This is a genomic window from uncultured Bacteroides sp. (genome assembly GCF_910585845.1).
Taxonomy (GTDB): Bacteria; Bacteroidota; Bacteroidia; order Bacteroidales; family Bacteroidaceae; genus Bacteroides.
This window is the reverse complement of sequence record NZ_CAJUHF010000001.1, coordinates 1-57,671: the sequence shown is the minus strand read 5'-3', so window position 1 is coordinate 57,671 and position 57,671 is coordinate 1. Positions and strand designations below refer to the sequence as shown.

The window sequence follows — 57,671 nt, the reverse complement described above, 5'->3', positions numbered from 1 at the left end:
AATTTAGTGTTAAACACGTCTTTCAGCCATTGTTTGTACGGGAGAATTGGCTTACCGTATAAAGTCATATTGGCTTTGTAGCTCTCATACATTTGTTTGCGGAAATCCGCAGGTATTTGTTCCTTTTCTTTCCTCAGTTTCATTTTATACCCTCTTTCTTGTATTCTCTCATCGCTTGGCTAAGGCTTTCCGTCTTATCCAGTAGCTTTGCCAGCTTATCCACGTCCACGATAACCTCACCATCCAAATAAGCCCAAACCTTTCTCAGAGCTTCCGCAATGGCTTTTGCTTCTTTAGAATCTTTCAGAGAATTAAGAACCTCCTTATTGGTAGCTGTAGCCCTACCGTTTTCTTTGGCGTTATCCACAGCCGACTTTGCAGCATTTACCTGTTCTTTCTCACTGCCATAATTGGCGGCAATCTCCTTAGCTGCCTTAACCGACAATTCCCCTTTCATAATCCTTTCTTGAATGTACGGGGGCAAATCCAACAAGGAAAGGCATTTGCTTATGAAAGCCGGGCTTTTCTTGAACTTATCCGCTATCTCAACTTGGCTATATCCAAATTCTTCTTTGAAACGTCTGAACATGATAGCGCACTCGTATTCGGTAAATTTCTTACCCTCGTTACGCATCATCTGTTGAATGTACAATTCTTCAGTAGAAGCGTCCTTTCGGGCTTTCATGGCACGAACATAAGGAATATCCGCACCCTCGGATATAGCCAACATGGTAGCCCTATACCTGCGTTCACCATCCACCAATTTGTATTTCTCGTTGCCATCATCATCCTTAAAGGCTATAACCGTCAGAGGATTTAAAACACCCTTTGCCTTTATTTGCTCTTTCAGTTCGTCAAGGTCAAAATCACGTCTTACATTGAAACCGTCCACAACCACGATATTACGGGGGTCAATCAAAAACAGGTCTGTATTTTTTGTTTTATTCGTTTCCATACTACTATCATTTATTGGGCTTATAATGTTTACAATACTTCTTTCTTGCTGTTATGCGCCTACCTAATTTGTAGCAATACATTTGGGTTGTATGAGGATAACACCAATAGTATTTACATTCGCTACAGTGTCTTATTTCATTCATACTTGCAATTGAATTTGCCACAATTACATTTGAAATGAGGAAGTACACCTTTGGGGTCTGTATATTTAGTACCACCCTTAACTATTGTATGAGCCATACAGCAATAAGCACTATAACCGTCCCTTATTTTTTTCAACTTCATAAAAGAGCAATTATTACAAATCTTTTCCATGTCTTAGTATCTAAAAGAGGTAAAATGAATAACAACACCTTCAAAAACATTCTCTTTGTTGTTCCCGAAAAACCATTCTACAAAGTCCTCCACGCTCAAACCATCATTCTTTGCTACTTCATGGATTGAAACTTTCTTGTTGTCTACCCATACTTTGGGCATGGTATCATCGCTTCCATAGGTCATAGTAATATGCTGTAAACCTATCTTCTCATACCGGGCAAATTCCCGTTGCTCTGAGTTGTACGGTCTGCCCGTCCATTCACGCACTGAAAGATATTTTTTACCGGATGCAATATCTTTATATCTCTTATCCCACACGCCATTTTTATTGTAGCGTATAGTATGTATCTTCTTATGCTCTTTTAGTTTGCCCTCAAACTCTGTAGGCTTTCCAGCCAAAGAATGTGTAACCGGGAATACACGGCATAAGGTCACAACCACTTTTTTCTTTTCTGATTTTTGGTGTTGCATAGCTTTATTATTTACTTGGTGTATTACTCGCTGAATAATAAGCAAGCGTTATCACATCCCACATTTCGCTCACAATGGCAAACGAAAATGTCTTATCCGGGTGGGTACTACTTGGCATATCCAGCATTTCTTTTTGTATCGCCTCGTTCCAATAATGGCAATCGGGCGTGTAGTTAGATTGAAAGCTATTAATGCTTGCAATAAGTTCGTTGTAATACGCTTCACCGAAAGCATTAATGAGCTTTGTTTTGTTTCTGAGCGCAAATCTCATTTTCGATAGCTTTTTTGGCTGTAGTGCAGCCGTTCAAACATTTCTTCCATTCTATCAGCAATACGCTCTCCGTACCTGTCGCCAAATTCCTCATCTGCCAAATTGGAAGTGGCTATAGTGAATAGCTGCCTGTCATATCGGGCATAGATTAGTTCAGTAACCGGGGAAAACTCGTTGCCCCAACTTTTCACGCTTGCTGGTTCAGTGCCCACATCATCAATAAACAAAAGTTCTTGATTCTTTAGCTTGTTGAAATAAGTCGGGTCATCGGCTATTGACTTGGCAAGGTTCAGAGCTGATATGCGGTACACACCCTTTCTTTCGGAAGATAAATCACTATTGTATAAGATACCTATAATGTTGCATATCGCCTTTGCAAGCGTGGTTTTACCACTCCCTACCGTACCATACAGAAGCAAGCCGAACTTTCCGTTTCCGCAAAGGAACTTAGCTGCTTTGCCTATCTTTTCCAACGTGGCTTCATCCGAAACATACTTCATGTTTCTGCGCTCAACTTCTGACTGATAACACATCCTTAGCATTTCCGCTATGTCCTTTTCGGGAAACTTCTCAATCTTAAAGCGTGTCCCTAAAAGTCCTCTTTGCGCTTGGTTTGCCAATATCTGTTGCAATCGTTGTACCAGTTTGTTGTCCATATCTATTCATATTTTCGTAATACTTATCTTTTACCCAGCCCCTAATAGTCAGGTAATCGGATTTATACTTCTTACCCTTAGAACCTTTGTAATTGTTGAGAATATCAATCATCGCTTTAGCGGCTTCTTCGCCATATTCGGTACATAATTTTGCGTATTCATCACGTGTCAAAGTAACGTAATCAGCATAATTGTACTTCTTGGCTTTTGCAATCTTCCGCTGTTGTTCATCAGTCAGTGGCGGTGGATTCTCCGGCAAATCATCGGGAAATAGGTCTGCTTGCGCCCCGTGTTGCGTTTCAGCCGTTGGGGAAGGTGTATGTGGCATTTCTATCGGTGGCGTTTCCACAAGCGCATCAACTTTGGCTAATATCCGTTTACCCATAGTTACACCACCTTTTTTCCCAGCCTCAGACCGTTTTACCCGTATTGATTCCATCTTGACCATATCAGCGTTGTACAAAGCCCCATCATTCCTTACAGACAATAATTCAGCGTTAATCAATGATTCTATCAGCTCCTTTGTTCCACTTCCGTAAAGGGCTTCTAATTCATCAACCGTGTACGCACCGCCAATAGGTTTCAGCATAACCCCACGCTCTATACTCACCCACATACAGCAAAGCATATCCAGCCACAAGCCCTTACAAGCAAATGACAACCTCATAGCCGCATTGTTGGATAACCAAGCGGTGGCATCGAAAGGCATAGGCGGTATAATTTTTTTATTAGCCATATTATGAGCTGTTATAAGTGGGGGATTGCTCCCCCACGATATAGTATTTAGATTTCAAGAATAGCAATATCTGGGGCAATGGCACGAATACCGTCCAACACCTCATCAATACACTTATCTCTGTAGTCCTCTGCCAGTTCGTTAGCACCGGGCGAAACAAGTTGCAACAACACATCACCATTAGAAAGATAGTGGTCGAACTCAACTTCAATAGGTGTTTTTGCAGTTCCCTTGAAAATGGAGATGTTAATCGTGAAACTCTTGGGCAAATTACTTTCTACTTGTGAACGGTACACCTCAGCCATAGAGCCGGATGGGTCACGCTGTTTCTGAATTTCAGTCTTGGCGTTAGCCGTAAAGTTCTTTAACACCGAAACGAGCTTCATACAATCCTCTTTTTGCATAAATACGCCACGATTCAAACGCAGGAACTGCCCCAGTTTAGCAGGAATCCAGCCACATTCTCCGTTATTGATACCAAACTTTGAAAAGACTTCCGATAATTCCACCGTACCTACAAAGGTGTTTTTAGTGTAATAATCATCCTCATTCACGGTAAGCGTGATACTCATTTTCTCACGGTTTACCTTAACATTCGCACGCTTTTGGTCGATGGTGTCAATACGCTTTTCCAACCAATCTAACGGAGTTCTGATAACACCTGATACAGAAATACTTTCCGGTTGCTTAATGGGCAATTCGTCCAATGCTTTAGGAGCATTACCAATTCTGTACACTACTTCGATAGGTTTTTCACCCTTGTACTCACCGATGTTTACGGTTAATCCTTTTTCTTGATTTTCCATTTTACTAAAATTTAATGTGTTAATAATCAATCATTCGTGCCCGTTCTATCCGTTCTAATGGCACGGAATACGTTACGTTGTCTTTCTTCTTGCGTCATGGCACGTTGCTCCAGCAAATAACCCTCCGGGGTGTAGAATCCAACCATGCCCTCATCTTCATCTACAAACTTGAAGCAATCACCTTTTACATAATCGCCTCCGGCTTTCAACTCATCACGAACCTTTCCAATTCTCTCATCCAAAGGCTTAATTTTGGACTTGTATTCAGCTCTGATTCCAGCCAACTCATCTTCCAAATCAGCTTTTTGAATTGCTACGTTTGCAAGTTCAGCACGTCTTTCGTTAATCTGTTGCGTGTCAAATTTGCGTGTGTAGCTACGTTCTACAATTTGGTCGCAGCTATCACGTAGAATCTGTTCCCTTTGTTCCACCGGGGTATCGGCTAACATGATGTCTTTCATTTCACTTTATTTTTTAGTTGATAATATGTTTGATAAACACACTTTTATTTCAAACGATTTCCTACGGTAAAGTTGAATTTCAAATATTCAGCCCAAAGTTCAATGAATTGCTGCCCAAAATACTTAGCCTTTTCTTCCGTTTCTTGGCACAAGCGGAACCCAATGCCCGCATCCGCAGACGAGGAACGATAAAGCGCAGCCAGACAACCGAAACCCGCAAACGCACCAAGATCCGCATTAGCAGACACAAGGGCACCTCTTTGTTCGGGATTCATATCCTCAACCTCTTTCTTAGTCCATAAGGCAAACCACGGATACCAATACACTTTGCTTCCCTCTCCATCTGGCTTTGGTTGGAAATTTCTACCCCACAAAGCCCGGCTAATAGTTTCCAACTTCATAAGGGCTATGATATGATTGGGCAAATTATTAGGGTCTTCAAAAATAGGCTCACCAAGTGCCTTACAAGCATCCTCATACGTGCGAATTGTCTTGTAATCGTCCAGTGTAGGTTTTACCATTTCTTCCTTGCAGAACAAAGCCGCCAATATTTTCTTTGCTTCTCCACTTTCCGCTTCACGAAATGCAGCCGCTACTTCTTTCTCTGTAATTTCAAATGTTCTCATCTTTCAATGTTTTTAATTTGTTGATAATCTTTTTTGTTAATCTTATTGCGTTATCCACTCTCGTACTTTGTCCGGGTGGAATATTTGCTATCAAAATGGGCACTAAGCGTATCAGCTCAGATACCACGCTGTTAGGTATTCTTTTCATGGCTTCTCCAATATTTATCCGGGTCGGGAATATCCACATTCAGAAACTCTTTGGCGTACTCCCTCAGTTTTTCGCAATAGGTGGAGAATGTCACCGTGTCCATAGCGGCTGTAGAACACGGGAACTCTATAATCTCCCCCGTGTGCTTATTTACCACTTTGTCAGCCGTCATTTGAGCCTTAAAAAACTCATGCACTTGTTCTACTGAAACGAACTCCCAACCAGCTTCCAAAAGAGCGTCTAAAAGGATAGGGTAAATACACCCGAACAACCACCCGTTTTGGTCTAAAGAACGTGGCTTTCTGACTTTCTTAACCTCTATCCTATAGATACCATCCAAAGCGTTACGCATCCATTCGTATAGAGGCTTCAAATCAAATAACCCGTTTCTCTTTTCTACTTGGAGTTTAGCCATATCCTTATATTCTGTCTAAATCAATCGTTAAACCCAGCTTTGCCGCATAAACCACTTTCCCCGTATGCCTTTCCACTTCCGATATGAAATAAGGCTCATCGCTATTATTCTCGGAAAGGTGTAAAAGCACGATTTCCGAAACATGGGATAAGTCGTTTGCTTCCAAAAACCCCTTGCACGTAGTAAGCTCCATGTGTGAGGTAAGCAGACGTTCACGCTGTGAGGGCAACGTGCGCCCGGTTGTAATCGCCTCGATGAGCTTCTTATCAGAGTAATTGCACTCTATCAGCACATGGTTAAGCCCCTTGAACTGATATTCGCACATACAGCTATCGGTAAGAAATACCATCTTTCCCATATCGGGGTGGTCTATCAGATAGCCGACACATGGCACATCATGGCAAGCAGGAAAAGGAAGTACCTTAAAATTACCCATCTTATAGCCTTTGCCCTCTTTAACCACCAAAGAACGGGAATCCCAAACGCCCTTTGCAGTCCATACCTCCCGTAATGCCAACGTGTGAAATCCACTATCCACCATTGCCTTAATATATTTGGCGTGGTCGTTGTGGGCGTGCGTTACCACACACCCTACAACCTTTCTCAGATTGAAATCCAACGCTTTCTTGACTTCTTGGAAACGGATTCCAGCCTCTATAATCAGAGCTTCATTACCGTTATCCAAAATGTAACAGTTGCCACTACTACTTGAACCAAGAACTATCAGTTTCATACGCTATCAATATCCGGGGTCAATAGTTTCCGCTTGTTGCTCGCTTGACACGCTTTCAAAGCTCACATCTTCCGCATCAATCAACTGTTTGTTTGCGTAATTGTCGGTCAATATTTCACGCTGTGAAGTTTCGTCACCCTCGTAGTCATTGGTGATGGCATTTTGCATTTCTACGGACAAATAGCCGTATTTACTCAGTAAATTACGGATAACGGTTTTTTGTGCCATTCCGTGAAAGTTACCCATCCAACCAACCTTGTTGCTATCGGGAGAAACGGGCAAATTAGCCAAATTCAGCAACTTTTCAACCGTTACATCCTTATCGCTTGTGATGGCTTTACTGTATCGCTTTGCATGGTTTGCCATTTGCTCCACTGTCATGTACAAAGTCTTGCTAAAGCCGTTCATAAGTTCAAAGTAACAGAAATAGCCTATCACCTTATCGCTTTTCCTTTCACCGTCAAAGGCTATTTCCCCGGTCAGTTTGTTTACCTTGCGCAACTCACCATCATACACCACATCCGCATTGATGGTACGGTATTGTCCCGTGCGCATGGCAAGCTGAATATAACCCTTATAGCCCATTTGAAAAGTCGGCTCATACACTTTAATCCAGTTGCCCTTTTCATCCTTTTTGGAGTTTTTGAACGGGATAATGAAAGCATAGCCCAAAGCCTTGTTTATTGGCAAATGTAACGTGGCAGCTTTGAGTGCTTCCATTACCACCTGTTTAGGATTACAGAGTTGCAGATTGCTATCTCCGTTGTATAGGTCAATTACAGAGGCTACGAATGTTGCCGAATTTTTACCAAGCGCATTTTTGAATTGTTCTTGTACGCTTTCGGCATTCATCATGCTTTTAAGAATATCTACAGGCTTTCTTTGAGTAGCTACCTGCCCACCATTTGCAGCCTGTTGTATGGTTGTAGTCGCTTGCTGTGTCATAATCGCAATTATTTAATGGTTAGTTCTTTGTCCGTAGTTACCACCAGCCGGATAATCTGACTGAGTGATGGGATTATTTGATTCACGCTTTCCGCATTATCAACGAAAATCGGTGCAGATACCCCCTTTGCCGTGCAAATGGCATTGATTATATCTATTCCGGCATTGATTTGTCCGGCATTGTTCACGTCAAGGAAAGGTGTACCGTTCACGGTGCATACACACGTCAGTTTTTCGCCTCCGTTCAGTTGTTCGTTCACAAAGGAGAATGATACATATCTGAACATTCCGTTAATGCGTTTCAACAGCTCCGCATCCTTATCCTTTTGGAATTGGAGTGCCGTAAACTCCCATTTTTCAAGGTCTGCCAACTTTTGATTGTTGGCAATGCGCTTTTCTTCCAAAGAAGCGATTTCCTTTTCAGCCCTGCCGATTTGTTCACGGTTTGCCAAACGCTTGTATAAGCCTTGCACGGCTTCATTCAAAGTTCTTTTCTCCGATTGCAGTTCCGACACGTCCACAATCTTTGCATCCACTTTGAGCTGATTTTCAAGTTCGACAATCTCGTTCTTGATGTCAATGCAAGTTCGGTCGGATGCTATCATTGCTTCCACGTTTTGCGCCTCGGGGATAGAAGCCTTTGCTTGTTGAATATCGGCATTGATACGCTCTATCTTTTGTTCCAGCTCCTCGATTTCGGCATTGGTACGGTCTTTAAGCCCTTGCATTTCTTCAAGCCGTTGCTTTTTAGCCATGCCAGCCTCTTTATTCGCTTTCAGACGTGCCGCCTTATTAGCGTTAAAGTTGGCTTGCATTTCACGCTGCTTGGCTTCTATATCCTCAATTTCCAAAGGACGTTTGCAAGTGGGGCAAATAAATTCACCCTCATTATAGGTAAGTTCCTCCTTGCTGATAAATGAAAATTCACCACGCAATGCGGACAATTTGGTATTAAGCTTTTCTATCTCAATATCCATATCCGCAACCGATTGCCTTTTTCTGTCTAAAGAGGCTTTTTCAGTACGCAACGAATATTCCAATTCGTTCAGCTTCAAAGATGCCTCATTGCACCCTTTGTTAGCTTCTGTAGCGATTTCATTCATTCTACTATTGAGTTGTAGGCGTTTTTCACCTATTTGCTTTTGGATAAAAGCCTTACGTTGATATTCCTGCTCATTCAGCTTTGATTTGTCGGCAATTTGTTCCTCTATCTGCTGAATACGGGCATTTTTATCCTCAATCTCACTATCAATGGCTACCCAATCCTCTTCCTCCGGCATAAGTTTACGAGCCGTTTCTATCTGAGAGGGAATAACTGACAATTCATCTTTGCAAGCCTTTTTCTTGGCGGCTACCTCTTTGGCGTATTGGGCGATGCTCCTGCCGGACAACTGAGCCAGCAACTCCAAATATTCGGGCTTGGTCTGCGCTACGTCTTGGTCGGTAAGCGTTCCTACCATATCCAAAAGGATTTCTTTTTGCGCTTCCGGCTTCATTGATGTAAAGTAGAAAGGGTTGGTTATCATTCGGAAAACATCTTCCGGGATGATGGCAGCTACTTCACTATCATACTCCTTTTTGGTAGCCAACTTAACACCGTTCAAATAGAACTCTGTTGCATGATTCTTTAGGCTTTCTTCCGTAGTTCCACGTGGCTTGACCCAGTTTTCCACATAGCAGCGTTGCAGTGTTACCGTCTTGCCATCCACTGATAGTACACCAGTAACGGAGTGTTCAAGGTGCAAAATAGGCTTGCCGTCCGAATCCAACGTTTTAATGTTGAAATTACTATCCGACCGTCCCGTACTGTCTTTTCCAAAAAGAAGCCAAAGGAATGAATCGAACACAGTTGTTTTGCCCGTACCATTTTCTCCAGCAACCAGCGTTTCCGCATCGGAGAAACCGATATTTAGGCTTCTGATTCCCTTAAAATTCACAAGGGATAATGATTTTAATTTGATTGTTCGCATATCACTTATTAATTATAGAGTTGATTTTCTCTGATTTATCCACTGCCATAAGTTCGGCACGTGAATACAATACTTTGGAATGTATAGAGCTACCGCCACGGATAGTAGAAACTCTGCCGTCTTTTTGCCAGCGTTTCACCCGGCACTCTTGAAACAATCTGTATGCTTCACGTTGTGAAATGAGGTCTTTTGCCGGGATAGTCTGTTTTACATAGTTGGCAGCACCCAAAGAAGCCATTTCCATACAGAGATTCTTTAACTCGTATAGTTCCATCTGAATTGCCATAAGTCAGTCCTTTTTGTAGCGGTTCTTAAAATATTCTCTAACACTTACTATCCCATACTCATTGTCGGTATAGAAAACCCATGCCAGCCAAAAACAAGCCATAGCGGTAAAGAAGTGAAATGAGGCATTACAGAACAATGCCCCAGCAAGGGCAATAATGCCAAGAAGTAGCGTAACGCCACATTGGATAAGGTTTGCTAAAGTTTCTCCTTTCATCGGTGTTGCATTTGTTATTTGAAAAGATTGTTAGTCATAGCATACCGCATAAATTCAGCCATTGAATGTACTCCAACCTTTCGGAAACTGTTTTTTCTATGGTTGTTCACGGTATTTAAAGAGATAAACAGCTTTTCGGCTATTTCTGAATCGTTTTTCCCATCATAGAGCATTCGCATAACTTCTATTTGCCTATCGGACAACTTAGAGTTGAATTTAGGAGCGCAAATAACTTTATCATGTTTGCATTCTCCACGTAATGGACAACCTACAAACTCAAAATTAAAGTTCCAATTCTCATCTACATCAATCATGTTGTCATACAGACCGAAGTTGCATTTAATGAATCTACGCACCGCTATGAAATCCCGATACCTCTTGTTGTTTGAATTTTTAGAGTATATATCCATAAGCGCATCGTATGCTTCGGGATAAAACTCCCTCAGTATAGCCAAGAAAGCTTGGATAAAGTCGGTATCAGTTTCTTTCAACTGCCTTTCGGCTTCTCCGATAGGGCGCATAGTAACTTCACCCTCCGGGGTTGTGTAGAACTCTATAGCTTTCATTCTGTAACAGGAAATAAAATATCGGCTGGAACGCCCAGTTTATCACTAATCATCTTTTGTTTGAGGGCATCCGGCTTTTGTACGCCATGAATCCACATTCGTACCGTCTTGGTACTACACATACACAGAGCCGCTATTTCCTCCACAAACTCAGTTTTTGGAGCTTTTACAGCACTCCTTTCAGGCAATCCTTTGTAAATCTGAATAAAAGACTGATAGTCTTTTTGGGTTACTTTTTTCATTTTCTCTAATTTATATGTTCTACAAACACGCTTTTTGGCTATATTTGTAATGTCATTTATTTAATTACGCAACAAATATAGGCTATATATCCGAATATAACAAAACTTTTGGATATATTTTCTATTAAAAATATTCTATTTATATGCAACGATTTGATTTAAAGAGGTTTAGGCTTGATAGAAAACTTACTCAAAAGGAGTTGGCAGAGATATTAATGTGTAAACAAAACTATATTTCAAATATAGAAAACGGAATAAAACCTATTTCAAAAGAGAAATTGGATATATTGCAGTCTGAATTCGGTGATATTTCAAAATATTATTCGGATATATCACCAAAACAAAATACGGTATTAAAAGAAGTCACTCCCGAAGATTTCATGTTTGCTGGTGCTGACGCTTTTTCAAGACAAGTCGTAAAGATGATGAATGACAAGCTGATTGCACCTTATGGAATGTTAGTAGAAAAAGATAAGGAAATAGAACGGTTGAATAGATTGATAGGCAGATTGCAAAACGAAATAGAGGAACTTAAAAAGGGAAGTGCCCAAACGGAGAATCCTGCCGAATGTGCCAATGCCGTATAGTGTTTGGTTTAAAGCAAAGGAAGTATTGATATGGAAAAGTATTATAGAATGGTTATAGACCTCTACAAAGAAGTCCTTTTAATTAACCGGGTAAACCCTGATAGGGTATTAGATGCGCAAAGGGAAATATCCAACGCTATTACTACGGCTATAATAACCAATGAGCCTACAGGTGAATTGGAGTTGCTAAAATCCGATATAGAGAACTTGAAGAGCCATATATCGCAATGAATACCGTCATAAGCAAGCAAATAATGGAAAGGTTCTATAGTGCGCTGGATGCCATTATAGCCATGAAGAAAATAAGAGGAGTAAATACATACTGTAGGCTCAACAACATAGATAGAAGAAATTTTATTGCGCAAAGAAAAGACTTGGAGCGTGGATGGTTTCAATTATCTTGGTTGTATCCTATGGTTAAGGAGTATGGAGTAAGTGCCAAATGGCTGCTTACTGGATTTGGAAGAATGTTTGAAGAACAAAAATAGCCCCATGCAAACATTATTAGTCTGCATGGGGCTATTTCTTACAAATATTCCATATCACAAATTAGCAAGCCATTTCTTGCCAGATTTTGTTCTTAGCCAAATCATAAATGCACCCGTCACAACTATTCCAACGGTAAAGATAGCTCCTAACATTTCCATATCTATTATTTTAAAATTGTATTTCCTACTTTAGCAAGCATTATAGTCCAAACACTCCCTGCTGTCAAAACATACCAGTTTATACCAGCTTCCACATTGGCATATATCGGAGTTATTCCACCAAGAACCAAACCCGCAAATGTGAGTTGCGCCAAGTTAAAAAAGAATCCAGCAAGTTTTTCACGCCTCACTTTATCTTTCTCCTTGACTTCTTTCTTAGCTTCTTGTTGTACGCTCCAATTACCCATATAAACTACTATTTTCTACAAAGGTACAAAATCCCCGCTTATTTGGAAACAAAAACCTATATATTTTTGATACGTCATTATAAATATAACACTGCAAGACTATTTTTATAACAAATAATACACTATATTTGCTGCTGAATTAAAATATCACTAAATAGCATTGGCTATTGTTGTAGGGATTAAGAAAACGACCAAATTTCAGAAACAGCCCTCAGACAATTTGCTAATGCCTGCGCTTTGCGTGGGCATTACTCTTGTATGGGCTGTTAGGTGCTTGGTCGTACCTCTTAATCCTCGGAGTAATCCCACGCTTTCGTGTGTATTACAGTAGCTTGCTAAGTACAACCGTTAAATACACACTTATGAAAACTTTGCTAATGCTTTGCCTGATAGCTTTGATAACAGGAAATTCCTTTGCTCAAAACACGTATAGTGAAATTGGGGCTAAAACTGAATACATAACAGAGGTTAAGGGTTCAAAAGATTATTTGTTTTTAAATGCCCAACAGTGGGCGAGTACTAACACCACAGAGTGGGATTCGTCTATTGACACAAGCGATAAAGAAAGCGGGACAACCATTCTAAAAGTATCTTCATACCTATCTAAAAAAAATGGAGTAAACAGCTACTCTAAAATCAGAGTTAACATGAATGTGAAAATTGATTGTCGGGAAAACAAATACCGCATTATATTCTCAAACTTCACATCAAGTGTACAGCCTGATAGAAATGTCGAAACTGAATATCTTCCCACAAGTTCTTTAGAAAGTATGATTGAAGAGTTAGAGATGATTACCAAATTATCTGAATATGATTTTAAAAAAGAAACTTCATGGGGTTATGATAACATCATAAGCGTACGAGAAAAATACATTAGCCAAAATAAAGAGTACAAAGAAAAGATACTGACATTTGACAGTAATTCAAAAAAGGGGAAAAAAGAAATTAAATACCGGGAGAAGTGGATAAAAGAAAATGAGATTATTATTTCTTATTTAGATTACATCCTAAAAGGATTTGGTGATAAAGTCACTGAAATAAATAGTTCCATCAACAAGGTAATGAATGTAAGTGATGATTTTTGATACATAGAGGCGGTGCAATCAGCATCGCCTTTTTTTGTTCTTCCCCCACACCCCTATTTCATATATTTACTCTTAATTAACTATATAATATTATATATTAGTATATATTATCCCTTATAACTTGCATAAAATTTTGCCTAAGCAAAAATAGGCTTGTAAATCACTGAACTATAACAGCTTACAAATTTTGCTTAGGCAAACGCAAAAAGGCTATATTTTTGCTTAGGCAAAATAACGCTTATAACACACTGTATTTCAATCATTTGCAAATTTTGCTTAGGCAAAACACTATTTTTAGGCTTAAAAACAACTATTTATTTGATTATCAGAATATTATAATTTTTGCTTAGGCAAAATCATTTTGCTTAGGCAATTTGCTTAGGCAAAATTTGCAACTATCTGATTATCAGAGATAATACAGATTTAGAGGATAGATAAACACCTATTAAAATTTTGCCTAAGCAAAAATAGGCTTGTAAATCACTGAACTATAACAGCTTACAAATTTTGCTTAGGCAAAACACGCTTATTTTTGGGTATATACTTCTTTTCTGTTACATCATCCAAAGATAGCTTGACATAATCCAATACCTTACGGTTGGCAGCATCTATGCTGTCCCACGATTTCGCAATATAAATATCCGTCACTCTCATATTTTCGTCCACGTGGTTAAGAGCTGTGTGAACGGTGTATTTATCTACTCCGGCTTCATTGCTTGCAATGGTTGCCCATGTATGGCGGGCTGCGTAAAACTCCAAATCATCTATTCCCAAATCATCACCAATCTTTTTCAAACCCTTGTTAATTGCAGCCGTAAAGCTATCCACGCTTGAATACAGCTTGTAGAAATTAAAGACCCTTTGCCCGGTATGGTCTTTATATTTTTTCATAAGGGCTTTTAGTTCCGGCTCTATCCTCACAGATATTTCCGCTTTGTCGGCTCTCCGATTCTTTGTTTTTGTCCGTTGGTATGTAATTCGTCCTTTCTTCAAATCCGTACAAGTGTACAAATCTACCGCATTCATTCCGATTAGGCAGAAACTCAAAAGAAAGACATCCTTTGCGAGATTGTACCTGTTTGTCCCCGGTTGCATAATCAAAGAATAAGGCAGCTCCGAAAATTTACGAAGTAAATCCGTAGAAATAGCCCTTTTTCTTGTAACTGGAACTTTTGGAATTTCCACCCTCTTAAAAGGAGAATAGGGAATGCGTATCAGCCCGGCATCCTCATCGTTAAACTCTTTCTTTGCTCGGTTGTGTATGGCTCTTAGCTGGGATATATATAGGCTCTGTGCCCTTTCTCCGTGATTGGCTTCGGGTTTGGAACGTGCCGGATTCTCTTTTATCCACTTTATCCAATCATTGATAAACTTAACCGTGATTTCTTTTATGCTCACGCTATCCCTGCCAACAAAGCGTACAAGGTTGTTAATAGCTACTTGGTAAGAAAGCGCATTGCCTGTATGCCCGGTTTCCTTTAAGTGCAATATGTATTGACGGGCATAAGCCACTATATCCAAATCGAAGTGTTCCCCATTGTCGTTAGTGATTGCATCTACCACCTGCTCAACGGTCATGGATTTAAGCCGTTCCCCCATGCGGTCACAAATGGAACGGTATTTCTTTATCATATCATCGGTGGCATCTATGTACTTTTGGTTTTTCAATTTGAAAGTCGTGCGTGTCAAATCATCCTTTGTCACGTAGTAAGTGGTCGGGATGTACTTTTTCCTCTTTTGGTGTATAACCCTTATCTTTATATTATATGTGCCGTCAGCCCTTTTTTGGTGAGCGTACACCTCTGCTTTGAATGTAGCCATAATCTTTGTAGAACTATAGTAGAACTTTTATCCGCAAATATACCTATTTTTTGCTGTAAATGCTGTAAAAAAAGAAGTCCACCCCGTAATGGAATGGACTTGAAAAGTAGCTCCGAGGGGAATCGAACCCCTATCTAAAATTTAGGAAATTCTTGTTCTATCCGTTGAACTACAGAGCCTTATGTAATAATTATCGTTATAACTTCCTTTTCTTATTTACTATAAATCTAAATTTTACTACCTTTGCCATTGTTTGGAAGAACATACGTTTAGGAAACTTCTATTCTATCCGTTGAACTACAGGACCTCCAGCAAAATCTGATTTGTGGTTGCAAAGATAAGGCATTCTTCCGATTTAACAAGGCGGAACGAATATTTTATCAAGAAGATTATGAATCCAATTGTTAGATAGTGGTTGGCAAATACGCCTATTTTTCCCACTTTCTTCTATCATATAGATACAGATTACCTCTAAAAGATTTTGCTAATTCACATAACTTTGCGACATTTGCAAGTGCATCTCTGAAAATGCACAGTTTAAGGTATGTTCCAATTTCATAGGAACATTACCTAAAAAAGATCCTATAAATTAATCATAGTAATACAGAATTATGGCAAACGACATGATGGTAAAAGAACTGGATCAAGTGGTAGTCCGCTTCTCCGGTGACTCCGGCGACGGTATGCAGCTCGCCGGCAACATCTTCTCAACAGTATCGGCTACGGTGGGAAACGACATCAGTACCTTCCCCGACTATCCGGCAGACATCCGTGCCCCGCAAGGTTCTCTGACCGGCGTATCGGGCTTTCAGGTACACATCGGCGCCGGCAAGGTATTCACCCCGGGCGACCAGTGCGACGTACTGGTGGCAATGAATGCCGCCGCGTTGAAAACACAATATAAGTTTGCTAAATCTACCGCGTGCATCATCATCGACACGGACTGCTTCCAGGCTTCCGACCTCCAGAAAGCTGCTTTCAAAACCGACAATCCCATCGAGGAAATGGGCATCAAGCAGGACGTCATCGCAGCTCCCATCTCGCAGATGGTGAAAGACTGCCTTGCCGATACGGGCATGGATAACAAATCGATGCTGAAATGCCGCAACATGTTCGCTCTCGGTTTGGTGTGCTGGCTGTTCAATCGCGACCTGAAAATCGCCGAAGACTTCCTGAAAGAGAAATTCGCCCGCAAACCGGGCATAGCGGAAGCCAACATCAAAGTGATACATGCCGGATACGACTACGGACATAATACACACGCCTCCGTGGCACATACCTATAAGATAGAGAGCAAGACCAAGACTCCCGGTCTCTACATGGACATCATGGGTAACAAGGCTACAGCCTACGGTTTCATTGCCGCTGCCGAGAAAGCCGGACTGAAACTGTTCTTGGGTTCTTACCCTATCACTCCCGCTACCGACGTATTGCACGAACTTGCCAAACATAAATCACTGGGTGTAGTCACCGTACAGTGCGAAGACGAAATTTCCGGCTGTGCCACTGCTGTAGGCGCTTCTTTTGGCGGCGCACTGGCCATTACCACGACTTCCGGTCCGGGTATCTGCCTGAAATCAGAAGCTATGAACCTGGCAGTCATCACCGAGCTGCCGTTAGTAGTGCTCGACGTACAGCGTGGTGGTCCGTCTACCGGTCTGCCCACCAAGTCGGAACAAACCGACCTGTTGCAAGTTCTCTTCGGACGTAATGGCGAAAGCCCCATGCCGGTGATTGCAGCTACATCGCCCACCAACTGCTTCGATGCAGCCTACGCAGCATGTAAGATGGCATTGGAACACATGACCCCGGTAGTGCTGCTCACAGATGCTTTCGTGGCCAACGGCTCCGGTGCATGGCGTCTGCCCGATCTGGATAGCTATCCCGACATCAAACCGCAGTACGTAACTCCGGAAATGAAAGACAATTATACCCCCTATAAGCGTAATCCGGAAAACCAGGCACGTTACTGGGCCATCCCGGGACAGGAAGGATATACTCACATCCTCGGCGGTCTGGAAAAGGACAGCAACACAGGCTCCATCTCCACCGATCCCGAAAACCATGACTTGATGTGCCGTCTGCGTGCAGAGAAGGTAGAACGAATCACTGTTCCCGATGTAGAAGTGCAAGGTTGTGCAGACGATGCAGACCTGCTGATTGTCGGTTTCGGAGGAACATACGGACACTTGTATTCTGCAATGGATGAGCTGAACAAAGCTGGAAAGAAAACTGCTTTGGCACACTTCTCCTACATCAACCCGCTGCCGAAGAATACAGCCGAAGTACTGAAGAGATATAAGAAAGTGGTAGTTGCCGAACAGAACTTAGGACAGTTTGCCGGATATCTCCGCATGAAAGTGGACAATTTCGCACCCTACCAATTCAATGAAGTAAAAGGACAGCCGTTCGTGGTGAGCGAACTGGTGGAAGCCTTCAGTAAAATAATGGAAAACTAAAAGGTGAAAATTGAAAATAAAGAGGGATGAATAAAGACTTCCACTCTGTAATTTTCAGTCTTCCAACTTCAATCTTCCACTTTAAAAAAAGAATATTATGAACGAATATACAGCAAAAGACTTCAAAAAAGGACAGCCACGTTGGTGTCCGGGTTGCGGTGACCACTTCTTCCTGAACTCACTGCACAAAGCATTGGCAGAAATCAGTGTTAAGCCTTGGGAAACTGCCGTCATCTCAGGTATCGGCTGCTCCAGCCGCTTGCCCTACTACATGAATACCTACGCGATGCAGACCATCCACGGACGTGCTGCCGCCATCTCTACCGGATGTAAGGTTGCCAATCCGGCACTGAGCGTATGGCAGGTATCCGGTGACGGTGACGGACTTGCCATCGGTGGTAACCACTTCATCCATGCCATCCGACGTAACATAGACATTAATATCCTGTTGCTGAACAACCGTATCTACGGTCTGACCAAAGGACAATATTCCCCAACCTCCCCCCGTGGATTCGTAAGCAAATCTTCCCCTTACGGTACAGTGGAAGATCCCTTCCGTCCTGCCGAACTCTGCTTTGGCGCCCGCGGTCGTTTCTTTGCCCGTTGCGTGGCTACGGACGGTCCCGGAACAGTGGAAATCCTGAAAGCAGCCGCCAAGCATAAAGGTGCCGCTGTATGCGAGATCCTGCAACACTGCGTCATCTTCAATGACGGTACGCATGAAGCTGTTTATACCAAGGACGGACGTGCCAAGAACGCCATCTATTTGGAACACGGCAAACCGATGCTCTTCGGCGAGAACAAAGAATTCGGACTGATGCAGGAAGGTTTCGGACTGAAAGTGGTGAAACTGGGAGAGAACGGTATCAGCGAAAAAGATATCCTCGTACATGATGCACACTGCATGGACAACACCCTGCAACTGAAGCTTGCCTTGATGGAAGGTCCTGACTTCCCGGTTGCCCTGGGTGTGATTCGCGACGTGGATGCCCCGACCTACAACGATGCCGTCGAAGAACAGATAGAAGAAGTATCGGCAAAGAAGAAGTACCACAACTTCAAGGAGTTACTGATGACGAACGACATCTGGGAAGTGAAATAAACCAACAACTTCCCCTGCTTAGGGAGGTGTATCAAAACTAATTTTCACCACAGATTACCCGGATTAGCACGGATTATCCTACTTGATAATCAAGCTTTTCAAAAGAGATCCGTGTCAATCTGAGTAATCTGTGGCGTGTTTTGATGCACCTCCTTCTTGTAAACAACCGCTACATCTGGAACAAACAACTGCCACAGCCGAAACTTTTCTCTCTTTTTTGTGCACACCATGTAACAATAATCCGCCTCACCTTGTCTACCTTGTAGAATGCGCATCGAAAACAGATTAAAAACAACTCAAGTTAAACTGACAGAAAACATGAAAAAGATTATAGCAATATGCCTGTTGCTCGTTGCAGTACAAACGACCTGGGCTATCGACGCCAAACAAGTGTTCAACGAATTTAAAGAGGCAAGAAACGCTGAATATGTTTCCATCCCACGTTTCCTGATGAGACTGGGACTGATGTTTGTGGACAAAGATGAAGAGGACACCGAAACAAGACGCCTGATAAACAGCATCCATTCGATGAAGGTACTCGATTTGGAAAGATGCAGTAACAGCGTGAAACAGAATTTCATGAAACGCATCAACGCTCTCAACGAAGACCAATACGAAACCCTGATACGCGTCAGCGATGGAGACGACAAGGTGAAGATACTGGTCAGAGAAGAGAAAGAGATCATCAAAGAGATGCTCATCGTATGCAGTGGTTCCGAGGACTGCGCACTCATACAGTTCAAAGGCAATTTTAAGGAGAGCGACATTGATGCACTGGTGAAACAAGCGGAAAACCAACGGAAAGAATGAATGCCGACGAATTCAGACAGGCATTTCTGCCCATGCATGCACGCCTATATCGAGCTGCATACGCCTTGTTGGAAAATGCCCAGGATGCCGAAGACATCGTGCAGGAAGCATATCTGAAGCTATGGAACAAGCGCAACGAACTGGATATCCGCTCCAATGCCGCCGCCTACTGCGTGGCAATCGTGCGTAACCTCTGCTTCAACCTGATGCAAACCAAACGTTACCAGTCGGAAGAACCGCTGCCCGAACACATCGACCTCGGCGGAACCGACAATCCGGAGCTACAACTGGAGAGACGTGACGAACAGGCGCAACTCAAAGCACTCATCGCCAGCCTGCCCCTACAACAACGCAAAGTGTTGTGGTTACGTGACGTCAACGAATGTTCGTTCGAAGAGATAGAACAAGCCACGGGGATGAACGCCATCAATATACGCGTAACCCTCTCCAGAGCACGCAAAAGAATCAAAGAACAATTCAACCGTATAATCGGAAAGGAATAAGATAATGAAGACAGAAAAAGCAAAAGAATTACTGGAACGCTACTATCGAGGCGAAACCACCCTGCCGGAAGAACGGGCACTGAAAAGCCTCTTCCAGCAAGACGACATACCGGAAGAGCTGAAAGCCGACCGCGAAACCTTTCTCTTTCTTTCCTCCTTGTCACAACAGGAAGCCACTCTGCCCGCAGGACTGGAAGAGCGCCTCTCGGACAGTATCCGCCAATGGGAAACGGACGACACGCAACAACCGCGCCTGACACTGCACAAGCCGAAAGCCCGCATCGTGAGATGGTATGCAGGTATAGCTGCCGCACTGCTCATAGCCGCCGGTGCCGGACTCTACGTACAGCAAGCCAACGACCAACCGCGCGACACCTTCGATAACCCGCAACTGGCGTATGCAGAAGCCGAACGTGCCCTGCAACTATTCGCTGCCACCCTGAACAAGGGACAAAGCCACGTGGCAAAGGCCGAAAGCCGCACGCAACGGATAAGGGAACAGTTGGAGAAATGCTGCAACGCCCTTACCGACACCCCCGAAACCATAAATAATAACATCAAAAAGAGAAACTGATTATGAAAAAAGTATTTATCACATGGATATTCGTCCTGCTGGCATGCGCAGGATTACACGCACAAGAGAGCTTCTTCGAGAAGTTTGCTGACCGCAAAGGCGTCACCTCCGTCTACATCTCCAAAAGGATGTTTGGCATGATGAAAAATATCGATAGCGGAAACATCAACCTTGCCAACGTAGCCGGCAAAATAAACAGCATGCAAATCCTCACATGCGAAAATAAATCCGTAGCAGACGAATTACGCAAGGAAACCGCCCACATCAAACCCGAAAACGGCTACGAAGAACTGATACGCGTCAGAGAAGAGGGCGAACGCGTCACCATCTACGTCAAAGAAGGAAGCAAGGAGAACGAATACGTGTTACTGATCGATGAGCAGGACGAATTCACCATCATCCTGCTCAACGGACAACTCACCCTGGAAGAGATTCAGGGAGTAATCAACGACTGACGGGCAAGCCTCACAACTTGCCCCCGTATGCCAAGTCGCCGGCATCGCCCAGACCGGGCACAATGTACGAACGCTCGTTCAGCACAGGGTCGATGGCGGCGCACCACAACGTGACATCGTCATCCGGAAACAGGCGTTGCAAATGCTCCACGCCCTGACGGCTAGCAATGACGCAAGCAATCATCAGCCGTGCCGGACGACCTTTCGTCAAGAAAGCCTTGTAGGCCAGCTCCATACTCTCACCCGTGGCAAGCATAGGGTCTACGATCATCAGCGTCTTCTGCGACAGGTCGGGAGCGGCGATATATTCAATGTGCACATCCAATGTGCGACATTCCTTATCCTTATAATAACGGTATGCCGAAACAAACGCATTCCCGGCACGGTCGAACACATTAAGAAATCCCTGATGCAGCGGCAATCCGGCACGGAACACGGTAGCCACTACCACGTCATCATCGGGCGTACGGGCTTGCGCCACACCCAACGGAGTCTGTACCTGCTTGACGGAGTACGCCAGCTCTTTACTCATCTCATACGCCATAATCTCTCCGATACGCTCTATGTTCCTGCGGAACCGGAGGCGATCGCCCTGCACCTGCACATCCCTTATTTCAGCCACATACTGATTGAGGACAGAGTCAGTCTCGGCAAAATTCACTATCTTCATTTTATCTGGTTATTATTTATCCCTCTGCGGGATGATTGGTTCACTTTCTCCTTAACCGGGACACATCAGAAATGGAAACTCCAGTCCGCCCTACCGACATTAATCATAAAATCATAATTATACGCAAAGTAAACAAATTCCCGTGCAATTTGCAACATTCAGTTTGCAGATATTGTTATTGAGTTATAAAAGAATTCCCATTAGGGAAAAATTTCTCTAATAGCACATCTCTTTAAAAAGAAAGTATTACTTTTGTAGGCGAAAGACAAGGGACTTACCGAAAATGAGCTGATTTACTGCAATCCGGCCCCTTGCCTCAAAGGTATTAAAGACATTTTTAAAGGAAAGAGATTAGTAAACCAAATACCAAAATTTTAATTCATTAAAAGAAATGGCAAATTTAGATTTAAGCAAGTACGGTATCAAAGACGTGAAGGAAATTCTTCACAACCCGTCTTATGATGTATTGTTCGCTGAAGAAACCAAAGCTGATCTGGAAGGTTATGAAAAAGGTCAAGTAACCGAACTGGGTACAGTAAACGTAATGACTGGTATCTACACAGGACGTTCTCCCAAAGATAAATTCTTCGTATTGAATGAAGCCAGCAAAGACACTGTATGGTGGACTTCTGACGAGTATAAGAACGACAACAAGCCTTGCTCGGAAGAAGCTTGGGCTGACTTGAAAGCTAAAGCAGTAAACGAATTGAGCGGCAAGCGTCTGTTCGTTATCGATACATTCTGCGGTGCCAATGAAGCTACCCGCCTGAAAGTACGTTTCATCATGGAAGTAGCTTGGCAAGCACACTTCGTAACCAACATGTTCATCCGCCCCACTGCTGAAGAACTGGCTAACTACGGAGAACCCGATTTCGTATCATTCAACGCTGCTAAAGCTAAGGTTGACAACTACAAAGAACTGGGCTTGAACTCTGAGACAGCTACTGTATTCAACCTGAAGACCAAAGAACAGGTTATCCTGAACACTTGGTATGGCGGTGAAATGAAGAAGGGTATCTTCTCTATCATGAACTACCTGAACCCGCTCCGCGGCATCGCTTCTATGCACTGCTCTGCCAATACAAACATGGAAGGTACAGATTCTGCTATCTTCTTCGGTCTGTCCGGTACAGGTAAGACTACGCTCTCTACCGACCCGAAACGTCTGCTGATCGGTGACGACGAACACGGATGGGACGACGAAGGCGTATTCAACTACGAAGGCGGTTGCTATGCCAAGGTTATCAACCTGGACAAAGAAAGCGAACCCGATATCTACAACGCCATCAAGCGCGACGCCCTGCTGGAAAACGTTACTGTTGACGCAGAAGGCAAGATCGACTTCGCAGACAAGAGCGTAACAGAAAACACTCGTGTTTCTTATCCTATCTATCATATCAACAACATCGTTAAGCCGTTGTCAAAAGGTCCTCACGCACATCAGGTAATCTTCCTGTCTGCTGACGCCTTCGGTGTATTGCCTCCGGTATCTATCCTGAACCCGGATCAGGCTCAATACTACTTCCTGTCAGGTTTCACTGCTAAGTTGGCTGGTACAGAACGTGGTATCACTGAACCGACTCCGACATTCTCTGCTTGCTTCGGTGCTGCTTTCTTGAGCTTGCATCCTACGAAATATGCAGAAGAGCTGGTTAAGAAGATGGAAAAAGTAGGTGCTAAGGCATACTTGGTTAACACTGGCTGGAACGGTACTGGCAAGCGTATCTCTATCCGCGACACTCGTGGTATCATCGACGCCATCCTCGACGGTTCTATCGACAAGGCTCCGACGAAGGTTATTCCTTTCTTCGACTTCGTAGTTCCGACAGAGTTGCCGGGTGTTGATCCGAAGATCCTCGACCCGCGCGACACTTACGAATGTGCTTGCAAGTGGGAAGAGAAAGCTAAAGACTTGGCTGGTCGCTTCATCAAGAACTTCGCTAAGTTCACTGGCAACGAAGCTGGTAAAGCACTGGTTGCTGCTGGTCCGAAGCTCTAATCTGAAACTGACAGATTTATCTAATATAAGAAAGGTGGTCTCCGAATGTGGAGATCACCTTTTGTTTTTAAAGTATATGTTTTTTCATAAGTAACCACCTCGCAATTATACTTTTTTTGTTAGCTTTGCAGAAATCAATATTAAATAAAGCAATATGAAGAATATCAAATTGATGTTGGCGGGCATCAGCCTGTTGCTGTTCTGCGGATGCGGTACGCAAATGCAGAAAGAGAATGAAACTACAAGTATAAAGGAAAACAAAGGAAACACAATCGTCGAAAACATGATGTCACGACGCAGCATCCGTAAGTACAAACCGCAGCCCGTAGGCCGAGACACCATGCAAGTAATCTTGAACTGCGGCATCAATGCCCCTAACGGACAGAACAAACAGTCGTGGGAGATACGCGTGGTGGACAATCCGGAATTTATCAACGGCATCACCGAAGTTTTCAAAAAGCAGAACCCCAAAGCAGCGGAAGATCCGAACTTCCGGAACATGTTCCGCAATGCCCCCACAGTAGTATTCATTGCCAACGACAAATCCTATGACATGTCGCAAATAGACTGCGGACTGCTGGGCGAGAACATGATTCTTGCCGCCTGGTCCATGGGGATAGGTTCTTGCTGTCTGGGCAGTTCGGCACGTTTCATGACATCCACTCCCGAAGCCGCCGAGTATCTGAAGAAACTGGACATCCCCGAAGGATATGAACTGCTGTACTGCATCGCCTTCGGTTATCCCGACGAAACACCGAAAGCCAAACCCAGAAACGCGGAGAAGATCAGATTCATCGACTAAAAAAGGCAAAAGGCTTGAGCAGCATAAACAGATAAGGGCAATTGCATAAACAGATAAGTGCAATTGCACAAACAGGTAAGTGGTAATTGCACAAACAGGTAAGTGGTAATTGCACAAACAGGTAAGTGGTAATTGCACAAACAAATAAATTCGACTGCATAAACATACAAGTTTATGCCATATAAACAAAATAAGGAGTGCTTCATTTATCACAAAGTACTCCTTATTATTTTATTATCGGATGATTATCGCTTCATACGCTATCATCGCATTATCTATCATTGCGCCACATCAGTTCTTGTTCGCACGTTTACGCTCTATTTCATCCAGGATGACCTTACGCATACGCATCGCCTTCGGCGTTACTTCCACATATTCATCCTCCTTGATGTACTCCAACGCCTCTTCCAAAGAGAACTGTACGGGCGGAATCAGACGAGCCTTATCGTCCGAACCGGAAGCACGCATGTTGGTCAGTTTCTTCGACTTCGTGACGTTGATTACCAGATCATTGTCGTGCGAATGCTCTCCCACTACCTGACCGGCATACACCTCTTCTTGCGGGAAGATGAAAAACTTACCGCGATCCTGCAACTTATCGATGGCGTAGGCAAATGCCGTACCCGTCTCCATAGCAATCATAGAACCGTTGGTGCGGCGTTCGATTTCTCCCTTATAAGGCTGATACTCCCGGAAGCGATGTGCCATGATGGCTTCACCTGCAGAAGCGGTCAGCACATTGGTACGCAGTCCGATGATACCACGCGAAGGCATATTAAATTCCAAGTTCACACGCTCGCCCGCACTCTCCATCTTCACCATTTCGCCCTTACGGCGGGTCACCATATCGATAATCTTGCTGGCATACTCTTCGGGCACGTTCACCGTCAACTCTTCAATCGGCTCGCACTTCACACCGTCAATCTCCTTGAAGATAACCTGCGGCTGACCTACCTGAAGCTCGTATCCTTCGCGACGCATCGTCTCAATCAATACCGAGAGATGAAGCACGCCACGGCCGGATACCACCCATTTTCCGTCTTCCATACTTTTTGCCACACGCAGTGCAAGGTTCTTGTCCAACTCCTTCATCAGGCGGTCGTGAATGTGACGCGAGGTCACAAACTTGCCTTCGCGCCCGAAGAACGGCGAGTCGTTGATGGTGAACAGCATGCTCATGGTCGGTTCGTCGATAGCGATAGGCGGCAGGGCTTCCGGATTCTCGAAGTCGCAGATCGTATCTCCGATTTCGAACCCTTCGATACCCACCAGCGCACAAATGTCACCGGAAGAAACTTCGGTAGTCTTCGTGCGTCCCAAGCCTTCGAATGTATGCAGTTCTTTGATTTTCGCCTTGACAATGCTTCCGTCACGCTTGGCAAGAGAAACATTCATGCCCTCCTTGAGCGTACCCCGATGTACACGACCCACGGCGATACGTCCGGTATAGGAGGAATAGTCCAACGAAGTCACCAACATCTGTGGCGTACCTTCCAGTTGTGTGGGTGCCGGTATGTTTTCGACGATGCAATCCAGCAAGGCGAAAATGTTGTCGGCAGGCGTTTTCCAGTCTGTACTCATCCAGTTGTTCTTTGCAGAACCGTAGATGACGGGAAAATCCAGTTGCTCTTCCGTAGCCTCAAGACTGAACATCAAGTCGAACACCATTTCATACACTTCTTCGGGACGGCAGTTCGGTTTGTCCACTTTGTTCACCACAACAATGGGTTTCAGTCCGATCTGCAACGCTTTCTGTAACACGAAACGCGTCTGCGGCATCGGTCCTTCGAAAGCGTCCACCAACAGGATGCATCCATCCGCCATGTTCAACACGCGTTCTACTTCTCCTCCGAAGTCGCTGTGTCCCGGAGTATCAATGATGTTGATTTTAGTTCCTTTGTAATTGATGGAAACGTTTTTGGAAAGAATCGTTATTCCTCGTTCGCGCTCCAAGTCGTTGTTATCCAGCATTAATTCACCTGTGCTCTGATTACTGCGGAAAAGGTTTCCTGCCAAGAGCATCTTATCAACGAGCGTCGTTTTCCCATGATCGACATGGGCAATGATTGCAATATTCCTAATATTTTGCATACAATACCTATTATTTGGCTGCAAAGATAGCGCAAAGCGAAAGCAGATGCAAATAAATTGGCAATTTGCTTGCTTTGCTTCCCGTTTTTCTTTTTATTTGTACGGTTATTCATGGTATTCATGGAATAGCCCGCTACTAAACATTATTAACTACATAAACAAGTATGAAAATGAAAAAGACACTCACTGTTTTATGCTGTCTCTACGCTCTTATTATCTGTTCATGCAGCAACGATGACGATTGGGATATGCCTGCCGATGCCATTACCTTAAACATGATGAATGAAGAGAATGGCAAGACTGTCTTAGGACAGTCCGACCTCTACATCAACGCTGCCAACAACTTCTACACCTCCCACTGCGGCATTACCGAAGCAAACGGGGGCAGCTACAACAAGCCGGCATTGTCTCAACTGACCCATGAAATTGCCGTAAAACCGGGAAAGCGTTATCAAGTATTCCCTTCTGCCCTGATTCATACTTTTCCTTCCGGCACATACGCTTTCCAACAGAACGAGGTGTTCTATAACCTTCGTGTGGAGAACTTCATCAAGAACGGTGATGAAATAACGGGAGCAGTCGTGACTTATGCCGAAACCTATCCCGAAGCCACCGGATTACCCCAGTGGGACGAGACCATTGGTACACTGAACAATCTGGGCGAAATCGTCTCCTACTCCTTCCCCAAAGGGAGCGAGATAGAATGGGAGGGACAAAGCTACTCGGACGACAGTGCTTTCGACATCACCATCCGAGGCAATGAACTGACGGTTACGCTGCTGAAGCCTGTAAACCAGGTAAGCGGCCCCTACGGATGGTTTTACATATATGTCCGCAACGGGCATACATTTACCCGCGTAATGGTGAAAGTAGGGTGTTGACGTGCCCGCCAACTTGCAATTCTACGCCAAAGCCATAAAAAAACATTGTAAATCATTGCTATATGAAAGATTATCCCTATCTTTGCAGCCGTTTTAAAGAACATTATATTATCAATATCAATTAAAAGTTATGTATTTAGACGCTGCTAAAAAGCAAGAGATCTTTGGCAAGTACGGAAAGTCTAACACTGATACTGGCTCAGCTGAGGCCCAGATAGCTTTGTTTTCATACCGTATTTCCCACCTGACTGAGCACATGAAGCTCAACAGAAAAGATTATAGTACTGAAAGAGCCTTGACCATGTTGGTAGGTAAACGCCGTTCGTTGCTGAACTACCTGAAAGACCGCGACATCGAAAGATATCGTGCCATCGTTAAAGAGCTCGGTCTGCGTAAGTAATTCCATACTTGCAGCAAAGAGACAAAAAAAGAGGGTGTATCGCTTCATTACGATACACCCTCTTTTCGTAGGAACACATTCCGTGAAAGTATGTCAAAACGCCTTTTTGGTCGTCACATAATTACGATTAACAAGAAAGATTTTGAAAAAGCTATCCTAATATATAGGATAAATATATCTAATATTAGGATAGCAATTAAATAAATTTCATCAGAAATATTAAACTCAATTTACGAGTATCATTTCACTATTAAAAATTGACAAATAAAAGTCTCAAAGGCATAAGAACAAATATACTTATCATCCTATATTCGAATGCCTAACTATAAACAAATACGGACATACAGGTTGTCCTTATCATTAAGGTTTTTCTATATACATATTTCCTGATTCACATTCGATATGCATATAATATCCATATTGCTGTAGTATATATATAATATATCGTTCTTCTGATAAAGTCAACTCCCCCTCACGTGGAGAAAACCATATATCATCGAAATAAGCAGAAAGCAGACCTTGAACTCCTTCATTTCCATATATTGAATCTATATTGAATTGAGGAGTAACCATATATCCTTTCAATTGCATAAATGACAAACTATCTACAGTCAGAGTATCCTTATATGAAAGACTAATAAAATCCTTGTAATGTAAAGAGGGGAAAAATTCATCCTCATCTACCCTCCTTAATATATATAATAAATTATTACTCTCTAAAACAATACAACAAGTAGAGTCACGCCATTTAATATTTATAGATATCATATCCGGTGAAGTAGTTCCATAATAATCAGAAAGTATAACTTCTTCCCTCCTATTAGCATGTAGCATACAGAAAAATACAAGTATTATTCCACCGCCAATTATTAAAAACAAAGGAAACTTATTCCAGTAATTCTTTTGGGATTTTTCTTGTTCCATACATAGTTCTTTTTGGATCACCAGTTTTTCTTCTAATCTTATTTTCTGTATTAACAGCACGTACATCCATAATCTTTATACCATTTTCTATCGTTTCACCAGTAGCATACTTTTTATCTAAGTCAAATGAATGTTGAAGTTCATGGCTTAGGCCTACTCTTGGACTCCTTTTTTCGCGATCCAAACTACCTCTTTTTTGATTGTAAGGATTATAAAAGATTTTACTACCTTGCGAAACTTTCTTTTTCATTTTATCACCATCATACTCAACCGAATTAAATTGTCCTTTCTTTGGCATCGTAATGTAATGCAAATTTCTACTTTCTTCCAATTCAGATATTATTTTAGCAACATCTGCATCGTCTTTTTTCAGCTGTTGCAAGTCTGCTTTCACTGTTTTCTGATATTTTGTATCACTTCCAAAAGCCATTCGAACATTATCAAATAAACCATTAGGATTGGGCGCTACAATAATCGTATCCCCGTTCACATCAATATTCCTTACCGGATTATTAGCGCCATACTGATACGTTGATAGCGACTGATATTTCTCTGCAAATCGGTCATTGGTATGGAATCTTCCCAGTGCCGCATCATAATGCCTTGCCCCGTAATCATACCAGTTCAAGCCTTTCTTATTGTCGTACTCCTTGCCATTGTACTTATAAGGCTGGACGGAACTACTTGAAGCAAACATCCCTCCGAACGGATAATAGTGATTCGTTTCCTCTACCGTCCCGCTCTGGTTGATGACCACACGGTTGTTTCCCTGATGATCCTGCAAGTAATAATGATACTTGTTGTCGTTCAGGGTGACATAACCTTCTTCCGTCAGCAACAACTTCTGGACACCATTCTCATAGATCACGTCTCCGCAATAGTCCGTGGTGGTGGTCGTACTGCCTATCTTGTGTACTGTACGCAACTTCGTGCCGTCAGCAGTATATGTATAGGCAATAGTACTTCCGTCACCAAATGTAACCTTGCTTGGCAAATTTAAGAAATTATATTGAATATCAGTGATATTCTTATTCAAATCTTTAGTTAAATTTCCATTGGCATCGTAGGCGTATTCGTTTGCCTGCTTTACGGCATCCTTGAACTCGAAACCGTTGTTGTAGGCGGAAGCGGTCACTGCATCGTCTACGCGGGTCAGTTGGTTCCCGCTCAAGGTGAAAGTGAGGTTGTCTATGAGGCCGTAGGACGAAGCGGCAGTCTGTCCGTAGCGTTGCAATGACCTGATGTTTCCGTTCTTGTCATATCCCGTCACGTTCTCGCTGAAGCGGTTGGCGTTGGTATTGATGGCGGCTGTCTCGCCGTATGTGGCGTTCAGCATGCGGTCCAGGCCGTCGTAAGTGAACTTGTAGCCGCGTACGGTACTTTCCGTTCCGGCTTTCCAGGTCATGCTGCTGATGTTGCCGTTGTACCTTGCAGTGCCGTTTCCGGTGTTATAGTACAGGTTCTGCGTAAACTTGTTGCCGCTGATTCCGGTCAGCCAGCTGCGGACATTGTATGTATAGGTCAGTTTGTTCGTGACACTGCCATGCAGGGACTTCGATTGCAGGCGGTTCAAGTCGTCATACATATAGTCGGCAAGGGTCACTATCATACCGTTCAGGATGTGTTTCACCTTGATGAGGCGGTCGCTATAGTCATAGATGTAGTTGTACTCTCTTGTCTTTGAGTTCTGTCCTGTGGCCGTATGGGTATATATTACGCTTTGGGGCTTGCCGGAAAATGTATAAGTAGTGGTGGTTCTGTCGTAGCCGCCAAGCAGGTTACTTTCGACGGTTTTCACTACACGCCCCCGGATGTCGTAATACAAAGTCGAGTACAGTTTGGTGCCGTTGCCCAGTACCGCAATCTCACAACCGGTCAGCAGACCCTTGGCATAGCCTAAAGTGTCTTTTACGAAGCAGCTGTCAGTAAAGCCGCCCGTACCCACGAAGCTATAGTCGTCGTAATGGTTCCGCACGTGTACCGTCGCATTGGAAGAAACGTTCTTTCCGGTACATTCTCCCTGTTGAACCAAGCGGTTCAGATTGTCATAAAGATAATAAGTCCACGTTGGTATATTCCGGGCACGCTGGTTTCCGTCCTGAGAGAAGATCAGGCGGTCGTAGGTGTCGTAGACGTATTCGATGTACTGTGTGCCGGGCAACTTTTTCCGTACACAACGGTTGAATCCGTCGTATTCATACTGATATGCATAAAGATTGAGTACATCAATACTGATATTGCCATTTATAGCCGGTGGCAATACATAACGCAGATTACCATAATTATCATAGACATAATAGGTATCAAGCGTTTCGCTGCCGTTCATCCTGCGTTCGAGTAAGGCACGGCCTATCTTGTCCATAAAGGTATAGGATGCATTCCCGTCCTCATCTGTTGTGCGGGTTACGTTCAGTGTGCCGTTGGCATAATCCCCTGAAGCCTCTAAAGCGCCTGCCGGAGTTATTTTATACCGGATACAGCGCAATTGCGCAGTCGTATCGTTGCCCATAAACTCTGTTGCAACGGGATGCCCGCTGTACCAGTCAGCTCCCGCCCCGTACTTTTTCAGGATCCGGTTCTGCGGAGAAGTCTCGTAAACAATCTCTTGATAAGGGCGGGAGTCGTTGTCGTAGCTGCCGGGTGCACTACTTTTGAAACTGGTTGGAACAAGATAATCGGAAGGTACGACTATAGGAAGCCAGGCTTTTGTCTCACGCTCTGCCATATCATATTCTTGCAGTGTGGCAAGAGACACACCTTTCTTGTTGTTGTTCTCTATCGCCTTGTTCACTGTCTGGAACGGACGGCCTAATCCATCGTAATAAACCACCTTGCTCAAGTAAGATTTCATGTCGGGTTTTAGCATGGTACGGGTCAGGATGTAGTTTTGGGAATTGTCCTGAGCGTATCCTACCATTGTTTGAAATAGCAATAAGTATAATAATAGATAAATTCGTTTCATATTCATTCTTTGTTGCATTACTGTTTATATTGATATTGATAAGTCTCTACTGTCCCGTTGGTGTCGGCTATTTGTTTCAGGCGTCCCATTGCATCGTATGAATAAGTCTTTTTATATCCATTCGGTGTGGTCTCTGTAGCTATTCCAACGGAAGGAATATAGGTGTAAGTAGTGACTAAGGCATTGGACAAAAGAGAACGGATGTTGTTCATTTGTACCTGAGTAGGTGCGATACCGGAAGCCATTGATGAGATTGTGCGTTCTCCTATTTTCATCGATACTTCACTATAAGTCAGCCCTTCGATCCGTGCTATGGGATAACGGTAGTTATATCCCCATAGGATGACAATTTTCCGGTTGTCGGACGTAGTCAGGTATTGCGGATTTCCTTTGCTGTCATATTTCTCGTAATGTACCAGTGTCCTGTTTGCATTGTTACCTTTTTGCCGGCTGATGCTGGCCGGCAAGAACTTTTCTCCCGTTTGCAGATAGGCGGTAAGGTCGGTGGACAACAAGGCGGAGTTGCAATACTCTTCTTTCTTGATAGGAGTGTCCACATAATTGTTCGCAACCATATTACTATATACTGTCCCGGCTTGCTGAAAGGGATAATAAGTCTTAGTAGTATAGTTATCACCATCGCTATTGACGGTTGCAACTGTTATAGGTTGCAAATTACGCAGTTGAGGGTCGTACTGATAAGTACGGGTAGTGACCACATTCCGCTCATGGTCGGTTGTCTTTACGCTTGTCAGTTTTCGCAGTTTCCTATAACCTCGCACCTCCGTATATACGATGGAATTATAAAATGCATCCATGCTGGCATAAGGGGCACAGCTGGAGGGAGAGTTTTCGTAATAAATCACCCCTATGCCCATTCTTCCCAAGCGTACACCGATGGAGATGGAATCATGAGGAGGTACAAGTTCCGTATATTCATATTCTTCCGTCAATTGTTTGACATAGGTTCCGTTATCGTTCTTGAAGAAAGTCTTTTCTTTCAGTAAAGCCGGGACTGTTCCTTCGTCATTGTTGTAAAGACCGGAATAAAAACGTAAAGGTATGGGGATAGGTGTATCGTAGATCTCGGCTCCGGGATAACTGCTTTCAAAGTCTTGTATGAACTTATAAACGGTTTTTCCGGTATTGAACGATTTATTTCCGCTGTACTCTGTCACTTTACCGTAGAAGACAGGACTTCCGCTCCAACCGGTAAGGGGAAGGATGGGGGAAGCTACGGCAATCTGGTGCAGGTTGCCTCTGGATTGATAGGCTCCATTTTCTTGTCGTATGAAATAAAGAAAATAATCATCGTAAGCGAACAACTCGTCCAATATCTCCATCGTAGCTTCTTCTAATTCATATTCGTAAGTCTTTTGTTCCAGAATAATGCCATTGTGGTCTTTATTGATAATTTCCATAATCCTCAATCCGCCGATGTATGATTTTGTTCCAGTCCGGTTAGTTTCATAGTTGAAGGTAGTGCTACCTCCTGTCGGGTATTGAATTGACTTCAGAATACACATCTGCATATATAAGGGAGAAGCTGCCCGGTCTGCCAGACCTGAACTTGGGAACACACCGGTGGGAATCATATTATAATTCTGTGTCCCGTTGTAATATCCCCAGTAGTCCTCGCGGCAATATGTCTCTGACGCATTTCCTGTAAGGGCAGCATTGTAATGTTCCGGAGGCGTTGTCGCATCGTATGAGAATACATAGTTGTCGGTTATGCCATCGGTTGTATTACCTTTTATGGAAAGACCGGCAAGTCTCATCCTGTAGTTAGAGGGACGGCTACCAAAGTACATGTTGTTATTGAATGTCACATATCTGACAATCGAATTGTTGTCTTTCACTGTTATAGAGTTCAGACGTTCTTTCTGTGTATCCAGCCTATCTTTGGTATAACTGAAAGTTATGTTGACATTGTTCCAGCAGATAGAACTTAACATGGGGACGTTGTATGAGTATCTTGGCATGGATACCTCTCCACCAAAACCACCGTTGGTTTCATGCGCGATATATTGTTGACCTGTTCCTTGACTATAGGTAACTTCATTCCCCCTGTGCAGGTACTGAGACCGATATCTTATTGTATAGGTATCTCCTGTAGTGTATGAAAGAGTTATTACATTTTTGCGTCCCGCGGTTTCTATCTTAGTCAGATACCAAGCACTGGAATAACTGTATAGAGTAGGCGAGAAGCATAATTCTTTTGCTTCAAAGTGGTAAGTTGTACCGTCAGTATCGATTATCTTATACCCGTTGGTTGTCCTTTCTATTTTTATAGGTTCATGAGGAATGGTAAAAGGGGTTTCGTTGTAGACATTATAACGGAAGATACCGGCTTTGCCTGCAAAGTTGTAACCGTAACGATCCGATTCGTAGTCATATTCGGGAGCATTTGCAAATACACGATTCCACAACATTGGGTCCATAGCCGATTGTGAAAGGTTTCTTTCCACATCTTTCATGTTTTTAAAAAATATCCGATAGTTACGGCCTTCATAATCGGGCATTCCGCATACTGTCCGTGTTATCACTCCCCCTGCATTCAATGTCCATCCCAATCCTACGGAACCGGAAACATCCAGTACTTTAATGCCCGAAGCATGATATGAAATGGAGATAGGAAGCTCATAATCTCCAGTATTCAAGGTGTAGATGGGAATTTCTATTTTAGGGACTCCTGTGGAATAATCTACCGGATACTCCCCATAACGGGTATAGGCAGCGGATTGTGGACTGGGGTGAAATGTGGCTTTCAGTAACTGGTCGGCTACTCCGCTTTGTGCCCTCAAGAAAGAGAGCGGGAATAGACAAAATATGAGTAGATAGTAAATTTTATGATTTGTTGTCATCGCTGTATGAATTTAAAAGTAAATAGAATAATTATAACCAGTTGGCGGAATTAAGTAATTAATAGAGTGCATAATAAAAAGTTGCACATGACTGCTTCTGCCGTTTTGCAGACAGAAGCAGCATACTGCAATAAATGATTAAAAATTTAATTAAAAGCCTGTTTGCTACTCCTTTACTAAGAGCCAGGCAGATCCTAAAGATGGGGTGTCATCGCCTGTACCCCCAGCGCACTGGCGATGGCGGCAATGACGGTTCCGATCACTTTCAGGATGGTTTTCCAGTTTTCTTTGCTTATTTTCATGATGTCGTGTTTTTTAAAGCTTCGCAAGCGAAACTTGAGTTAATTATCCGAACGGATTCTCGTCTACATTTCCAGAACCTCCTTCATTGCCAGTGCCTCCTTCATTTCCGGAGCCACTTTCACTGCCGGAACCGCCTTCACTTCCGGAACCGCTACCGCCATCGGCCGTCACCAGTTCGAACTCAATGTTGTTCGGAGCGCCCTTGGTGGTGGCGTTGGTGTCGTTCACTAACCGGAGGGAGCTGTCCGCCATGAAGCGGATGTTGACGCGCCGGATGTTCTTCACCGTGCAGCTCTTGGCCTCTTCGGCAGGCGTGCAACTGAAGGTGGTGCGGAACAGTCCCAGACCGTTCACTTTCACCGTGTTGCCGTCCGTCAGGATCTGTCGGATACTTCGGATGAGTCCGCGTGCCACGTGCAGCACGTCTTCGGCTGACATGCCGCCCAAGGCTTCGATGTCGGCGGCGATTCGTTCCAAATCGTAGGTCTTGGCATCTTTGGGTTTGCGTACCAAGGTGTAGACCAGCGGGGAGTTCTTGTCCCCGATTTTCTTGCGGCGCTGTATGCGCATTACTAAAGCTTTTGCCATAATCGTGTAATTTTTTGTTTGTTGTTGGAATCGGTTCGGCGTTCCTCCCGTGCAGGCTTCGGAAACCGGGTCCGCGGCACCTCTTTCCCTTGCTTGCTGACGCAAAGATACGACATGTGAAATTGGGGAAATCAGGTTTTGTCAGGTTCTGTCAGGTTTTGTCGGGATATGACAGGATATGACAGGTTTTGTCAGGTTTTGTCAGGTTTCGTCAGGTTTCGTGTGCATAAAACCGTGAAAAAAGTTGACTATTCCACGCTTTTTTTGTATATTTGTAACAGAGGAAAGCGGTGTTTCCCCATCAAACTAAAAGCGACAAGACAATGAAAAAGGAAGAAGTGACAGAAACAGAATTCGAGCTGCGCAGTTATGGCAAGAGGGAACTGGCAGCGAGATACAATCCAAGGATTGGCGAAGAAAGTGCGGTCAGGATGCTGAACCGCTGGATTAAAGTGCAGCCCAGCCTGCTCGAAGCATTGAAGCAGACCGGGCTGAATCCGTGTGCCAAGTGTTATACACCGGCGCAGGTCAAACTGATTGTCGAGGCGTTGGGCGCTCCTTGATCGAGATTGTGAGTTTTTATTTGAGTTTTTAAGAGCCTGTTTAAATTTTGTTCAGCTTTCTTTTGAGAGTTCTTTTTGAGGATGTTTTTCTGTTTTTATGAGGAGCATAGCGGGCTATGTGACGAATAAAAAGAGGAAAACAGACCGAAAAGAAACTCTAAAGAAGCTGAATAAAAACTTTTTGAAGAAAATTTAAACAGGCTCTAAAACCTCTTCCCAGAAACTTTCGGGGTATTCCACATCAAAGATTTCGCGGCTGTTGCCGTCCGGTCGTTCGCGGCAGGGCTGGTAGCGGCCGCAGTCTTTGTTGTAGGTGAAGCAGCAGTGCCCGGGTTCGCCGAGGTGCCGGAAGCGCACTTTCTCCACATGCACGCGGGTGAGGTCCGCCCCGCGGTCGCGTTCCACTACGAAACAGTAGTCGCACTTGTTGGCGAAGTCGGCTGAGCCGTTGATGTCGTTCATCTCCACGCGGCGCAGTTCGCCCGTGGAGGTGCGGTTCACCTTGCGCGGATGGGCTACGAGAATGACGAGACAGCGGTTCTGCACGGCGAAGCGGCTCAGGCGGTTCAGCAGGTCGGAGATGTACTGCAGTTCGGTCTGTCCCGGGGCGAGCGGCTGTTCCAGGCGGTTCAGGGGATCGATGACGAGGATACGTATACCCTTGCGCACTACCATCTGGCGGGCAGTGTGCAGCACGCGCTCCAGGGTGTAGGCCTCGATGCCGGGTTGCAGGTGGAAGATGTTTTCGCTGAGCCATTCCATGACCTGCTTCACGAACTGCGGTTCCAGTCCCGAACTGCGGCGGAACTTCCCTCCGGCGATGCGTTCGATAAGCTTGCACTGGTGCAGGGCGAGCGGTTGGTTTTCGGGGCTGAAGAAGAGGGTCTTCCAGTCGTGCAGCATGCCCAGACGGGTGACCAGCTCGTCTACGAACTCCGACTTTCCGTCGCCGGGACGTCCGGTGACCACGAGCAGGCGCCCGGTCTCGAAGGTGCACAGGCGGTCGAAGTTGGGCAGACCCGTCCCGGCGCCACGTGTCAGTCCGTTCTCGAAGAGGGCTTGCAGCTCCTCGCGCATGTCGTTGGCAGTCACCACGCCTTCTATGGGCGGTTCGGCAGCGGCGTCGAGACAGCGCAACAGGCTTTCGCGTCCGTGTTTGAGCAGTTCCTCGTTGGCGTCCTTGCATCCGGGACTGAAGGTGACGATGCGGCACCGTTCTTCGCCGAAACGGCGCATCAGTTCGTGGCGCATCTTCAGTCCGTTCGTGTCGTTGTCCGTGGCGAGGAAGATGGTCTTCTTGTCGTCGAAGTGGCTCTCGACGAAGCGGTCCAGCCAGGTGGAGTTGGTGTTGCCTCCGGCGGGCACGGAGATGACGGGGGTGCGCCCCACTTCGTGCAGGGTCAGGGCGTCTATCTCCCCCTCCACGATGTAGCATTCGGAGTGTCCGAGCAGCGAGTCGAGGTTGTAGGGGATGAGTTCGGCGCCTTTCACCATCTTGAAGCCCTTCTGCAGGGTGCGGAACTTGGTGTTCACGAGCCGTCCGTCTTCGAAGTAGTTGAAGCCGATGCAGAGTTCGGGATCGTTGGCGCCGTTTCCTGTGGCGGCGGGCATGATTTCGTATTGTCCGGTCACCTTCAGTTCGCGCAGGGTCCGGAGGCTCAGTCCCCGGCGGCTCGTCAGGTAGTCGGCGATGGGGGCAGGCAGGTTGAGGTTGGCCTCCACGAAGGTGGGGCGGACGTAGCGTTTGGCGGCTGCGTGGGCTTCGCGCTCCTGGCGTTGACGGTCGAGGTGCTGCCGGCGGAGGCGCTCTTCCTCAAGGTCGGGGACGCGGAAGCGCGCCTCGCAGTGGAAGCAGTAGCACCAGCCGGTGTCTATGTCCACAGAGAGTGATTTGTCTTCGGGGTGTGTCCGGGTGTCTTTGCACTTGGGACAGGTGGTTCTTATTTTGCCACTGATGTGGCCGCCGGTGTCGATGCCGGCTTGGCTGAAGTTTCTCATGGGTCCTTTGGAAATTGAAAGTTGAAAATGGAAAATGGAAAATTGCCCCGGGCTTTGTGTCCGATTCCTGTGGGGTTTATGTCCGATTCCCGTGGGGTTTTCCGGTCAGATGCGGGGCAACGTTCCGGCAAACCCCAGGGGATGTGGCGGCAAATGCGGCGGGTTTTTATCCGTACTCCGGCTCCCAACGCTTCAGGCGGTCATTCCACAGGGAGTGGCCGTCGGGACGTGGAGGGGCGTTGTCGGGGATGGGGCGACCGTTGTACATGCGGCGTCCTCCCAGCCGCTGCTCGTGGCGGTAGGGGTTGTCGGACGGGGACATGTCGCGCCGTTCGAGCTCCAGTAGCTGGTTGTGCAGCTCCTTCGAGGTGACGGGGTGGGTGACGAAGGAGATGAAATAGCTCGTCACGTCCTCCTGGGTGAGGAGTCTGTCTCCCCGTCCGAAGGCGATGATGTGCTCGGCGAACAGCTCTTTGGCCCGGTCGAAGTGCTTCATCAGCAGGACACCGAAACCGCTTTTCATGCAGGCTATCTCGACCCATTGCCTGTCGGTGCCCAAGTGCGCCACGTATTGCTGCCAGGAGCGGACGGGCGGCAGGGACGGAGGGGCAGACGGGACGTTCCGGTTGTTCACCGCCTTTTCCGCCTTTCCCTCTTTTTCTTCTTCTTCTTTTTCTGTAGAAGAAATAATTTTTCTTTCTTTCTCTTTTTCTTTTTTTATATATATGGACGTGTTTGTGTTGCTTGTTTCAAAGAGATTGTATGCAAATTCTTGTTTATCAGTGCGTTCTGGCTGTTTATTTGATGCTTTTTTCACTCGTTTTCCGCTGTTTTCCGCTTGTTTTCCGTCAAAAAACGCTTGTTTTTCATTAAAAATCGCTTGTTTTTCGTCATTTTTCGTTCGTTTTTTGCCATTTTCCGCTTGTTTTCCGCTGTTTTTTGATGGATTTTCATCGTTTTTCATCGGATTTTCGTCAGAAATGGACGGATTTTCGCTGTTTTTTGATTCGGTTCTGCTACTTTTTGCTTCGGTTCCGCTGTTTTTTGATTCAGTTCCGCAGCTCTTCCGGCTTGTCTTGTTTCCTCTTTTCGGCTTGGTGGGCGTGTCTCCGAAGATTAGTTCTTCGCCGTTCGTCTCTCCTTCGCATTTCAGTCTCAGGGGGATGATATATCCTCTTTCAATCTCGAACAGGCCGGATTCCAGCACCACTTGTTGCATCAGCCTGTAGGTGTAATACTTGGTTGCAAAGGGCTTCAAATCTTCCAATCGGCAACACTTCCGGGGGAAGTAGGACAGTTTTTCGCGGATATACCAATACAATCCATAACCTTTACCGTGCAGCTTTTCCTCCAGCACATGTATTCGCGGGTCGAACGACGCCGCGATGGGATGGGTGAAATAGAAGTTCGTCGTCATTGTTCTTTCTCCTTTCTGAAAAAAAAAGTTCGTAAAATGTTGTTTTTTTGGAGACATACGGGTGGCTGTTCCGACTTTCTTTCAGGAACTACCTTTGGCTATTCGCCGATGTACGTCTTGGGCGGGTGACATCAGATGGCTGTCACCGGGCCAGTGAAAAACAAACTCCTATGGTGTTAGAATTAGCTTGCATTCACGGTTAGAAGCAGATATCCCAGTTCATTGCGCTCCGTCTTCGGGGACTCCATGCGAGGGACGGAACTAATCTCTAATGCGGATTATAGAATTATCCTTAAACGAGGTAAATTTACCACTTGAATTTCTAAAAACCAAATCACGCAGCGTTTTTTAGCTCAAAAGCACAAGTTCTTTATACTTTTTAACTTTATAGAAGCAAAAGGAGAGAAAACTCCGCCTGTTCTCCCGTCTATTGCCGTATAAAATCCGGTATTCAATTAAGAGCCTGTTTAAATTTAGGTTGAATAAAATTTAAACAGGCTCTAAATTCCGCCAACGGATATGCGCTATTTTAATTCCGCCAACAGGTTAATTTAATTTCGCCAATAGGTTATCTGTATGAAAACACATCAGGAAATCATAAAAGATAATGTAAAGACTATATCGAAGTTAAATAGAAATATTCAAAAGAAATATTCAATAAATGACAGAAATCCGCCGGCTTTATCAGAACTTTTCTTCCCATATCCTTGCAACAAGTAAAAGTTTACTGTATTTTTGCAATTTAACAATTATGATTTATAACTTTTAGTCCCTAAATTCTATCATTATGGATACCAGCAAGATTGTCGGAGAAAAAATCAAGTCTCTCCGCGAAAGCCAGTCCATCAGCATGGAACAATTGGCTGAACGTTCCGGCTTAGCCGTGGAACAGATTGAACGTATAGAAAACAACATCGACCTGCCCTCATTGGCTCCGCTCATCAAGATAGCCCGCGTGCTGGGCGTCCGGCTGGGCACATTCCTCGACGATCAGGACGAGACAGGACCCGCCATCTGCCGCAAGACGGAAGCCAAAGACACCATCAGCTTCTCCAACAATGCCATACAGAGCCGTAAGCACATGGAGTATCATTCCCTCTCCAAGTCGAAAGCCGACCGACACATGGAGCCTTTCATCATCGACGTGGCCGCCACCGAAGACAATGATTTCGTGCTCTCCTCACACGAAGGCGAAGAGTTCATCATGGTCATGGAAGGGGTCATGGAAATCAGTTACGGCAAAAACACCTACCTGCTCGAAGAAGGAGACAGCATCTACTACGACTCTATCGTGCCGCATCACGTACACGCATACAAAGGGCAGGCAGCAAAGATACTTGCAGTAATTTATACTCCGATCTGAAAACAATTGACAATTATCAATTGCTATGCTATACGAAAGAACCCTCGGCCAATGGCTGGAACACTGGGCGGAAACCACGCCCGACAAAGAATATATCGTCTATTCCGACCGTAACCTGCGTTTCACCTGGAAGCAGTTCAACCAACGGGTGGACGACATGGCAAAAGGACTGGCTGCCATAGGAGTGGAGCACGGCACACACGTGGGCTTGTGGGCCGCCAATGTGCCCGACTGGCTCACCATACTCTATGCATGCGCCAAGATAGGCGCGGTGGCCGTCACCGTAAACACCAACTACAAGCAGCATGAACTGGAATACCTGTGCGAGAACTCGGACATGCACACCCTCTGCATCGTCAATGGCGAGAAAGACAGCGACTTCGTGCAGATGACCTACACCATGCTGCCGGAACTGAAGACCTGCCAACGCGGACACCTGAAGAGCGAACGCTTCCCGCACATGAAGAACGTAATCTACGTGGGACAGGAGAAGCACCGCGGCATGTACAACACCGCAGAAATCCTGCTCCTGGGCGACAACGTGGAAGACAATCGTCTGGAAGAACTCAAAAGCCGGGTCAGCTGCCATGACGTAGTCAACATGCAATACACTTCCGGCACCACCGGATTCCCCAAAGGCGTGATGCTGACCCACTATAACATCGCCAACAACGGATACCTGACAGGCGAACACATGAAATTCACTGCCGACGACAAGCTCTGCGTCTGCGTCCCCCTGTTCCACTGTTTCGGTGTGGTGCTCGCCACGATGAACTGCCTGACACACGGTTGCACGGAAGTGATGGTGGAACGGTTCAATCCTTTAGTGGTGCTTGCCTCCATACACAAGGAACGCTGCACGGCACTCTATGGCGTACCCACTATGTTCATTGCCGAACTGAACCACCCGATGTTCGACATGTTCGATATGTCGAGCCTGCGTACGGGCATCATGGCCGGCTCGCTCTGCCCCGTAGAGCTGATGAAACAGGTGGAAGAGAAGATGTTCATGAAAGTGACCAGCGTCTACGGGCTGACCGAAGCCGCGCCGGGCATGACCGCCACACGCATCGACGACCCGTTCGAGGTGCGCTGCAATACCGTTGGGCGGGATTTTGAACACACCGAAGTCCGGGTCATCGATCCTGAGACCGGACTGGAATGTCCCGTAGGCGTGCAAGGAGAGATGTGTAACCGAGGATACAACACCATGAAAGGTTACTACAAGAATCCGCAGGCCACGGCGGAAGTCATCGACAAAGACGGATTCCTGCACTCCGGCGACCTCGGCATCAAAGACGAGGACGGCAACTACCGCATCACCGGACGCATCAAGGACATGATCATCCGCGGCGGCGAGAACATCTACCCGCGCGAGATCGAAGAGTTCCTCTACCAGCTGGAAGGCGTAAAGGATGTGCAGGTGGCAGGCATACCGTCAAAGAAATATGGCGAAGAAGTAGGCGCTTTCATCATCCTGCACGAGGGAGTGGACATGCAAGAATCTGACGTAAGAGACTTCTGCATGGGAAAAATTTCGCGCTACAAAATACCGAAATATGTCTTTTTCGTTGACGAGTTCCCCATGACGGGCAGCGGTAAGATACAGAAGTTCAAGTTGAAGGATCTGGGCGTAGCGCTATGTGAGAAACAAGGAATCACGATCATCTGAGAGGGATATGCCAACCTTTGCGAAAGAAATGCATTAACTCTTGTGAGAGGGATGCATTAACTCTTGTGAGGGGAATACGTTAACTCCTGTGAGAGGGATACGCCAGTTCCCGCAATGAATGCAGGTTAAAAAAGATAAAGAGCTTTTGCCCTACCACTCAGAATGTTCTATCTTTGCAACACTTTTATTTTAAATTAGTAAGAAACATGTCCAAAGAATTATTCTCTACTCTGCCCTATAAGGTGGCAGACATTACGCTTGCCGACTTCGGTCGCAAGGAAATCGATCTGGCAGAACAAGAAATGCCCGGCCTCATGGCTCTTCGCGAAAAGTATGGAGAAACAAAACCGCTGAAAGGTGCCCGCATCATGGGCTCCCTGCACATGACCATCCAGACAGCCGTGCTGATCGAAACCCTCGTGAAACTGGGTGCGGAAGTACGCTGGTGTTCCTGCAACATATACTCCACACAAGACCATGCCGCTGCCGCCATTGCCGCCTCAGGCGTATCCGTGTTTGCCTGGAAAGGCGAGACACTGGAAGACTACTGGTGGTGTACGCTTCAGGCACTGAACTTCCCCGGCGGCAAAGGCCCGACGGTGATCGTGGACGACGGCGGCGACGCCACCATGATGATACACGTGGGACATGAAGCCGAAAGCAATGCCTCCATCTTGGACAAGGAAGCCCATGCGGAAGACGAAATCGAACTGAACGCCATTCTGAAACGTGTATTGGCAGAAGACCCCACACGTTGGCATCGCGTAGCTGCTGAAGTGCGTGGCGTGTCCGAAGAGACCACCACCGGTGTACACCGTCTGTATCAGATGCAGGAAGAAGGCAAACTGTTGTTCCCGGCATTCAACGTGAACGACTCTGTGACGAAATCGAAGTTCGACAACCTGTACGGTTGCCGCGAATCGCTTGCCGACGGCATCAAGCGTGCCACGGACGTAATGATTGCCGGCAAGGTAGTAGTCGTATGCGGCTACGGCGACGTGGGTAAGGGCTGCTCACACTCCATGCGTTCATACGGCGCCCGTGTGCTGGTGACGGAAGTAGACCCTATCTGCGCCCTGCAAGCTGCTATGGAAGGTTTTGAGGTTGTCACGATGGAAGATGCCTGCACCCAAGGCAATATCTTTGTCACCACCACCGGCAACATCGACATCGTCCGCATCGACCACATGGAGAAAATGAAAGACCAAGCCATCGTCTGCAATATCGGTCACTTCGACAACGAAATCCAGGTAGATGCGCTCAAGCATTACCCTGGCATCAAGTGTGTCAACATCAAGCCGCAGGTAGACCGCTACTATTTCCCCGACGGACACAGCATCATCCTGCTTGCCGACGGTCGTCTGGTCAACTTGGGTTGCGCCACCGGACATCCTTCTTTCGTCATGAGCAACTCGTTCACCAACCAGACCCTGGCACAGATCGAATTGTTCAACAAGAAATATGAAACCGGTGTTTACCGCTTGCCCAAACATCTCGACGAAGAAGTGGCACGCCTGCACCTCGAAAAGATCGGCGTGAAGCTGACCAAACTGACTCCCGAACAAGCCGCCTACATCGGCGTAAGCGTAGACGGACCGTATAAGGCTGAACACTATCGTTATTAAAATAAGTGGAAAATGGAAAATGGAAAGGTGAAAATGGAAAATTATTCTCCATTCTTCATTCTCCATTCTCCATTTTCCACTTTCCATTTTCCACTTTCCATTTTTATACAATGAAGAAGATCCTTCCCGACCTACTGGTCATTCTTGTTTATGCAGTTCTTTCGTTCGCCTATTTCTTCCCGGCAGATATCGAGGGACGCATTCTTTTCCAACATGATACTGCTGCCGGTGCCGGTGCCGGACAAGAAGCGGCAAAATATCATGAGGAAACCGGCGAATATACACGCTGGACAAACTCACTGTTCGGCGGCATGCCTACCTATCAGATAGCCCCCAGTTACGAATCGACCCGGCCACTGACATGGATACAGAAAGCCTACCAACTGTTCCTTCCCTCCTACGTGAACCTGACTTTCATCCTGATGCTGGGTTTCTTCATCCTGTTGCGCGTATTCGGCATACCGTCGTGGTTGGCAGGTTTGGGCGGAGTGATGTGGGCTTTCTCTTCCTACTTCTTCATCCTGATCTCTGCCGGACACATCTGGAAGTTCATCACACTGGCATACATCCCCCCTACAATAGCCGGTATCGTGCTGGCATATCGGGGGAAGTATCTGGCGGGAGGCGTCGTCACGGCACTGTTCGTTGCCCTGCAAATCTTGTCGAACCATGTGCAGATGAGCTATTACTTCCTGTTCGTCATCCTGTTCATCGTAGGCGCCTACCTTGAGGATGCATGGCGCAACAAGACATTACCGCAGTTCTGCAAAGCCAGCGGCGTGCTTGCCATAGCCGCCCTCATCGGCGTATGCATCAATCTGTCGAACCTGTACCACACCTATAAGTACAGCAAAGAGACCATGCGCAGCAAAAGCGAGCTTGTCACAACCGGCGACGCCGCCAAGCAGACCAGCAGCGGACTGGATCGCGACTACATCACGCACTGGAGCTATGGCATCGGCGAAACCTGGACCCTTTTGGTGCCCAACTTCAAAGGCGGTGCTTCCGTTCCCCTTGCTGCCAACGAGACCGCAATGGAGAAGGCTAATCCGATGTACGTCAGCCTCTATCAGCAGCTGTCCCAATACTTTGGAGACCAGCCCATGACGTCGGGTCCTGTCTATGTGGGTGCTTTCGTACTGTTCCTTTTCATCTTGGGTTGTTTCATTGTCAAAGGGCCGTTGAAGTGGGCACTGCTCGGAGCCACGTGCTTCTCCATCGTCCTGGCATGGGGAAAGAACTTCATGCCGCTGACGGATTTCTTTATCGACTACATCCCCATGTATAGCAAGTTCCGTGCTGTGTCGTCCATCCTTGTCATTGCAGAATTCACGATTCCTCTGCTTGCCATCTTCACCCTGAAAGAGATACTGGAAGAGCCGAAGATACTGAAAAGGGAACTGAAATTTGTCGGTATCAGCCTCGGGCTGACGGCAGGCGTAGCTTTGATTCTGACTATCATGCCTGGCGCTTTCAGCTCTTCGTTTATCCCCGCGCAGGAAGCGCGAATGTTGCAGAACGCGGTCAGTCAGGGAATGATTCCCCAAGAAGAATTGTCCGGCATACTGGCCAACTTAGGAGAGATGCGTGCCTCGATGGTCAGTTCCGACGCATTGCGCAGTTTCTTCATCATCGTGATTGGCTGCATACTGTTGTGGCTCTACTACGGCAGAAAGCTCAAAAAAGAGATCGTGATTGCGGGTATTGCTATCCTCTGCATAACGGATATGTGGGGAGTCAACAAGCGTTACTTGCACGACGGCCAGTTTATCTCCCGTTCCGCACAGACCGATACATTCAAGAAAACGGCTACCGACGAGCAAATCCTGCAGGATCCCGATCCTAACTATCGTGTCTTCAGTCTTTCCAACGATGCATTCAGCGAGAACAGGACTTCTTACTGGCACAAAAGCGTGGCAGGTTATCATGCCGCCAAGCTGCGCCGCTATCAGGAGATGATAGAACACCACATTACCCCCGAAATGCAAGCCGCTTATCAAGCTATCGTCAGCACCGGCGGAGAGATGGACAGCGTGGATGCTTCCAAATTCCGTGTACTGAACATGCTGAACACGAAATACTTCATTCTTCCCGTCGGACAGGGGCAGACCGTTTCTGTCATGAATCCGCATGCCAACGGTAATGCTTGGTTTGTAGATAAGATAGAGTATGTGGACAATGCCAATCAGGAGATCGATGCCCTGCATGCCATATTGCCCACCGAGACAGCCGTAGTGGATGTCCGTTTCAAGGGAATGCTGAAAGATATGACGGTTTCTTACAAGGACAGTCTCTCAAGCATCCGTCTGGCAAGCTACGAACCGAATCGCCTGGTCTACGAAACAGACAATGCAAAAGACGGCATAGCCGTATTCTCCGAAATCTATTATCCGGATGGCTGGATAGCCACTATTGACGGAGAAAAGGCCGACATTGCTCGCGCTGACTACATCTTGCGTTCGATGTACGTCCCTGCCGGACAGCATACCATCGAAATGCGCTTCGATCCGAAGAGCCTGCATGTGACGGAAGGTATCGCTTATGCGGCACTGGCACTGATGGTTATCGGAATTATGGCATTAGTTATCGTGTATCGGAGGAAAGTAAGTCTGCGCTAATTCTTTTTTTAGGCAGAAGAGGGAAAAGATGCATTTCCTTCCCTGTTTTCCTGATATAAAAGAGTGAATAATAGGGGTCATAATGCCCAAATTGAAAGAATTAGTGTGTGTCATAATGCCCAAATTGACAAAACTTAAGGGTGTATCATAATGCTCAAATTAGAAGAATTGAGGTTGTCAAAAGGCATTATGACACACCCTCCATTTTTTCAAAAAAGGAGTTTTGGCACACCTTCATTTTTCGTAAAAAGAGAACTATGACACCATTTCTTTTAGAGAGCCAATAGCTCTTGAGGCTTCAGCATTTTTCAGGAAGGATTACAATTGGTTATTCCACAAAAATAGTCTTGTATCTGCCTTTAAGGCATCCATATTGCACCAAGAAAAGCCGTCCCCTCTCCTCACGGATATGGAACGGCACAGTCAATAATACATGAAAAAAAACGCTATTTAGAGAGAGAGTCTCTACAAATTCTGATAAAGCAGTCCAAAGATTCCTCCAAACATCAAACAGGGGAAAGAATAAGTACAACTATTATCCTCTGTTCTCCTTGCACTACTTTCTATTCGAATACAAAGGTACAGGAAAGAAAGAAAAACTAAAAATAAAATCTACGAAAGATGATGTTTTCTCGATGAAAAAGCCTAAAATGTGTTCCAGTAATTTTGAAGTTGATATTTTCTCTGTAACCACTTCTTTTCTATAAAATCTACCTTATAATCCATATCCATTATGTTAGGAAATTATTGATATAACAAAAATAGTAAAGAATCTCCATAATCCAATAAACCATAGAGATTCTTTTAAACCTACTTACTTCTGGAGACCACTGCCAAACACATATTTAAGAACTTTAGAATTAGCTTCATTCTCAATCTTAAAGTCTCTTTCAATGTATATGTCTGTGACTTTCATGGCTTCATCTATGTGGTTTAGTGCTGCATGGACTGTATATTTGTCTATACCTGCCTTATTGACTGCCAAGGTAGCCCAACTATGGCGGGCTGCGTAGTATTCCAAATCATCTATTTGCAAGATTTCTCCAATTTGTTTCAAGCCGTAGTTGATAGCCTTATTGAAACCATCTGCTGTAGAATAGTGCTTATAGAAGTTGAACACCCTCTTACCTGTCCTATCTCTGTATTTCTCCACTAAAGGTTTGATAATACCCGTCAGTTTTACTTTCATCTTGGCTTTGTCATTTCTCCGCTCTGAGGTTTTAGCTCTATAATAGATGATTATATCATCCTTGATTTCCTCACATGAATATAAATCAGCAGAGTTCATGCCTATCAATCCAAAAGAAAGGATAAAATAGTCTTTTGCAAGATTAAACCTGCCTACTTTCTCCCTGCCTTTGCCATCAAGAAGATAAGGCATTTTGTATATCCTTAATATGTCTTCCGCAGAAATAGCCCTTTTCCTTATGGCTTCTTGTTTGGGAATCTTGAAGTTCTCAAATGGAGAATGAGGGATGAGAATTATATCCCTATCATAGTCATTATACTGCTTCTTTGCTTCATTAAATAAATGCCTGGTACTGCCAAGATATAAAGAAACCACCCTGTTGGATGGAATCCTTTTACCTTGTTTCTTAAACATTTTTATTCTTTCTTCTCTCTTCCTGACAAGATAGTCTATAAACTCTTTAAGTAAAGAAGTTGTCAGTTGCTGGATAACTAATTTGTCTTTTCCAAGGAACTGCACAAAGGCATTGATGGCTGATGTATAGTTCTCAGCACCTTTAATAGTGGCATGAGCTATCCATTCTCTACTAAACTGGATGAAGTCAATCTCTTGGGATTTCTTTTGTTCTCCCTTCAAGAGGGTTATAATTTCATCCAAGATATAGTGGTTTATATCAATTTGCAGTTTGGTGCATTCCTCTTGATAGTGCCTTACTATGGCATCTGCTTCTTGGATGAACTTGGGATTCTTTAGCTTGAAAGACTTGGTTAAGTCCTCTTGCCTGACAAAGATGTTGGTTTCCAGCCTTTTGACCTCTCTATTATAGGTCATTCTAATCTTCACATTGTATGTACCATCGCTTTTCTGTTTGTTTTTTAGTATCTCTGCTTTGAATGTCAGCATGTTATCTCAAATAATTAGGGAACAACAATAGACCAACATTAGCTGATTTCAGATGAATTTCTGTCAACATTCATAAACTGATGATAAAAAGAAAACTCCCATAAGCCTTTAACTTACAGGAGTTTATCGGTGGACCAGCCTGGGCTTGAACCAGGGACCTCCAGATTATGAGAACGATAATGTGATATTCTGCGATAGCTCGCTTAACCAATCTTGATTGAATATCAGTTAGTTGCAAAATTCGCTATCCTCTATAAGACTCATTAAATACCCCTAACTGAAACCGTTTGTTTACGCATTGTTTACGCAGAATTGAGAGAGGGAGTGAAGAAAAGTGGATATTGTTATTGCCTCATTTGAATGGGAGATATAGAATCCCATCCTTTCCATATATTCTGCTATAAACAAGAAATAAGATTGATGTTATTGCCAATTATTTATAATAAGATGCTCTTTTTTGATGTATTTCATCTTGATTCTCAGGGTTTATTTGTATCTTTACACCGAAAAGAATGTCTTTTATGGAAAAAGAAATGATTAACAGGCTGAAGATAGTGCTTGCCGAAGAACAAAAAAGCAGTAAGTGGCTGGCAGAACAATTAGGAAAAGATCGGGCTACTGTCTCCAAATGGGTGACGAATACCATGCAGCCTGACGCAAGAAACCTCCTACGTATAGCAGAGGCTTTGAATATTGATGCAGGTAGACTGCTCAACCAAAAACATTTGAAGAAATGAAGGAAATAGATATTATTCAACAGATAAAGTCAGGTGAGGTTAGTAAGGTGCAGTTCAAAGAGCGGCTCCTTGATAATTATGACATCGGTTGTGAACTGGTGGCATTCAGCAATGCACGTGGTGGCACATTGGTTGTTGGCGTGAAGGACAAAACTGGCAGCATCAATCCGTTGTCGTATTTGGAAGTGCAGGAAACCACGAATACACTTGGCAATATCGCATCAGAGAATGTTGTCCCTGCCATCCTTGTGGACGTGGAAACCATTTCAGTAGATGGCGGAAGTCTTGTCTTGGCTCATATTAAAGAAGGGGTGAATAAACCTTACCATGACAATCGGGGTATTGTGTGGGTGAAGAACGGTGCCGACAAGCGCAAGGTGTTCGATAATGTCGAACTTGCCGAGATGATGACCGACTGCGGCAGTTTCTCGCCTGATGAAGCAGGGGTTCGGGATGCTACGATTAAGGACTTGGACGAGAATACCATCAAAACCTTCCTAAGCAACAAGTTTGAAAAAGTATTAGTGAGAAAAGGGCTCGTGGGCGATGCTTTACGCGAAGCCTCTTTGGATACTGTCTGCTCCGCTATTGCCAGCGGCCACGATGGAGAGAAACTGCTGCGTAACCTACGCTTCATTCGTTATGATGGAAAAATCACAATGGCCGCAATGTTATTGTTTGGCAAGTATACCCAGCGTTGGCTTCCGGTAATGACAGCAAAGTGTATCTGCTTCGTTGGCAACAATCTCGGCGGTACACAATTTCGTGATAAAGTGAATGATGCCGACATTGAAGGCAATCTGCTTCATCAGTTTGAGACTATTATGGATTTCTTCACCCGAAACTTACGCCATATACAGGTTGGGGATGAATTTAACTCGCAAGGTGTATTGGAGATTCCATACATCAGCCTTGTTGAGTTCACCGTAAATGCTTTAGTGCATCGCTCGCTGAATGCGACAGCCCCTATTCGCATCTTCATTTTTGACGACAGGGTGGAGATACATAGTCCCGGAACTCTTCCAAATGGGCTTACCGTGGATGATATTGTTGTGGGAACCTCCATGCCACGCAATATGTTCCTCTTCACAAATGCCATCCATTTGCTCCCCTACACAGGAGCAGGTAGTGGTATGCTTCGTGCCTTGTCTGAGGATATGAATGTCTCGTTCACCAATAACGATAGGACAAATGAGTTCGTGATTACTATAAATAGGCCAGTAGGTAACCAAGTTAGCGAAAAAAGTAACCAAGCTAGCAATAAAAGTAACCAAGTTAATGGCAACTTAGACACTAAACTTGGACGCTATGACACCAACTTAGACACCGGACTTAGACACTTAGACACCAACCCTGACACAGGACTTGGACACTCCAACACAGACTTAGACACTAACTCTGAAACTCTCAATGACTACTTAGACACCAAGCGTCCTAAAATAACAAATAAGCAAAAAGACATTGTAAATTTCTGTAGTGTGCCACGCAGCAGCAAGGAAATTCTTGATAGAATAGGAGTAACAAATCATAGCAAGAATAGACAAACATATATAATGTCGCTTGTAGAGGCAGGCTATCTTGAAATGACCAATCCAGAACATCCTAATGCGAGTAACCAAAAATATAGGAGGCACAAGAAATGAACGAATCACTCATTCAAACAAACTCACATATATTTACCAACAAGAATGGTAACACGCTGATGCGTGAATTTGAGGGAGTACTCAGCAACAATCCTTCAATAAAGAACCTTGATGCTATGGTTGGATTCCTCCGAGCATCAGGCTATTTTTCTTTGCGCCCATTTTTGGACAACATCAATAAGGCCCGTGTCCTAATTGGTATTGACGTGGATAAATATATTGTTGAAGCTGTACGCCAAGGAAAAATGTTTTTTGGTGCAGAGGAAGAAGTAAAGGAGGACTGCTTACGACAAATACGTCGAGACATAGAAAATTCCGGATACAAAAAGGAAGTAGAAGACGGTATATTCCAAATGGTCAAGGATTTGTTAGACGGGAAATTGGAACTTCGTGCCCATCCATCCAAGAAAATCCATGCAAAGATGTACGTACTCTATCCCGATGGCTTTAACCAATACACACAAGGTATGCTTATTACGGGATCAAGCAATCTCTCCGGGAACGGTTTGGGTATTACAACCGACAAGCAATATGAGTTTAATGTCAAAATGGCTCAATATGACGATGTGAAATTTGCCAAGGATGAGTTTGAAGAACTTTGGAAAGAGGCAGAGGGGTGCGAGATTACAGCAGAAGAACTTAAAACAAGTATTGAGCGTACCTATCTCAAAGGGGATGTTTCTCCATACGATCTCTATATAAAGATGTTGATGGAATACTTTTCTGACCGAGTCATGGAGTCTGACAACGAAAATGCTGTGGATGTTCCTGATGGGTATACGAAATACGATTATCAAATGGATGCTGTAATAGAAGGTTATCAAAAACTTCTGCGATATGACGGTTTTTTTCTCGCTGATGTTGTTGGTCTAGGGAAAACGGTTATTGCCACCATGATTGCAAAGAAATTTCTTTTGGAAAATGGCAGGGATAATACAAAAATTCTTGTCGTGTATCCTCCAGCTGTTGAGCAAAACTGGAAAACAACCTTCAAAGACTTTGGTATTGACAAGTACACCAAGTTCATTACCAATGGCAGTTTGAACAAAGTGCTTGATGAAGACAACTATGACTATTGGAACGCGGACGAATACGACCTAGTCCTTGTAGACGAGGCACACAAGTTTCGCTCTCACACAACAAACGCTTTCGAGCAGTTGCAAGAAATCTGCAAGATGCCACGCATCAACCAAGGTCATATCGAGGGCTATAAAAAAAAGGTGATGCTTATTTCGGCAACTCCTATGAATAACTCACCAGCTGACATTTACAATGAGATTCTCCTTTTTCAGGACCCACGACACTGTACCATTGATGGGGTGGCTAATCTTACGGCATTTTTTAGTCCGCTCATCAAGGAGTTCAAGCGATTTCGTAATGAGCCAGAGTTTGATTTGACCAAATTCAAGAAACTGGCAGAACAAGTGCGTGACCGCATCATAAAGCCTCTGTCTGTTCGTCGTACCCGTACCGACATCGAAAGTGTGCCACGCTACAACAAAGATGTGAATGGCTTCCCAAAGGTGGAGCGTCCAATAGAAAGTCGTTATGAACTGAACGAACATTTGGCAGATTTGTTTGAGAAAGCTATGCTCACGCTGACAAAGGAACTGAGTTATGCTCGTTATCAAGCTATTGCTTATTTGAAGCCTGAAGCAGCAAATGGTTTATATGACAATGCAGAAACCATCAGCCGCTCTTTGGCTGGAATTCGTAAGAATGGACTGGTAAAGCGTCTGGAAAGCAGTTTCCATGCGTTCCAAGTTTCTATTGAGAACTTCAAGATTGCCAATCAGAACATGATTGACATGTTCAACAACAATAAGGTGTTCGTTGCTCCAGACCTTGATATCAACAACTTGTTGGCAGCAGGATGGAGCGAGGAAGAAATTGAGGAAAAACTGAATGCAAAGGCGCAGGACAACCCGAAGAATGCAAAGTTTACGGCAAATGATTTCCGCCCAGAATTCATTGATCTGCTTCGAGCAGACCAGGAGATTCTTGAACAAATGTACATAGACTGGTCGATTGTGACAGATGCTGATGATTCAAAGTTTGCCAAGTTCAATGAACTGTTGAAACATGAGTTATTCAAGGTTGAGCGTAATCCCGAGCAAAAACTTGTTGTGTTCTCAGAGTCTGTAGATACCGTAGAGTATCTTGCGAAACGCATTAACCGCAAAGACGTATTGGTTATCTCTGCTAAGAATCGCAGCAACCTCTTCAAGACCATTCGAGAGAACTTTGATGCCAACTTCAAGAACAAGCTCAACGACTACAATATCATCCTTACCACGGACGTACTAGCAGAGGGCATCAACTTGCACCGCTCAAATGTAATAGTCAACTATGATACGCCATGGAACTCTACACGACTGATGCAACGCATTGGACGTGTGAACCGTATCGGTTCTGCATCGAAAAACATTTATAACTACGTGTTTTACCCATCACGTCAGGGTAACAGGGAGATCAATCTTAATCAGATTGTCCTAAGTAAAATCCAGACATTCCACTCTACATTTGGAGAGGATAATCAGATTTACTCACAAAACGAGGTGATAGACCGCAACCTGAGCAAGCTCTTTGATGAGGCGATGAAAGAGCAAAAGAAAGACCTTAACCAAGAGTTGCCTTATTATGAAGAACTACGCACATTGTATAAGACCAATCGCCGTGAGTATAACCGAATAGCTAAACTGTCACTTCGTAGTCGTACAGGCCGTGCGTCACGTGCAGTTAACGGTGTAACTTTGTCCGGCGATACTCTCGTGTTTTTAAAAACCAACTTCCGTAAAGTGTTCTTCCTCGTATCAGAGAATGCGAAAGAACTTTCTGTGCTTGACGCATTGAAATACTTCAAGGCTACACCTGAAGAGCTGGCTGTGGAACGCATAGAGCAACACCACAACCATGTTGAGAAAGCGTTGCGCAAGTTCCACACCATACAAGAGGAAGAAATCAAAAATCAAGAATTTGGTCAAGACGATCCTTCAAGTCGTGGCGCACAGGTCAGTACCGCACTTAACCTGCTCTCTAATTTCATGCGTGAGATTGACGACAGCGAATTGTATCTGAAAGTCGCTCAACTGAAAACACTTGCAGAACGCGGAGTTATCACTTACATCTCCAAGCGTTTACAACGAATTCAGAAAGACCTACGCCGTGTTAGTGGCAAAGCACGCATGACACACGATGAAGCCTTGAACGAGATTATACAGATGGCAAATAAATATGCCCCATACTACATGGCAGAGGCAGAAATGCTGAAACAGATAGAATCGGAAGCCGAAATCATATTATCTGAATCATTTAAAGAAGCAAACTTATATGGATTACAAAGAAGTTATCGAGACAAGATATAATCGTGAAGCATGGCAAAAGTTGCTTTACGACATCTTTCACAACAAAGTACAGTTTTGGCGCACTCCAATATCAATAAAAGTGAATAGCCGTCTGGCAAAAGAGGCACTAAGTTTGGGTAAAATTTCTCTCTCAGACGGTGAAACTATAGCCGTCTATGAGGTAGAACTCAACGACAAAGTAGATATTGAGCGTAACCGTCGTGGTATTCGCGATATGCTCACTTCCGACTGGCGCAATATGGGTTATGCCGGCGCTTTCGTCTTTGGCTACCGTAAAGACGAAAGTGTATTGCGTTTCTCTTATGTCAGTGAAACATGGGGATTCAACAAGCAGGGTGAATACGAGAAAGTATCTACCGACACCATGCGCTACACTTATCTATTGGGAAAAGGACGTGGATGCCGTACTGCTATCGACCAGTTTACAACCTTAAAGAGCAGCAAACAGACACTGAGCGACATCACGGCAGCGTTCTCTGTGGAAGCTCTCACCAAGCAGTTCTATGGTGAACTGTTCGACTGGTATCTGTGGGCTATAGCCCCTGCTACAGGTATCTCTTTCCCGAACAACACTTCCATTGAAGATGATGACAGAGAAGATATAGAAACAAAGATTATTCGCATGATAACCCGTATCATGTTCGTTTGGTTTATCAAGCAGAAAAATCTTGTGCCCAATCGTTTGTTCGATCCTGAGTATATTCATACGATACTGAAAGATTTTGATGAAAAAAGCACTACCAATGGTAATTACTACAATGCTATTCTTCAAAATCTTTTCTTTGCAACGCTCAACCGTGCAATTGAGGATGAGGAGGGTAATAAACGCAAATTTGCCACTGCATCTAAACGAGACATCAAAACACTCTATCGCTACGAAGAATTGTTCACTATTTCTGAGCAGCAAGTGATTGACATGTTCGCAGAAGTACCGTTCCTAAACGGTGGCCTCTTTGAGTGCCTTGATAAGACAAAGACCATTGATGGTGTGGAACAAGCATACAACTTTGATGGTTTTAGTCGTAACGACCGCACTTTTGCAGATGGTCGCTATCGCTATCGTGCTGTTGTTCCTAATGCTTTATTCTTTGATGAGAAACGAGGTCTCTTCTCCATTCTTAACAAGTATAACTTCACCGTTGAGGAGAACACGCCTGAGGAACAACAAGTTGCACTTGACCCTGAACTATTGGGTAAAGTATTTGAGAATCTGCTCGGTGCATACAATCCTGAGACAAAGGAAACTGCTCGCAATCAAAGCGGCTCTTTCTATACACCTCGTGAGATTGTAAAGTACATGGTCGATGAAAGTCTGATTGCATATTTGGGAGAATCAGACTTCAACCGCTCATTGTTTGCTCCTAACTTCAAATATGAAGCAGCTCATGTGGAAGAGTATAAATCAATTGCTGAAAAGTTGAAAGCTGTCAAAGTGCTTGACCCAGCTTGCGGCTCAGGTGCATTTCCAATGGGATTGCTCAACCGTATGGCAGAGGTACTTCAGCGCATCGAGCCTAATACAAACGTGTATGAACAGAAACTGGCTATTATTGAGAACTGCCTCTACGGTAGTGATATTCAGAGTATAGCTGCGCAGATTACCAAGTTGCGCTTCTTTATTTCACTCATTGTAGATTGTGAGCGTGATGCCTCCAAACCAAACTTTGGAATACCTACATTGCCAAACCTTGAAACCAAGTTTGTCGCCGCCAACTCTCTCATTGCTAAGAAAAAGCAAGATATACAACGTAATCTTTTTGAAAATCCGGAGATTGAGCCTACTAAGGAAGAGCTTGCAAAGGTGCGCCATGAGCACTTCATGGCAAAATCAGCTTCCGCCAAGCGTCGACTGCGTGAGAAAGACCAGGAACTACGCAAGAAGTTGGCAAAGCTCTTGGCTGATGACAATAATTTTGCACCAGAAGATGCAATACAACTTGCCGCATGGAATCCTTACGACCAGAATGCAGTGAGCAAGTTCTTTGACCCCGAATGGATGTTTGGGCTTTCAGAACATCCGTTTGATATTGTCATTGGTAATCCACCGTATATCCAGTTACAAAACAACGGTGGCGAGCTAGCGAAACTGTATGCGGACTGCGGATATAAGACATTCGCACGCACAGGTGACATTTATTGTCTTTTCTATGAGCGTGGTCAGCAACTTCTAAAGGATGGTGGACACCTCTGCTACATCACATCCAACAAGTGGATGCGTGCAGGTTATGGCGAGAAAACCCGTGATTTCTTTGCTAAAAGCACCAATCCGCAACTGCTTATAGACTTTGCAGGAGTGAAAATTTTTGAAAGCGCGACTGTTGATACCAACATCCTACTTTTTTCTAAATCTGCCAACCAGCACAAGACATGGTGCGCAGTCACCAATAAGCAAAACAAGGATAGCGTAAAGAATTTGAGCGTTTTTGTGCAGCAACAGGGCGTGGAGTGTGACTTCTCTTCATCTGATTCATGGGTGATTCTTTCGCCCATTGAGCAGAGTATTAAGAGAAAAATAGAGGCGGTGGGAACACCGTTGAAGGATTGGGATATTCAAATTAACTATGGTATTAAGACAGGCTTTAATGATGCGTTTATTATCAACACAGAAAAACGCGAAGAAATTTTGTCGAATTGTCAGACGGATGAAGAACGTTCCCATACTGCTGAACTTATTCGACCGATTCTTCGTGGCAGGGACATCAAGAGGTATGGGTATGAGTGGGCTGATAAGTACCTTATAGCAACATTCCCGTCCCGTCACTATGACATAGAACAGTACCCAGCAGTAAAACAGTATCTTCTTTCGTTCGGAAAAGAAAGGCTGGAACAGACAGGTAAGACCTATACAATCAATGGTGAAAAGGTTAAGGCTCGCAAGAAAACCAACAACAAGTGGTTTGAAACGCAAGATAGTATCAATTATTGGGAGGATTTTTATAAACCAAAATTGTTCTATGCTGATATTACCCAACGCTTGAAC

The 57,671-nt window shown here is 44.6% G+C and carries 51 protein-coding genes and 1 tRNA gene; 23 read left to right on the top strand and 29 right to left on the bottom strand.

What is annotated here, in order from left to right:
* Window positions 1-139 precede the first annotated feature (139 nt).
* The 16 genes from QZ323_RS00260 to QZ323_RS00185 all read right to left on the bottom strand — a co-directional run bounded on the left by QZ323_RS00260 (window position 140) and on the right by QZ323_RS00185 (window position 10,823).
* On the bottom strand, window positions 140-955 hold the full coding sequence (locus QZ323_RS00260) for a ParB/RepB/Spo0J family partition protein (protein ID WP_065539763.1): 816 nt from the start codon (window positions 953-955) through the stop codon (window positions 140-142).
* A gap of 320 nt (window positions 956-1,275) precedes the next feature.
* Window positions 1,276-1,746: a hypothetical protein gene (locus QZ323_RS00255; protein WP_294631903.1), complete on the bottom strand. Its 471-nt coding sequence runs from the start codon at window positions 1,744-1,746 to the stop codon at window positions 1,276-1,278.
* A 7-nt stretch (window positions 1,747-1,753) separates the two neighbouring features.
* Entirely contained in the window at window positions 1,754-2,017 is a 264-nt protein-coding gene (locus tag QZ323_RS00250) for a hypothetical protein (protein WP_007219318.1), read from the bottom strand.
* Window positions 2,014-2,673 (bottom strand): AAA family ATPase, encoded by a 660-nt coding sequence (locus tag QZ323_RS00245; RefSeq protein ID WP_226812473.1) that lies wholly within the window; start codon window positions 2,671-2,673, stop codon window positions 2,014-2,016. Before QZ323_RS00245 ends, QZ323_RS00250 begins: the two co-directional genes overlap by 4 nt.
* Window positions 2,594-3,409, bottom strand: coding sequence for a hypothetical protein (locus tag QZ323_RS00240; protein ID WP_065539765.1), 816 nt, complete (start codon window positions 3,407-3,409; stop codon window positions 2,594-2,596). Before QZ323_RS00240 ends, QZ323_RS00245 begins: the two co-directional genes overlap by 80 nt.
* Window positions 3,410-3,456: 47 nt before the next feature.
* On the bottom strand, window positions 3,457-4,215 hold the full coding sequence (locus QZ323_RS00235) for a hypothetical protein (RefSeq protein WP_065539766.1): 759 nt from the start codon (window positions 4,213-4,215) through the stop codon (window positions 3,457-3,459).
* Window positions 4,216-4,241: 26 nt separating this feature from the next.
* Complete coding sequence (locus tag QZ323_RS00230) at window positions 4,242-4,676, bottom strand: hypothetical protein (RefSeq protein ID WP_007219315.1); 435 nt, start codon at window positions 4,674-4,676, stop codon at window positions 4,242-4,244.
* Window positions 4,677-4,720: 44 nt separating this feature from the next.
* A complete protein-coding gene (locus QZ323_RS00225) occupies window positions 4,721-5,302 on the bottom strand; it encodes a hypothetical protein (protein ID WP_294631902.1) in 582 nt (193 codons plus the stop codon).
* Window positions 5,303-5,433: 131 nt separating this feature from the next.
* Window positions 5,434-5,865 (bottom strand): hypothetical protein, encoded by a 432-nt coding sequence (locus tag QZ323_RS00220; protein WP_065539768.1) that lies wholly within the window; start codon window positions 5,863-5,865, stop codon window positions 5,434-5,436.
* Between the two features lie 4 nt (window positions 5,866-5,869).
* Window positions 5,870-6,598 carry an MBL fold metallo-hydrolase gene (locus QZ323_RS00215; protein ID WP_065539769.1) on the bottom strand — a complete coding sequence of 243 codons (729 nt, stop codon included), beginning with the start codon at window positions 6,596-6,598 and terminating at the stop codon, window positions 5,870-5,872.
* Between the two features lie 6 nt (window positions 6,599-6,604).
* Window positions 6,605-7,543, bottom strand: a complete 939-nt coding sequence (locus QZ323_RS00210; protein WP_008642484.1) for a recombinase RecT — start codon at window positions 7,541-7,543, stop codon at window positions 6,605-6,607.
* Window positions 7,544-7,551: 8 nt separating this feature from the next.
* The gene (locus tag QZ323_RS00205) at window positions 7,552-9,480 is read right to left on the bottom strand and encodes a hypothetical protein (RefSeq protein ID WP_287132995.1); all 1,929 of its coding nucleotides are present in this window, start codon (window positions 9,478-9,480) and stop codon (window positions 7,552-7,554) included.
* 34 nt (window positions 9,481-9,514) lie between these two features.
* On the bottom strand, window positions 9,515-9,799 hold the full coding sequence (locus tag QZ323_RS00200; RefSeq protein ID WP_005655479.1) for a hypothetical protein: 285 nt from the start codon (window positions 9,797-9,799) through the stop codon (window positions 9,515-9,517).
* 3 nt (window positions 9,800-9,802) lie between these two features.
* Window positions 9,803-10,015, bottom strand: coding sequence for a hypothetical protein (locus QZ323_RS00195; RefSeq protein ID WP_008642482.1), 213 nt, complete (start codon window positions 10,013-10,015; stop codon window positions 9,803-9,805).
* A 14-nt stretch (window positions 10,016-10,029) separates the two neighbouring features.
* A complete protein-coding gene (locus tag QZ323_RS00190) occupies window positions 10,030-10,581 on the bottom strand; it encodes a helix-turn-helix transcriptional regulator (protein ID WP_005655483.1) in 552 nt (183 codons plus the stop codon).
* The gene (locus QZ323_RS00185; protein WP_005655486.1) at window positions 10,578-10,823 is read right to left on the bottom strand and encodes a hypothetical protein; all 246 of its coding nucleotides are present in this window, start codon (window positions 10,821-10,823) and stop codon (window positions 10,578-10,580) included. Before QZ323_RS00185 ends, QZ323_RS00190 begins: the two co-directional genes overlap by 4 nt.
* A 143-nt stretch (window positions 10,824-10,966) precedes the next feature.
* On the opposite strand from QZ323_RS00185, the gene QZ323_RS00180 reads away from it, so the two are divergent.
* From QZ323_RS00180 to QZ323_RS00170, 3 genes are read left to right on the top strand one after another with little or no spacing between them, the layout of a single operon-like run.
* Window positions 10,967-11,410 carry a helix-turn-helix transcriptional regulator gene (locus QZ323_RS00180; protein WP_032592280.1) on the top strand — a complete coding sequence of 148 codons (444 nt, stop codon included), beginning with the start codon at window positions 10,967-10,969 and terminating at the stop codon, window positions 11,408-11,410.
* Window positions 11,411-11,440: 30 nt separating this feature from the next.
* Window positions 11,441-11,641: a hypothetical protein gene (locus tag QZ323_RS00175; RefSeq protein ID WP_032592282.1), complete on the top strand. Its 201-nt coding sequence runs from the start codon at window positions 11,441-11,443 to the stop codon at window positions 11,639-11,641.
* 23 nt (window positions 11,642-11,664) lie between these two features.
* Window positions 11,665-11,898, top strand: coding sequence for a hypothetical protein (locus tag QZ323_RS00170; RefSeq protein WP_005650572.1), 234 nt, complete (start codon window positions 11,665-11,667; stop codon window positions 11,896-11,898).
* A gap of 164 nt (window positions 11,899-12,062) precedes the next feature.
* On the opposite strand, the gene QZ323_RS00165 is transcribed toward QZ323_RS00170, so the two are convergent.
* Complete coding sequence (locus QZ323_RS00165; protein WP_005655492.1) at window positions 12,063-12,305, bottom strand: hypothetical protein; 243 nt, start codon at window positions 12,303-12,305, stop codon at window positions 12,063-12,065.
* Between the two features lie 362 nt (window positions 12,306-12,667).
* Here QZ323_RS00165 and QZ323_RS00160 point away from each other — a divergent pair, with 362 nt between their 5' ends.
* The gene (locus QZ323_RS00160) at window positions 12,668-13,390 is read left to right on the top strand and encodes a DUF4468 domain-containing protein (RefSeq protein WP_005655493.1); all 723 of its coding nucleotides are present in this window, start codon (window positions 12,668-12,670) and stop codon (window positions 13,388-13,390) included.
* Between the two features lie 498 nt (window positions 13,391-13,888).
* Here the strand turns inward: QZ323_RS00160 and QZ323_RS00155 are convergent, their stop codons facing one another.
* Together QZ323_RS00155 and QZ323_RS00150 are read right to left on the bottom strand one after the other, a co-directional pair.
* Window positions 13,889-15,211, bottom strand: a complete 1,323-nt coding sequence (locus QZ323_RS00155; protein ID WP_005655495.1) for a phage integrase SAM-like domain-containing protein — start codon at window positions 15,209-15,211, stop codon at window positions 13,889-13,891.
* Between the two features lie 107 nt (window positions 15,212-15,318).
* Window positions 15,319-15,390: transfer RNA gene (locus tag QZ323_RS00150), tRNA-Arg, on the bottom strand.
* Between the two features lie 432 nt (window positions 15,391-15,822).
* On the opposite strand from QZ323_RS00150, the gene QZ323_RS00145 reads away from it, so the two are divergent.
* The 6 genes from QZ323_RS00145 to QZ323_RS00120 all read left to right on the top strand — a co-directional run bounded on the left by QZ323_RS00145 (window position 15,823) and on the right by QZ323_RS00120 (window position 21,114).
* The gene (locus tag QZ323_RS00145; protein WP_294631901.1) at window positions 15,823-17,670 is read left to right on the top strand and encodes a 2-oxoacid:acceptor oxidoreductase subunit alpha; all 1,848 of its coding nucleotides are present in this window, start codon (window positions 15,823-15,825) and stop codon (window positions 17,668-17,670) included.
* Between the two features lie 97 nt (window positions 17,671-17,767).
* Window positions 17,768-18,772: a 2-oxoacid:ferredoxin oxidoreductase subunit beta gene (locus QZ323_RS00140; protein ID WP_294631900.1), complete on the top strand. Its 1,005-nt coding sequence runs from the start codon at window positions 17,768-17,770 to the stop codon at window positions 18,770-18,772.
* 318 nt (window positions 18,773-19,090) lie between these two features.
* On the top strand, window positions 19,091-19,582 hold the full coding sequence (locus QZ323_RS00135) for a DUF4252 domain-containing protein (RefSeq protein WP_294631899.1): 492 nt from the start codon (window positions 19,091-19,093) through the stop codon (window positions 19,580-19,582).
* On the top strand, window positions 19,579-20,085 hold the full coding sequence (locus QZ323_RS00130; protein WP_294631898.1) for a sigma-70 family RNA polymerase sigma factor: 507 nt from the start codon (window positions 19,579-19,581) through the stop codon (window positions 20,083-20,085). Before QZ323_RS00135 ends, QZ323_RS00130 begins: the two co-directional genes overlap by 4 nt.
* A 4-nt stretch (window positions 20,086-20,089) precedes the next feature.
* Entirely contained in the window at window positions 20,090-20,659 is a 570-nt protein-coding gene (locus tag QZ323_RS00125) for a hypothetical protein (protein WP_294631897.1), read from the top strand.
* A gap of 2 nt (window positions 20,660-20,661) precedes the next feature.
* Window positions 20,662-21,114 carry a DUF4252 domain-containing protein gene (locus tag QZ323_RS00120; protein ID WP_294631896.1) on the top strand — a complete coding sequence of 151 codons (453 nt, stop codon included), beginning with the start codon at window positions 20,662-20,664 and terminating at the stop codon, window positions 21,112-21,114.
* Window positions 21,115-21,124: 10 nt separating this feature from the next.
* On the opposite strand, the gene upp is transcribed toward QZ323_RS00120, so the two are convergent.
* Window positions 21,125-21,784 (bottom strand): uracil phosphoribosyltransferase, encoded by a 660-nt coding sequence (gene upp / locus QZ323_RS00115; RefSeq protein WP_294631895.1) that lies wholly within the window; start codon window positions 21,782-21,784, stop codon window positions 21,125-21,127.
* A 391-nt stretch (window positions 21,785-22,175) separates the two neighbouring features.
* Here upp and pckA point away from each other — a divergent pair, with 391 nt between their 5' ends.
* Window positions 22,176-23,783, top strand: a complete 1,608-nt coding sequence (pckA, locus tag QZ323_RS00110) for a phosphoenolpyruvate carboxykinase (ATP) (RefSeq protein WP_294631894.1) — start codon at window positions 22,176-22,178, stop codon at window positions 23,781-23,783.
* A gap of 154 nt (window positions 23,784-23,937) precedes the next feature.
* Window positions 23,938-24,585 carry a nitroreductase gene (locus tag QZ323_RS00105; protein WP_294631893.1) on the top strand — a complete coding sequence of 216 codons (648 nt, stop codon included), beginning with the start codon at window positions 23,938-23,940 and terminating at the stop codon, window positions 24,583-24,585.
* A gap of 291 nt (window positions 24,586-24,876) precedes the next feature.
* On the opposite strand, the gene typA is transcribed toward QZ323_RS00105, so the two are convergent.
* Window positions 24,877-26,676 carry a translational GTPase TypA gene (gene typA / locus QZ323_RS00100; protein WP_294631892.1) on the bottom strand — a complete coding sequence of 600 codons (1,800 nt, stop codon included), beginning with the start codon at window positions 26,674-26,676 and terminating at the stop codon, window positions 24,877-24,879.
* 170 nt (window positions 26,677-26,846) lie between these two features.
* On the opposite strand from typA, the gene QZ323_RS00095 reads away from it, so the two are divergent.
* A complete protein-coding gene (locus tag QZ323_RS00095; RefSeq protein ID WP_294631891.1) occupies window positions 26,847-27,557 on the top strand; it encodes a DUF5036 family protein in 711 nt (236 codons plus the stop codon).
* A 130-nt stretch (window positions 27,558-27,687) separates the two neighbouring features.
* Window positions 27,688-27,957, top strand: coding sequence for a 30S ribosomal protein S15 (gene rpsO, locus QZ323_RS00090; protein ID WP_294631890.1), 270 nt, complete (start codon window positions 27,688-27,690; stop codon window positions 27,955-27,957).
* 360 nt (window positions 27,958-28,317) lie between these two features.
* Here rpsO and QZ323_RS00085 read toward each other — a convergent pair whose 3' ends face one another.
* The 5 genes from QZ323_RS00085 to QZ323_RS00065 all read right to left on the bottom strand — a co-directional run bounded on the left by QZ323_RS00085 (window position 28,318) and on the right by QZ323_RS00065 (window position 35,598).
* Window positions 28,318-28,881, bottom strand: coding sequence for a hypothetical protein (locus QZ323_RS00085; protein WP_294631889.1), 564 nt, complete (start codon window positions 28,879-28,881; stop codon window positions 28,318-28,320).
* Window positions 28,844-31,798, bottom strand: coding sequence for a DUF6443 domain-containing protein (locus tag QZ323_RS00080; RefSeq protein ID WP_294631888.1), 2,955 nt, complete (start codon window positions 31,796-31,798; stop codon window positions 28,844-28,846). Before QZ323_RS00080 ends, QZ323_RS00085 begins: the two co-directional genes overlap by 38 nt.
* A gap of 62 nt (window positions 31,799-31,860) precedes the next feature.
* Window positions 31,861-34,707, bottom strand: coding sequence for an RHS repeat protein (locus QZ323_RS00075; protein WP_294631887.1), 2,847 nt, complete (start codon window positions 34,705-34,707; stop codon window positions 31,861-31,863).
* Between the two features lie 194 nt (window positions 34,708-34,901).
* The gene (locus tag QZ323_RS00070; protein ID WP_294631886.1) at window positions 34,902-35,009 is read right to left on the bottom strand and encodes a smalltalk protein; all 108 of its coding nucleotides are present in this window, start codon (window positions 35,007-35,009) and stop codon (window positions 34,902-34,904) included.
* Between the two features lie 43 nt (window positions 35,010-35,052).
* A complete protein-coding gene (locus QZ323_RS00065) occupies window positions 35,053-35,598 on the bottom strand; it encodes a DNA-binding protein (RefSeq protein WP_294631885.1) in 546 nt (181 codons plus the stop codon).
* A gap of 323 nt (window positions 35,599-35,921) precedes the next feature.
* On the opposite strand from QZ323_RS00065, the gene QZ323_RS00060 reads away from it, so the two are divergent.
* Window positions 35,922-36,161, top strand: a complete 240-nt coding sequence (locus tag QZ323_RS00060; RefSeq protein ID WP_294631884.1) for a DUF4248 domain-containing protein — start codon at window positions 35,922-35,924, stop codon at window positions 36,159-36,161.
* Between the two features lie 192 nt (window positions 36,162-36,353).
* Here the strand turns inward: QZ323_RS00060 and QZ323_RS00055 are convergent, their stop codons facing one another.
* Entirely contained in the window at window positions 36,354-38,159 is a 1,806-nt protein-coding gene (locus QZ323_RS00055) for a DnaB-like helicase C-terminal domain-containing protein (RefSeq protein ID WP_294631883.1), read from the bottom strand.
* A gap of 166 nt (window positions 38,160-38,325) precedes the next feature.
* Window positions 38,326-39,576: a hypothetical protein gene (locus QZ323_RS00050; RefSeq protein ID WP_294631882.1), complete on the bottom strand. Its 1,251-nt coding sequence runs from the start codon at window positions 39,574-39,576 to the stop codon at window positions 38,326-38,328.
* A gap of 787 nt (window positions 39,577-40,363) precedes the next feature.
* On the opposite strand from QZ323_RS00050, the gene QZ323_RS00045 reads away from it, so the two are divergent.
* The 4 genes from QZ323_RS00045 (at window position 40,364) to QZ323_RS00030 (ending at window position 46,854) form a co-directional block, all read left to right on the top strand.
* Entirely contained in the window at window positions 40,364-40,939 is a 576-nt protein-coding gene (locus tag QZ323_RS00045) for an XRE family transcriptional regulator (RefSeq protein ID WP_294631881.1), read from the top strand.
* A 25-nt stretch (window positions 40,940-40,964) separates the two neighbouring features.
* Window positions 40,965-42,611, top strand: coding sequence for an AMP-binding protein (locus QZ323_RS00040; RefSeq protein WP_294631880.1), 1,647 nt, complete (start codon window positions 40,965-40,967; stop codon window positions 42,609-42,611).
* A gap of 206 nt (window positions 42,612-42,817) precedes the next feature.
* The gene (gene ahcY, locus QZ323_RS00035) at window positions 42,818-44,236 is read left to right on the top strand and encodes an adenosylhomocysteinase (protein WP_294631879.1); all 1,419 of its coding nucleotides are present in this window, start codon (window positions 42,818-42,820) and stop codon (window positions 44,234-44,236) included.
* 110 nt (window positions 44,237-44,346) lie between these two features.
* Window positions 44,347-46,854, top strand: coding sequence for a YfhO family protein (locus QZ323_RS00030; protein ID WP_294631878.1), 2,508 nt, complete (start codon window positions 44,347-44,349; stop codon window positions 46,852-46,854).
* Window positions 46,855-47,668: 814 nt separating this feature from the next.
* On the opposite strand, the gene QZ323_RS00025 is transcribed toward QZ323_RS00030, so the two are convergent.
* Complete coding sequence (locus QZ323_RS00025) at window positions 47,669-48,946, bottom strand: phage integrase SAM-like domain-containing protein (RefSeq protein ID WP_294631877.1); 1,278 nt, start codon at window positions 48,944-48,946, stop codon at window positions 47,669-47,671.
* Between the two features lie 521 nt (window positions 48,947-49,467).
* Here QZ323_RS00025 and QZ323_RS00020 point away from each other — a divergent pair.
* From QZ323_RS00020 to QZ323_RS00005, 4 genes are all read left to right on the top strand, one after another.
* The gene (locus QZ323_RS00020) at window positions 49,468-49,683 is read left to right on the top strand and encodes a helix-turn-helix transcriptional regulator (RefSeq protein WP_008767280.1); all 216 of its coding nucleotides are present in this window, start codon (window positions 49,468-49,470) and stop codon (window positions 49,681-49,683) included.
* A complete protein-coding gene (locus QZ323_RS00015) occupies window positions 49,680-51,326 on the top strand; it encodes an RNA-binding domain-containing protein (protein WP_289753948.1) in 1,647 nt (548 codons plus the stop codon). Before QZ323_RS00020 ends, QZ323_RS00015 begins: the two co-directional genes overlap by 4 nt.
* On the top strand, window positions 51,323-54,691 hold the full coding sequence (locus tag QZ323_RS00010) for a helicase-related protein (RefSeq protein WP_294631876.1): 3,369 nt from the start codon (window positions 51,323-51,325) through the stop codon (window positions 54,689-54,691). Before QZ323_RS00015 ends, QZ323_RS00010 begins: the two co-directional genes overlap by 4 nt.
* A partial coding sequence (locus QZ323_RS00005) for an N-6 DNA methylase (protein WP_294631875.1) occupies window positions 54,657-57,671 on the top strand: 3,015 nt, incomplete at its 3' end. The genes QZ323_RS00010 and QZ323_RS00005, both read left to right, overlap by 35 nt.

Coding starts and splice junctions, on each gene's coding strand:
- QZ323_RS00260 (WP_065539763.1), bottom strand. CDS start 955: ATGGAAACGAATAAAACAAAAAATACAGACCTGTTTTTGATTGACCCC.
- QZ323_RS00255 (WP_294631903.1), bottom strand. CDS start 1,746: ATGCAACACCAAAAATCAGAAAAGAAAAAAGTGGTTGTGACCTTATGC.
- QZ323_RS00250 (WP_007219318.1), bottom strand. CDS start 2,017: ATGAGATTTGCGCTCAGAAACAAAACAAAGCTCATTAATGCTTTCGGT.
- QZ323_RS00245 (WP_226812473.1), bottom strand. CDS start 2,673: ATGGACAACAAACTGGTACAACGATTGCAACAGATATTGGCAAACCAA.
- QZ323_RS00240 (WP_065539765.1), bottom strand. CDS start 3,409: ATGGCTAATAAAAAAATTATACCGCCTATGCCTTTCGATGCCACCGCT.
- QZ323_RS00235 (WP_065539766.1), bottom strand. CDS start 4,215: ATGGAAAATCAAGAAAAAGGATTAACCGTAAACATCGGTGAGTACAAG.
- QZ323_RS00230 (WP_007219315.1), bottom strand. CDS start 4,676: ATGAAAGACATCATGTTAGCCGATACCCCGGTGGAACAAAGGGAACAG.
- QZ323_RS00225 (WP_294631902.1), bottom strand. CDS start 5,302: ATGAGAACATTTGAAATTACAGAGAAAGAAGTAGCGGCTGCATTTCGT.
- QZ323_RS00220 (WP_065539768.1), bottom strand. CDS start 5,865: ATGGCTAAACTCCAAGTAGAAAAGAGAAACGGGTTATTTGATTTGAAG.
- QZ323_RS00215 (WP_065539769.1), bottom strand. CDS start 6,598: ATGAAACTGATAGTTCTTGGTTCAAGTAGTAGTGGCAACTGTTACATT.
- QZ323_RS00210 (WP_008642484.1), bottom strand. CDS start 7,543: ATGACACAGCAAGCGACTACAACCATACAACAGGCTGCAAATGGTGGG.
- QZ323_RS00200 (WP_005655479.1), bottom strand. CDS start 9,799: ATGGCAATTCAGATGGAACTATACGAGTTAAAGAATCTCTGTATGGAA.
- QZ323_RS00195 (WP_008642482.1), bottom strand. CDS start 10,015: ATGAAAGGAGAAACTTTAGCAAACCTTATCCAATGTGGCGTTACGCTA.
- QZ323_RS00190 (WP_005655483.1), bottom strand. CDS start 10,581: ATGAAAGCTATAGAGTTCTACACAACCCCGGAGGGTGAAGTTACTATG.
- QZ323_RS00185 (WP_005655486.1), bottom strand. CDS start 10,823: ATGAAAAAAGTAACCCAAAAAGACTATCAGTCTTTTATTCAGATTTAC.
- QZ323_RS00180 (WP_032592280.1), top strand. CDS start 10,967: ATGCAACGATTTGATTTAAAGAGGTTTAGGCTTGATAGAAAACTTACT.
- QZ323_RS00175 (WP_032592282.1), top strand. CDS start 11,441: ATGGAAAAGTATTATAGAATGGTTATAGACCTCTACAAAGAAGTCCTT.
- QZ323_RS00170 (WP_005650572.1), top strand. CDS start 11,665: ATGGAAAGGTTCTATAGTGCGCTGGATGCCATTATAGCCATGAAGAAA.
- QZ323_RS00165 (WP_005655492.1), bottom strand. CDS start 12,305: ATGGGTAATTGGAGCGTACAACAAGAAGCTAAGAAAGAAGTCAAGGAG.
- QZ323_RS00160 (WP_005655493.1), top strand. CDS start 12,668: ATGAAAACTTTGCTAATGCTTTGCCTGATAGCTTTGATAACAGGAAAT.
- QZ323_RS00155 (WP_005655495.1), bottom strand. CDS start 15,211: ATGGCTACATTCAAAGCAGAGGTGTACGCTCACCAAAAAAGGGCTGAC.
- QZ323_RS00145 (WP_294631901.1), top strand. CDS start 15,823: ATGGCAAACGACATGATGGTAAAAGAACTGGATCAAGTGGTAGTCCGC.
- QZ323_RS00140 (WP_294631900.1), top strand. CDS start 17,768: ATGAACGAATATACAGCAAAAGACTTCAAAAAAGGACAGCCACGTTGG.
- QZ323_RS00135 (WP_294631899.1), top strand. CDS start 19,091: ATGAAAAAGATTATAGCAATATGCCTGTTGCTCGTTGCAGTACAAACG.
- QZ323_RS00130 (WP_294631898.1), top strand. CDS start 19,579: ATGAATGCCGACGAATTCAGACAGGCATTTCTGCCCATGCATGCACGC.
- QZ323_RS00125 (WP_294631897.1), top strand. CDS start 20,090: ATGAAGACAGAAAAAGCAAAAGAATTACTGGAACGCTACTATCGAGGC.
- QZ323_RS00120 (WP_294631896.1), top strand. CDS start 20,662: ATGAAAAAAGTATTTATCACATGGATATTCGTCCTGCTGGCATGCGCA.
- upp (WP_294631895.1), bottom strand. CDS start 21,784: ATGAAGATAGTGAATTTTGCCGAGACTGACTCTGTCCTCAATCAGTAT.
- pckA (WP_294631894.1), top strand. CDS start 22,176: ATGGCAAATTTAGATTTAAGCAAGTACGGTATCAAAGACGTGAAGGAA.
- QZ323_RS00105 (WP_294631893.1), top strand. CDS start 23,938: ATGAAGAATATCAAATTGATGTTGGCGGGCATCAGCCTGTTGCTGTTC.
- typA (WP_294631892.1), bottom strand. CDS start 26,676: ATGCAAAATATTAGGAATATTGCAATCATTGCCCATGTCGATCATGGG.
- QZ323_RS00095 (WP_294631891.1), top strand. CDS start 26,847: ATGAAAAAGACACTCACTGTTTTATGCTGTCTCTACGCTCTTATTATC.
- rpsO (WP_294631890.1), top strand. CDS start 27,688: ATGTATTTAGACGCTGCTAAAAAGCAAGAGATCTTTGGCAAGTACGGA.
- QZ323_RS00085 (WP_294631889.1), bottom strand. CDS start 28,881: ATGGAACAAGAAAAATCCCAAAAGAATTACTGGAATAAGTTTCCTTTG.
- QZ323_RS00080 (WP_294631888.1), bottom strand. CDS start 31,798: ATGGTAGGATACGCTCAGGACAATTCCCAAAACTACATCCTGACCCGT.
- QZ323_RS00075 (WP_294631887.1), bottom strand. CDS start 34,707: ATGACAACAAATCATAAAATTTACTATCTACTCATATTTTGTCTATTC.
- QZ323_RS00070 (WP_294631886.1), bottom strand. CDS start 35,009: ATGAAAATAAGCAAAGAAAACTGGAAAACCATCCTGAAAGTGATCGGA.
- QZ323_RS00065 (WP_294631885.1), bottom strand. CDS start 35,598: ATGGCAAAAGCTTTAGTAATGCGCATACAGCGCCGCAAGAAAATCGGG.
- QZ323_RS00060 (WP_294631884.1), top strand. CDS start 35,922: ATGAAAAAGGAAGAAGTGACAGAAACAGAATTCGAGCTGCGCAGTTAT.
- QZ323_RS00055 (WP_294631883.1), bottom strand. CDS start 38,159: ATGAGAAACTTCAGCCAAGCCGGCATCGACACCGGCGGCCACATCAGT.
- QZ323_RS00050 (WP_294631882.1), bottom strand. CDS start 39,576: ATGACGACGAACTTCTATTTCACCCATCCCATCGCGGCGTCGTTCGAC.
- QZ323_RS00045 (WP_294631881.1), top strand. CDS start 40,364: ATGGATACCAGCAAGATTGTCGGAGAAAAAATCAAGTCTCTCCGCGAA.
- QZ323_RS00040 (WP_294631880.1), top strand. CDS start 40,965: ATGCTATACGAAAGAACCCTCGGCCAATGGCTGGAACACTGGGCGGAA.
- ahcY (WP_294631879.1), top strand. CDS start 42,818: ATGTCCAAAGAATTATTCTCTACTCTGCCCTATAAGGTGGCAGACATT.
- QZ323_RS00030 (WP_294631878.1), top strand. CDS start 44,347: ATGAAGAAGATCCTTCCCGACCTACTGGTCATTCTTGTTTATGCAGTT.
- QZ323_RS00025 (WP_294631877.1), bottom strand. CDS start 48,946: ATGCTGACATTCAAAGCAGAGATACTAAAAAACAAACAGAAAAGCGAT.
- QZ323_RS00020 (WP_008767280.1), top strand. CDS start 49,468: ATGGAAAAAGAAATGATTAACAGGCTGAAGATAGTGCTTGCCGAAGAA.
- QZ323_RS00015 (WP_289753948.1), top strand. CDS start 49,680: ATGAAGGAAATAGATATTATTCAACAGATAAAGTCAGGTGAGGTTAGT.
- QZ323_RS00010 (WP_294631876.1), top strand. CDS start 51,323: ATGAACGAATCACTCATTCAAACAAACTCACATATATTTACCAACAAG.